The sequence below is a fragment of the Rhizobium sp. AC27/96 genome (genome assembly GCF_001692325.1).
In the GTDB taxonomy this organism is placed as follows: Bacteria; Pseudomonadota; Alphaproteobacteria; order Rhizobiales; family Rhizobiaceae; genus Rhizobium.
Map to the genome: position 1 here is coordinate 344,894 of NZ_LXKN01000018.1, position 57,671 is coordinate 402,564.

A 57,671-nucleotide genomic window follows, 5' to 3' on the forward strand; every position below is an offset into this window, starting at 1 on the left:
CCTCGCCTTCGAGCCGCTGCCCAAGCTTTGGGATCTGTTCAACCGCTCCATCATGGAAAACGGTTTTGAGGATCGTGTCAGTGTCCGGCAGCTCGCGCTGGCGGATGTTCCGGGAGAGCTGCAGCTCAACGATGCCGAAAACACGGTCAACGCCGGCGCGACGCGGCTTGTGACGAATGCCGCGGACAACAGGGTCGGCCGGATGACGAAGGTCGAGACGCTTGATCACGTCATCGGCAATCTCAGGCCCGATGTCATGAAGGTCGATATCGAGGGTGCGGAGGGCCTGTTCCTCAAGGGCGCTCAGCGAACCATCACGGCACACAAGTCTTCGCTGCTGATGGAGATCAATCGGGACATGCTTGGAGTGCTTTCCAAGACTTCTCCCGGCGGAATCTATCGCCACCTTTCGGAACGCGGCTATCATATCTGGACAAGCGAACAGAAGCAGTTGACGCAGATCGCAACAGCCGACGAACTTGACCAGAATTTCCCTGTCGGTGCGGTGGCCAATATTCTGGCCGTACATGGGGATCGCATGGACGAAGTTGACGAGCGCGTGCAACGCCTCGGGCTGACCTTGAAACCGGCAAAAGCCAAGCGACAACGAGTGAAGGAGGCAGCTCTCTAGACAATAGTCTTTGAACAATATGGCCTTGATTTGAAGAGCTGGCGCGCTTGGCGTCCGTCATGGAGACCTTATTGAGCAGGGCGAGGCAATAATATGAGTGAGATCGCGTACTACGGCTCGTGCCCGAGCGAGGAATTCGTCAAACACGCATTCCCCGACAGTAAAATCTCGTTCTTCTGCTACGGCATAAACGTTGCCAGCTTCATGGATGACCGGAAAGTCACTATCAAAACCATCGAGGACTGGCCGGAACCGATCAAGAAGCGACTGAAATTCGAGGCTCGGAAAGGCTTCTGCGACCGATTGAAGAAGGCCGCTCCGAAGACCCTCGTCATCGATTTCAGCCGTGTCACACGCGCCTCGTTGATGCGCTACAAGAACACGCTACTGACGGTTCCTTATGAACTCCTGGAAGCCGCACCCGATTTACAGCGCAATGCCTTCAGCATTCTCACGGTCATTCCTTTCGGCAACCGCGAGTTTTGGACGCTTGTCGTCGACGCCATGCAGAAGTTCTGCGACTTCATCATCCAGGATCTGCCTGAAACTGAAGTGATCCTTCTCGATGCCCCACCCACCGCCGATTATCGCGGAGTGCTTATCGACAACAACACATACATGGTGGATTTTTGCCGCTGGCAAATGCGCTATCCGATGTCCCGCATGCTCATCGACTATTGTCTGGAACGCATCAGCAACAGTCGTGTACTGACGCCGTCGCTTCATCTCTACTCCGACGACACCGCCTCCTATGGGCCGGCGCCAATGCATTATTCGGAGAGTGTCTGGAGGGAGATCGCGACGCAATTTCAGGCGCGCGGCGGTTTCGAGGGGTTGCCTCGCTCAAGCGACCTGGTTTCCACACTCACGAATTACTCCGGCCTGATGGATGCCTTCACCACGACGGCGCTATCGAACAGAAACCTGCAGCGGTTCAGCCTGGATATTCTGCATGGAGCCCTGCCCTATCTTTTTGCCAGGATCAGCAACCCCGCCGAAAACCATTTCGGCGATCCGATCGATTCACACGATGTCGTGGCGGCTTTTCGCTGGATCCTCGGGCGCGAACCTGAGTCGGCCCTGACCTTCCTCAATCACTATGCTCTTTCCAACCGCAGGGAGTTGCGTGAAACGCTGCTACGGTCCTTCGAGTTTCAGAGCCAGGTCCCGCTCTATGCCAAATAGCGGCGCTCCCCAGGATCCAGTGGCCGTCGTCCTATTCGAACTTGATGTGGTGGCGCGCCTGGTTGACCAGAAAGAGCCCGATGACCGTGGTGAAGAGGCAGACCTTGGTGATGAAGCCGAAATCGTAAAAGGTTTCAACCGTATCGCCGAACATGCCTGCGCGGAAGAGCTCGAAGCAGTGGACGGTGGGGACGTAGAGCGCGAGCCTCTGCAGGCTGCTCGGCAGCCAGGCCACCATGAAGAACATGCCGCCAATCGGCAACGTGAGATACTGGAACGGCGAAATGAATTTATCCACGAATTCAAAACGTTCCGAGGCGGCTGCGAAGATCAGCCCCACCCCGAAGGAAAACCAGGCCATGTACAGCCAGCCTGCCAGAAGCAAACCGAGATCGTGATATGGTGGTATGAAGCCCCCCAAACGTACGATCGTATAGACCACGATCAGAGCAGCCGTCGTGCCGGCGATCTCCAGAAGCGCTCGCGCAATCAATGCGTCCGCGAGGCGTATCTGCCGATGATACATCAAGGGCAGGTTCTGACGCAGGCACGAGACGGCATGTCCGCTTATGTGGCGCCAGAGCGTCAGGGGCATGTAGCCGCTCAGAACAAAGCCGGCGATCGTCAGCCCGTGTGCGCCATGATCGAGCAGGGTCCAGGTAAACATGACACCGCCGGTCAGAATCATCGGCTCCAGGGCCAGCCAGAGAAAGCCGATGTTTTCCCGCCCGTAGCGGATCAGCATCTCACGCATGATCAGCGCGCCCAGGACACGCGCCTGGATCTTCAATCCAGTCACGAAATGCGGACGGGCATGGGAGTTGTTCGGCACATGATTCATTCGGCAGGCTCCTGTTCGGCAGGCGGCCCGTACCGAACCGCCGCTCAACGATACCGTCGAAGACTGCCCACTCAATCTTCATTGCGTCAGCTTTGGACAGTTACCGCACCGGATACATGCATGCCGGCGTGCAATCGCAGGCAATCAACAGGAAGGGTACCGACATGGCTCTTATAAACTCTGAGGCCAAGGGCAAGGAGCTCGATGCAAAGCCAGGCCGCCAGCCGTTCCGCAAAGCGATCGCGCGGTCCTTCACCACGCTCCCGAAGGCAAGGAAGCGCCGCAAAGGCACCAATCGGCTTGCCATCTACGGACTTGTGGTCATCGCGCCCACTTTGATTGTCAGCGGCTATTTCGCGTTCGTCGCGGCTCCGATCTACGTATCGGAAGCCTCCTTCGTCGTGCGCATGGCGGCGCCGCCTTCATCCAATGTATTCGGCTCCCTGCTGCAGAACAGCGGCATCACGCGCTCGCAGGACGACACCTTCTCGGTGCAGGAGTATATCCGCTCGCGGCAGGCTCTGAAGGAGCTTGGCGATCGACTTCCCGTACGGGCCATTTTCGGCAGCCCGCAGGCCGACTGGTTGACGCGGTTTCCGCGATTCTGGGAAAGCAACAGCGAGGAAGAACTCTACAGCTATTATACGGAGCGGGTATCCGTCATCCACAATGACACCACCGGCATCACGGTGTTGCGCACCACCGCCTTTCACGCACAGGACGCTGCCGATCTGAACAATACGCTGTTGACGCTCGGCGGTGATCTGCTCGACCGCTTGAACGACCGTGCGCGTGGTGATGCGGTTCGCTTCGCCGACCACGAAGTGCAGGAGGCGCAACAGCGCGTCATCGACGCCCAGAAAAACATAACGAATTTCAGAAACAAGGAGTTGATGATCGACCCGAATGCCAGCTCCCTATCGATGGTCGATCTCATTACCAATCTGACTGGAGAACTGGCCAATACCAGCGCTCGCCTTGCCGAAACACGCAAGACCGCGCCCGACAGCAACTCCATCCCCTTCCTGACGAGCCAGATAGCCGCGCTGGAACAGCAGATCGAGAACGAGCGCTCGAAGATGGTGGGTTCAGACAGCTCGGTCGCACCGAGAATCGCCGATTACGAGAGCCTCGTGCTCATGCGGGAATTTTCCAACAAGGCGCTCATGTCGGCTTTGGATTCGCTGGAGGCTGCGAGGGCGGATGCACGTCGCCAACAGCTCTATCTGGAAATCCTGGTGCCACCGCATCTGCCCGATGAGGCGGAGATGCCCTATGCGCTGAAGAACATCCTCGTGGTCTTCCTGTCGCTGAGCCTTGCTTACCTTCTGGGCTGGCTGATGGTCACGGCTATCCGGGATCACGAAAGTGGCTGAGCACGGCGTGAGCGGTGCTCATGCCGTGCCGCAAATCCGTCCTTAATTGGGTTGCCAGAAGCAGGTATATATCTGTGCCATGCAAGTGCGGATTTCCTGTCCGGAAATCGAATCCGGGGGGACATGGCCATAGAGGTTGAATTCGGCCTCTCGCGCCTGGATATAGTGGCGCAAGGCGGATTCGATATCCCGCATCGCCTTGTAAAGATGCGCGGTCTGTATCTCGACATCGATCACCGAGGCCGGATCCCGGCCCTTGGCATACTCGCGATAGACGTTGTAAAGCTGTAGCGCCTCGTCGAAATCGCCAGTTTCTTTTGTCACGTTCGCATAAACGGCGATCAGGTCGTCTTCACCGTTCTCGACCACCAATTCCCGCAGTTCGGTGCGAGCTTGATGCCAGCGCCTCGCCTCGACGAGTTCCATGGCCTTGCGCCGCTTGAGTTCGACATCGGTGCGCGAAAATCGCCGGCGGGCAGCCTCTGCATGCTGGGTTATGTCGGCATCGTTTGGCGCAAGTGCGTGGGCGCGATCATACCATTGAAGGGCTGCTTCAAGATCGCTCATGCGATTATAGAGGTGGCCGAGCTGCAGATGAATCTCGGCATCATCGGGCTCTTCTTCGAGGAAATGCCTGTAGGCTTCGAGAGCCGCTTCGTAATCGCCGCTTTCCTTGTAGGCATGCCCAAGCTGCACGAACAACCCAAGCCGACCGGGCTGCTGCTCGACTGCCTGCGCATAATAATAGGCGGCCGTCGCCCAATCCTGTCGATCTCGCGCTGCATCGGCCTCGGCCAGCAGATTCACCGGCGCCTTGTTTTCCGTCGCTGCGTGGCCGACGCGCAGAAGCGTCGATGCAAATCGTAGCTCTCGTATCATGATATTTGCCGCATGGAGATATTGCGGGGACGTAACCAGGAATCTTCCAGGCTGCGTTCGTGGATGCGAATTCGCAATTCGAGGAAGCGATGCTCGCGCTTGATGGCAACGCACACAGTCCCCGAAAAGGAACCAACCAAAGTCATGGCCTGAAGAACATCAAGGCCCGAATTGGCAACGATCTCGATATCCAGCTTGGCTGCCTGCGGCTGGATGAGATCCAGATCGAGGAGCCAGTCTCCATCTGCGAAACTGCGTTTCGGGCCCGTCAGCAGCCAGCCTGGCTGGACGCGCCAATTGCCGTCATTGATTTGCAAAGGTTGCCGCATGAGATCGGGACCGATCATCCAGCCGATATTCTCGACCTCGCGGACGAAGACGACCATCGCCTGCCCGTCTGCGTTGACCAGCAGTCCGGAGGGGGTGATGCTCGCGTTGGAGAAATCGGCCGTTTCCCGCGCCTCGTTTTCACTGTCGGGCAGCAACGTATCCCAATAGGCGGTTTGGCCGTCCCGGCGCGCAATGGCGACGATCCTCTTCACGACTGCGGTGCGGGTAAGGACACGCCGCCTCAGATCGAATTCTAGCTCCAGCCGCTCGGCCGCCGTCGGATCGCGTCCGCAGATTCGGGAAAAGGCGAAGCGCAGGAAAGCACTATCATCCTCACGCGCGAAACGAACGAAATTCTCCACCATGGCGAATTGATCAGGCTCCCGGCGAAGCGCCTGCACGCCGGAAAAACTGCTGAGCGGAGACGGCACGGGACGACGCGCCTTCAGGGCGTCGACTATCCGCAACCGGTTTGTGCCGCCTCGAATGGCATTTGCCAGCGAAAGGCGATCGTCCGAAGTGAGATCGCTCTCCGTCAAATCTAGCGCTTTCGCCCAAGCATCGATGAAGGATTCGGCCGGCAGGGAAAATACGTCTTTCGGAGGCACGCTCAAAGGCTGCCTATGCAACTCGGCGACGGTCAATATTGCCCCCTAACATTTTTTCGATTGCCGTGACGTAACGTGCCGCGGTTCGTGGATACGAGTACCAATGCGCTGCCTGGCTGCGATCCTGATCCAGCATCGTCAGCAGGGATGGATTTTGGGCGAGGCTCAGCAGCGCCTCGGCGATGCAATCAATCTCCGAGCTTTTCACCACATGGCTGAACGGCCACAAATCCCGCAGAACGGGCGAGCGGGAGCATAGCAGGGGACGGTTGACGCTCATCGCGATGCGGGCCGCCCCTGTCGCCGTCTCGGTCGAATGGCCGTAGAGGAACGAAAGCAGATCGCAGGTCATCAGTTCACGCCGCAGCTCCCCTTCGGGAACGAAGTCGAAACGCGCCGTCACCTTGTCCGATATTCCCAGATAGTCGATCAGGTTTTCGACCATCGCCCGTGTCGCGCGCGATTCGTCGTTTGGCACAATGCAGTTGAACAGTTTCAGCCGCAGTCTTGGCTCGTAGTTCAGCGCCTCGGCAAAGGCCAACACCAGCCGATCGATGTTCTTGTGCGGCATCAGGAAGCCAAAAGAGCCGATGGTAAAGCTCGATGGGTCCGGCTTCGACGCCTCCTCCGGCTCGCGAAGCACACCATGCGGAATGACGACCGGATTTGGATGACCGGCAGCCGAGAGTGCCGCCGCATCTTCCGCCGAATGCACGAAGACCACGTCGAATGCACGGGTCCAGCCCAAAGCGCCACCTCGCAGCGCCTCCTTGACGCTATGCATGGTCAGCGCCCGCAATCGATGGCTGGTCGCCGCCAACGGCTGTACCAGCAGCTCCATATCAGGGGCAGAAAAGAACCCCGGATGATGCTGCATCCACAGGACATCCGCCCGCCCCTGCTCCAGACGCCCGGCAAGGCGCTTCAGAGATGCAAGATCATAACCCCACAATCTCGACATGCTGCGCGGCGTCGCCTCGACAGGGTCGGAAGACGCTTCCGGCAGGGCGTCATTCATGATCCGCCGGGCGAAGATATGATCAATCCTGTCCTCGAAGGCGGGCGTGCTGTAGAGGTGCTGCGAATAGGTGGCAATGCCGCACTGCTGCTGCCAGGACGAAATGAGATCAAGCGACCAGTCGCGCCGCGGCTCAGCTGCGATCGGAGCCGGCTTGGTGAGAGCGGCAAGTGTCCGCAGCGCAACGGAGCGCCAGCTGAAATGGGCCGTGAGCAGCCTCTTCGCCCTCTCGCCCCTAATGCGGGCTTCCTCCGGATGTTCGAGGACGGCGCGCATCTGCGAACCGAGATGCTCCACCGACGGCTCGGCCCAGAGACTGTGGGAGCCCGCGACATGAGCCTGCGAGGCAGACATGTGGTAATCAACCAGCCATGCGGTATCCGGACGGCAAAAATCGACCTGACCGCTATAATTTGTCGTCACCACAGGGACATCAAGTAACATGGCTTCCGCCAGAGGCAGGCCGAAACCTTCGCCACGGCTGGGTGCCACCAACATCGTTGCGGACTTATAGAGCGCACGAAGCTGGGCGGTATCATAATGCTCTTCGATTACGATGATGGGTGGCGCATCGGCAAGCCTGTCCCGTTTTTCCTCAAGCACCGATGCCAATATGTTGTTCGGATTGGGAAAGGTCTTGATCACCAGTTCGACCGGCTCATCGGCTCTGAAACTGCGCAGGAACGCTTCGATCAGAACATCGATGCCCTTGCGCGCGAAACAGGAAGATACATGCAGGATACGTCGACGCCCGCTGTCCGACTGCACTGCGGGCAGGTCTCCAGGCGTGGCGGACAGGTGATCGCAACCGTTTCCGGTGACTTCCACGGGGATCGTGATGCCGGATCGCTCGAAACTGTCGTGAACGAAATTCGAGATCACCGTGATGAGATCGAGGTCGCTGTTGAACCGATCCACCAGATATTGCGGGAATTCGAGTTCTTCCCAGGCGAACGCGACATAGGCATTGGTGCGCCCGACCATATTATGGGTTGCCGGCGGCCATGTGTTGCGCAGATGGATATCGAAGCTGCCTTTGGATGGATAGTCTTCACGCATGCGGCGTGTGATGTCGGTGGCAGCCGACAGGTTGGTGTCACCTTGCCAATCATTCTCCGCCGTATAGCAGGTGAGTTTGACGCCCAGGTCGATCAGCGCCTGCGCGAGATGGCGATTGACGATCGCCAGACTGTAATCGCCTTTGAAGACGCCGTCGAAGAAGACCGTTTTGCCGGCGAATCTTTTCAGTAAAGATCGCTCCTCGGTCTGTCCGACATTGAGCGAATAGGGCGAAACGATATCGTCTGAACGCATTCAGTTCTCCCAAGCCCTGGAGACAAACAGACAGGCGTTGCGCTGCATTTGCCGATGCTTCTAGAGCATAAGAAAACTCAAATGAGGAAACGCCGCCTGTACCATTCTTTTTATGGGGCGGACGGCCGAAGCCGTCCGCCTGTTGTCAGAGCGTTTCGTCAGGAAGCCTTGGCTTCCTGAACGACATAGCCAAGTTCGCGTGCACGGTCGTCGAGAGCCAGGCGCGCTGTTTCCAGCACCGAGCCTGCATAGACCGGCGGATAGCACCAGTCATTCCAGGTGCGTGTCCCGTGGATCGGGCCAAAGCGCAGAACACCGGGTTCGAGGAACGACAGGCGTCCACCGAGATCAAGGTAGGTTTCTGTCTTTGCGCCTTCCGCCAGAACGATGGAGTGTTCGTCCAGTTCGATATGGAAGTACTCGAACGGCACCAGGGTCGCCTCCTGGGTGATGGTCGTGCCGTTCATGAGGAACTTGGCGGGGATCAGGGATTCCTCCAGGAACATGCAATGGTCAGGAGAAACGTAGAGATCCCGCGCGGGAACGTTTTCGGCGATGGCTCCCGCCTGGATGCGTACGGGAAGCGTATCGCGCGGCTTATCGATCGCTTTGGGGTCAAGCCGGCGACGGCCCACCCATTTGATTTCCGCAACGCCCTTGTGAGTAACGACGACGTCGCCAACACGCAGGTCCTCGACCGGAACATCTCCTTCCGGTGTCTGGATGAGCGTGCCACGCAGGAAGCAGCTCGTGAAGGTCAGCGTATCGGTGTTGGCATCGTAGGTGTAGGTAACACCCGCCGGGATCGTGTAGGAGCCGAGGTTGATAAGGTTCAGCGGACCGCCAAAGAAGTTGACGGTATTGCCGGTTTGCGAGACCACGTTCGAACCGACGACTTCGATCCTGTCCCCCGCTTGTACGTTGACGACATTCGGCGCCGACGAGAGGTTCAAGCTGATGCCGCCCGGGTCAAAGGCGAAGAGGCCGGTGCCATTTGCGCTGGCAAAGTCAACGGTAACGCCGTTCAGCAATCCAACTGTCAGCAGGCTTGATTGGACGGTAATGCTCGATCCGGCACCGATCCCATACGTGTATGTCGACCCGGCACCAACGTTCGCAAGACCGGCAGCGATAGTAACGTTCGCACCGTTGATCGCTTCGATCGTGGTGTTCGAAACAGCGCCGATGCCGGCGATGTTGCTGATGTCGATGTTCACGCCGTCGACGATCACGGTACCGCTGGAAACCAGATTGAGCTGGATCGTGTCCCCAGGATTACCGGCATTGCTGCTGTCGATGGTTGTCGTGCCGTTGTTGATTAGATTGATGCCAATCAAAGCCATACGATTATCCTCTCTCTGTTTAGACTAATCTCTTGTCTTCTGGGCAAACCAATCGTCAGAACTTGTAGTTCAGACCCACCCGAATGGCATGGAAGTCGAGGCTGGCTTTGGAATTGAGCGCGTCCCCACCGACGTTGCTGCTACCGAAATCGACGTACTGGTATTCGAGCTTTGCTGTCACGTGATCCGTGAAGGCGTGTTCGATACCTGCGCCTACCGTCCAGCCTGCCTTGGTCTTGTCGTCGCTGAAGCTGCCAACACCGGCGACCGAGCCGTCGTATTTGACATGGCCATAGGCAAGACCGCCGGTGCCATAGAACAAAGTATTGTCAAAGGCGTAACCGATGCGGGGACGAACCGTGCCGTACCAATTGATCTTCGACGAAGCGCTTGCTGTGCTGCTCCTGAACGAGTCGCTAATGTCGGCGCCCTGGAAATCGGCTTCGAGGCCGACCACCCAATTGGGGTCGAACTGATAATTGTAGCCGATCTGACCACCCCCAAGGAAGCCGGACCCATCAAGCTTTCCGTACCTGCCCAGGTAGTTGCCGAAGGAATGGAAGCCAACCTCATCGTTGCCACCGAAGCCACCGCCAGCGTTCACACCGACGTAAAAGCCTGTCCATGAGAACGTCGGCGCCGCCTCAATCGGAGCCTGCGGCGGAGTTGAGACTGAGAGGTCGGCCGCATAACCTACACTTGCCGCAACCGTTGCCAGAAGGAAGGCGGTAGATCCCAAAATCTTACCCATTCGAAATTTCTCCTCGAAGGAATTCACATGAATCAACATGTAACTTGCGAAAGTCCACGCAAAGGCCATAATATAGACGTGTTTATATCTGTAAATACGCAGTCTCTAATAAATATTATCGGAATATATGCTTTTTTTGTATAATGCTGTCGCAATATGTATTGTTGTAATACTGCTATTATACATGCCGCTCATCGAAATATGAAAACTACAACTTACCGACGCATTAATATCGAGCCAGTGGGCGGTACCGTTCCCCTGAAATGTGCTGATTCTGTATGGTGTCGTTGTCTCGGGAGTTTCGCCGCGCGTTGAGAGCGGCCGTTGGCGTGCGATCGGGAAGGCGACGCAATCTGGTGCGCCACGTCGTTTTTCAAATAGACGTGCCCGGCGGCAATCTGCAGGTTTGTGCCGCTACTGCAGATATTCATCCTCTGCAGTGGGAGGCTCGACGGGGCGGACCCTTGAAGGATCGTCGAGCCTCCTCACCACATAGCGCACCCTACCCTTAAATCGAATGCATGGAGATAGAGCGCCCGTTCGCGGCCGTAATCGCGCTGGCGTTGTAATATTTTGGGACGAATGGCAATCCACAGTTAAGCCTTTGCTTACGCTGGCATGCGCTTTCCGCCGTGAGGCGCAATCTGGCTTCTTCTGTCGTATCGCGCATGGACGATCATACCGCCGCAGGCCACATCTTTGTCACTATCGCAACCGCCAAATTGCGATGGTCGGGAGGTCCGGGCGCTTTGTTAAGAGCAACGGCCGGGCCTCCTAGCGGAGGCGGCCAGCAGCCGCTCATTGCGCCCTTTGCGCGCTACTGACGCCATAAATCGAAAAGTATAGCCGCAGTCTGGCGGATGGCATTCGCCTCAGGGAAGTATCAGAATTCCGGCCGCAGCCGCTGCATTGACGAAAGCCGCCCGAACTTGCTGCGTCGACACCCTGCCCTTGATGCCATCGATGCAGCTTTGAAGGGCGCCCTCAAATGCGTCTCCATGGCGTACAGGCCATAGCGTAGTCAGGTACTCAACGGCCTTCTCGATCGAGTCGATAACTTCAACCGCGTCTTTGCCACGCACCGCTATTCTAACCGGCGGGAATGTTGGAGATTTGGCGCTGCTCGCATTCGCGGAACCGAAGTCTCGCCGATCCTCCGTCGTGAGCCCATTTCTCCTGGCCGCCCTTCGCCTCGTCACCATCTCGGCCAAAATCGACATATCATGCGCGATTTGGCCTTGCTCGCCGACGCCAGCATCATTCGCGGCCATGACACCGCTCGCGCTTGCCATCTCAGGAGAGGTCAACGAGCTGTTATCTGAAGGGATTGAGGCGTTGGAGGTGACAGGGGTTTCTGGATCGGCCAGTTTTTCACCGATAGCGAAACCGGCTTCAAGGTTATTGCTGTTCTGCCGCATGGCAACATTTCCCCACACGTATTCACCGAGCCCTGGCAGGCTCAGGCAATCGCGATACAGTGCGTCAACAGAAAGTACTATTATTCAAAGCAACTTTGACGTCTAGATTAGAACTTTTTGTTGACTTTGACCAGTATCGTCCCAACAGAAGACATAATTACCGGTCGATGCCGTCTCGTTTGGCTTATTTTTCATGTATAAATATAGGAATTTTTCTATTAAAAGTCCAGCGGCTCGTTTCACATTTGAAGCTGCATTCCGCTAATGGAATAGCCGCTTTGACCGCTTTTCGCGGAAGCAGCCGGACTCCTGAAATTCGAGCCGACACAAGAACCTGGTGCGTCGCAAGTGCCATGTGACACTGATCTCGAGGCGCTCACGAATAGCCATATAATAGAGAGTCGCACAAGAGTGCTGCTACGATGGCTATACGATGAACGAGACAATCACCGGCGCCGGACTTCATGGCGCGATGTCTTCATGTAGATTTGTTATGGAGCTCAACGGCAGTGAATGATGGCGCACCCTGCTCGGGGTGCGCCTATTGCTTAAACGACGAAGAAAGTCGAAGGCGGAACCTGCAGCGCGGCAGCGATCCGTCGAAGTTTCGCCGGATCAGCCTCGGCTCCGGCCTCTATTTCAACAATTTCCTCACTGGTGAGACCACAGGTCTCAGAGAGATCGGCAATCGTGTAACCAATGGCTTCGCGGGCCTGCCGCACGGCAGCTGCGATTTCACCATGGGGAACGGTGGAAGCCTTTGAACTATCGATATTGTTCTGAGTAATGGACATGAAATTTCTCCTTCCAAAGTCCGCCGACAAAGGTTGCCGGGTGAAGGCAGCTATTGCAGCCATGGAGCATCTCGACCCAAAAACATATGGCCGAATGCTGGGTCAATATAGGCATCAATGCGGCATAGGCAAGCGTGGAAGCGCATAGCAGCCAATCTCCTGGCTCGCAGCTCGTTTGGCGCAATCAGGCGGGCGGATGATCGCTGGCGCTACAGCCACAGGCCGTCGCTTTCACCGCTTTCATGAGTGCTGTCGAAGGACAAGACATAGGCCGAGGCATGATGGAAGCAGCCGGCGGCCTACTTCTTGGCTCTGATCTTTCCCAGCTTGCGCTCGGCCGCGAGCAGAAGCCCCTTCAACTCTGGTTCGCGCACGCGGCTTGCAGCCTCTATGAAAGAGACCCATTCGCTGCGGCGTTGGCCACGTTCGGGAAAATCCTGGAAAGTGCGCTCTACCTCGAGCAGGTGCAGCTCGACCACGCAGGGAACACCATTGCCGTCGGCGAGTTGCTTTATATAGGTGAAATAGCCGAAGGGCTTCTTCTTCACCTTTCCGCGCACGCCGGCTTCTTCGAACGCCTCGATGGCTGCGACCTCATGCGGCTTCTTGCCCTTGATTGGCCAGCCCTTGGGAACAACCCAGCGACCGCTTTCACGACTCGTGACGATCAGGACTTCCGCGCCGCCCCGCTCGGCCAGCTTCCGGTAGCAGATGGCAGCATATTGCTCATAGGCGCGACCCTGAAACAACGCATCGGTATGGGAGGCGAGTTCAGACAAGAAACTCTCCGAATGCCTTGAGGTTTTTTCCTGCGCTGAGATTGAAGATGCCATGCCCTCGGCTACCCGCGATGATGTCATCCGAAGCGAGACTGTCCCAAGCTGTCGGGCACGCATTCACAGAAGTCTTCTGCGATGCACTCACCGTTTGTCTTGCTTGGGACCCTGCCGAAGTTCGGAGTTTTCTACTTCATGCTCTGAGCCGTTCCGATGACAGTTTTATGAAGACGGCTGTTGATGAGAGCCGCAGCATTTGCCGTTGGCGCCTGTGGATGCGATAGCGCCTGCCGCCAGGCAAATTAAAAACGGCCCCTTGGAGGGGCCGTTTCACATAGCAGAAGTATCAGCGCAAAGCCTATTCAGCGGCCTGCAGCGCGGGGACTTCGATCTCTTCGCTCAACTGGCCTGCCATGGCTGCGGCGAACTTCGTCTGATCGAGTTCGTTCTCCCAGCGAGCAACCACGATCGTGGCGACTGCATTGCCGACGAAATTGGTGAGCGCGCGGCACTCCGACATGAAGCGGTCGATACCGAGGATCAGCGCCATGCCGGCGATCGGAACCGAAGGCACGACTGCAAGCGTGGCAGCAAGCGTGATGAAGCCTGCGCCGGTAATGCCGGCTGCACCCTTAGAGCTCAACATTGCCACGAGCAGAAGCAGGATCTGGTCGCCAAGCGCCAGCGGCGTATCGGTCGCCTGCGCAATGAAGAGCGCTGCCAGCGTCATGTAGATGTTCGTGCCGTCGAGATTGAAGGAATAACCCGTTGGGATGACGAGACCGACGACAGAGCGCTTGCAGCCGGCGCGTTCCATCTTGTTCATCAGGCCGGGCAGTGCTGCTTCAGAAGACGATGTGCCGAGAACCAACAACAGCTCTTCCTTGATGTAACGGATCAAGGCCAGGATCGAGAAGCCATTGTAACGGGCAACGGCGCCGAGCACCACGAGCACGAAGAAGATGGAGGTCAGATAGAAGGTGCCGATCAGGAAGGCCAGGTTGGCGATCGTACCGATGCCGTATTTGCCGATGGTGAAGGCCATGGCGCCGAAGGCACCGATGGGAGCGAACTTCATAAGCAGGGCGACCATGCGGAAGATCGGCGTGGTCAGTGCCTGCAGGAAGTCCGTTACCGGGCGGCCGCGTTCGCCGGCAGCGCCAAGCGCGATACCGAAGACCACCGAGAAGAACAGCACCTGGAGAATGTCGCCCTTGGCGAAGGCGCCGACGATCGTATCCGGGATGATGTTCATCAGGAAGCCGATGACGGAGGCATCATGCGCCTGAGCGGCATAATTGGTGACGGCCTTGGTATCCAGCGTTGCCGGATTGATGTGCATGCCAGCACCCGGCTGCACGACGTTGGCGACGATGAGGCCGACGATCAGCGCCAGGGTCGAGAAGGTCAGGAAGTAGATGAACGCCTTGCCGACGACGCGGCCAAACTTCTTCAGGTCGGACATGCCGGCGATGCCGGTCGCGACCGTCAGGAAGATAACGGGCGCAATGACCATCCGCACCAGCTTGATGAAGGCATCACCGAGCGGTTGCAGCGATGTGCCGAGCTGCGGATAGTAATGGCCGAGCAGGATGCCTGCGGCAATGGCTGTGAGAACCTGCACATAGAGATGCCGGTAAAAAGGAAGTTTAGCGCGCGTTTCGGCGGCTGCGATGGGAGCAATCATGATGTCCTCCGTTAAGCCCAACCGATTTCTCGGCCCTCCGGGCGACGACTAGAATTCAACAGCCTCCGACTGTTCCGCCTTTCTTTGCAACGAGCGTGCCAGATGAGTGACGCAGTGATAAATAACTGATTTATAATGATTTAATTCTCGCCCGACGCAGCAAGCTCGTTGGCGTGTGCGAAATTCCACACAGCTCCGATTGCGATGTGCGCGAAAACATGCACAATATCGCAATGCTGCAGCGCCCACCCACAGAACGATTTTTGACGCCGGAACAATTGAGCCGACGATCCCGCAGGGTCTGGCTGATATTCGCACTCCTATGCGCCGCCGTTATTGGCGCTACCCTGTACGGCGCCAATTTCTACGGCCGCATCACCGCGATGGAGACATTGCAGCGGCAGGGACATACGGATGCAAACCTCAAGGTCGCTCTTTTGCGGGCGGTGCTCGAGCGCCCGCGGGCGCTGCCATTGTTGCTGGCGGACGACCAGCAGGTGCGCGACGCGCTCGCCGGGCGGGAGCCGGATGCCGTCGTGTCCCTCGATCGCAAACTGGAAAGCCTGGTTTCCGGCACGAGCGCATCAGTTCTCTACGTCGTCGGCAAGGACGGCATCGCTATGGCCTCCAGCAACTGGCGAGAGCCTCTGAGCTTCGTCGGTAATGATTATTCGTTCCGCGACTACTTCCGAAAAGCCATGGAGACGGGAACGGCCGAGCATTATGCGCTTGGTACCGTCAGCAACCGCCCCGGTCTCTATATTTCCCGCCGCGTTGGCGAACCCGGTTCCGCCCTTGGCGTCGTGGTCGTCAAGATGGAATTCGACCAGTTGGAGGCAGACTGGAGCGAGACCGGCCGCCCCGCCTATGTCACCGATGAGCATGGCGTCGTCCTGATCACCAGCCTGCCCTCCTGGCGCTTTATGACCACGTCGCCGCTTTCGCGTGAGGCGGCGGCAACCATCCGCAAGAGCCTGCAGTTTGGCACAGCCCCTCTTTCGCCGCTGCCGATCAACCGGCCGGAAGCAGTGGGTCCGGACGCAACCATCGTCCGCGCCATCCTGCCTGGCAGCAGCGCCGCGGAATATCTGCGGCTGACGACCACGATCCCGTCGACACCCTGGCAGCTCGGCTACCTGGTTCCCACCGATCAGGCAATTGTATCCTCCGTGCGCGAGACGCGCTTTTTCGCGCTGACCGTCCTTTTGCCGATCCTGGCCTTCGCCGCCTTCCTGCTGCGCCGGCGCCATGTTTCCGCGATGCAGATTGCCGTGAGCCGGATTGCCCGCGAGGAGCTGGAGCGGCGCGTGCTGGAGCGAACCGAAGACCTCAGCCGCGCTCGCGATCGACTTGAGGCGGAGATTGCCGACCACCGCACGACCGAAGCGAAGCTGCAAGGGGTCCAGCAGGATCTCGTGCAGGCCAACCGTCTTGCCATTCTCGGCCAGGTCGCCGCTGGCGTCGCTCATGAAATCAACCAGCCGCTCGCAACGATCCGCGCCTATGCCGAGAATGCCAATATCTTTCTCGAGAGGCAGCAGAGCGAACCGGTCAAGGACAATCTGTCTGCCATCGCAGCGCTGACGGAACGGATCAGCACGATTACCGAAGAGCTCAAGGCCTTTGCTCGCAAGGGCCGAACGGCAGCGGAGCCGGTGGACCTGAGAAGCGTGATCGAAGGCGCCGTCATTCTGTTGAGAAGCCGCTTCGCCGGTCGCCTCGATGCGCTTGAGATCGAGTTGCCGCCGCCGGGCCTCAACGTTGTCGGCACGAGGATCCGGCTCGAGCAGGTGTTGATCAACCTCTTTCAGAACGCTCTTGAAGCGCTTGAAGGTCGAGAAAACGCGAAAGTCGAGGTTTCGGTACAGGAGACGACCGATGATGTCGAAATCATCGTCTCGGATAATGGCCCGGGTATTCCCATCGCTATTCTCGATTCGCTCTTCACGCCATTCAATACTTCCAAGGAAAAGGGTCTCGGGCTCGGCCTCGTCATTTCCAAGGATATCGTCGTCGATTATGGCGGCCGTATCGAAGTCGAGAGCGATGCTGACGGTACCCGTTTCACCATCCATTTGCGCAGGGCCACGACATGAACGACAGCTCCCCGGTCTTTCTCATCGATGATGACAAGGATCTGTTGAAGGCAACGAAACAGACGCTTGAGCTCGCCGGTTTTGCCGTCTCGGCCTTCGCGACCGCAAGTGACGCGCTCGCCGCGCTCGCCGCCCTAGCCCCCGGCTTCGCTGGGGTCGTCGTTTCGGATATCCGCATGCCACAGATGGACGGACAGCAGCTCTTCGCTCACATCAAGGAGCGCGACGCCGATCTGCCGGTTATCCTGGTGACCGGCCACGGCGATATTCCGATGGCGGTACAGGCGATCCAGGACGGCGCCTATGATTTCATCGCCAAACCCTTCGCCACCGACCGGCTGGTCCAGAGCGTGCGGCGAGCCGCCGAGAAGCGCCGGCTTGTTCTCGAAAACCGCTCGCTTCGCCTCGCTGCGGAGCAGGCACAGGGCGATCTTCCGCTCATCGGCCAGACCCTGGCGATGGAGCGCCTGCGCCACACGTTGCGGCAGATCGCCGATACGGATGTCGATGTGCTGATAACCGGCGAAACGGGCAGCGGCAAGGAAGTTGTTGCCAGCCTGCTGCATCGCTGGAGCCGCCGTGCGAAAGGCAATTTCGTGGCGCTCAACTGCGGCGCCCTTCCCGAAACCGTGATCGAAAGCGAACTCTTCGGTCATGAGCCCGGCGCATTCACCGGCGCGCAGAAGAAGCGCATCGGGCGCATCGAATATGCAAGCTCAGGCACGCTGTTTCTCGACGAGATCGAGAGCATGCCGCCTGCAATTCAAGTGCAGTTGCTACGCGTTCTGGAGATGCGGGAGGTGACGCCGCTCGGTACCAACGAGGTCCGGCCGATCGATCTGCGCGTCGTGGCAGCGGCAAAGGTCGATCTTGGCGACCCCGCCCAGCGCGGCGACTTCCGCGAGGATCTGTATTATCGGCTCAATGTCGTCACTCTTTCCATTCCGCCGCTGCGCGAGCGGCGCGACGATATTCCCCTGCTATTCGGGTATTTCGCCGAGCGCGCAGCGAGCCGCTTCAAACGCGAAGCACCTGCTGTCTCCACCACGGTGCGCCGCCATCTGCAGCAGCATGACTGGCCTGGAAACGTTCGCGAACTGGCCCATTTTGCCGAACGCTTTGTGCTCGGCCTTGAGAGCACGACGATGCCGAAGCTCGGGGACGCACCTGCCACGGATGCCGCACTCACATTGCCAGCACGGATCGAACGTTATGAGGCGGAGCTCATCCGCGAGACCTTGTCGCAGAACAACGGCGATGTTCGCCGCACCATCGAAGCACTCGGAATCCCAAGGAAAACCTTCTACGACAAACTGCAGCGACACGGCATCGTGAGAGGCGAATTTGCCGGCTTCGACGGGGATGACAGCCGAAATTCCTGAAGCAATGGCTTAGGCGCTTGCGAGCAGAGCTTGTCCGTGGCCAGATTCGGCCGATATCCGGGCAGCCATGTCGGCCGTTCTATCAAGAACAGTCATGGCTTGCGCTATGAGATCCGATAGCGCTGCAGCGCCTTCGCAAGCCGCAACAATCAGAGGCGCGCTCAGGCAGATTCTAAGGGCGCTTGCCGGAACATCACCGAAATCGGCGCAACGAACAGGCTGTCCGATACGAACAGCGGCAAGCTCGCCTTCTTCGATTGCCAGCTGCTTGTAAACGCTTGCAGTTTCGGCCGCCGTCAAAACGCCGGCGCCATGGGGGTTGCGCAGATAAAACGAGATGATCGAAGGAATCTCGTCCCAGCGGCGGATCGACGATGCGCCCCAAAGATTGCTTCGATCAAGCGGCCTTGTATCCAGGAGATCGAAAGCGGCATCGCTCTCAAGCCGTGCGGTGACAGCTTCCGCGAAGGCAGTGAGAACCGCAATCACCTTTTCCTGGGGGATGGCGAAGAAGCGTTCGAGTTCAAACAAAGCCGCCTTCCAGCGCAGCAGCAGCCCAAAATTGGCACGATGAGTTAAGGCTTCACGTGCTGCCCAGCCTTCCGGCCATTCCGCCTTGCCGCAGTAATCGGCAAGCGCTGCGGGCACGGCTCGGTGCCTGAAGCGCTCCGATACTGGTGGCGGGCAAAGGAGTGCGCCGCTGAAAATCGGCCCGGCCAAAAATTTCGAACCCGTCAGGGCCACCATGAAATCGTGCGCGAGATAGGCACGGATTGTTGCTGCCGACAGCCGGAACTGGCAGGCGTCGATCATGATGTCGAGTATGGCGCCGAAGCGTGCCTTCAGGCGCAGAGCCGTTTCCAGACTTGGAGCCAACAGGCTCGTTTTGGACACATCAGTCACGACGAGCAGGCATCTGAGGCCGGCGGCGCGGGCAAGCTCGATCAGACCCCGCAGCTCTTCCTCGACTTCGAGATCGGTGCGTAGCGAGCCGTCCTTGTTGCGCACGGCCACGGTCGCGTTCCGTGTGGCATCGCCCTCTCTCAGCTCTTCGCCTTTCGCGACGGCTTGGTCGCTGCTGACGCGCGCCATGAAATGCCGCCCGGACGCGGCCATCATCACACCGCTGCCTGTCTCATTGCCCATCAAAGTGATCGTCATCAAAGGCTGATCATCTTCGCGCGCCAGGAGAGCTGCGGCGAAGAGATGGATGTCCGTGCCCGATGTCGCCAATATGGCATCGACGCGTGACTGGTCAGACGATTGATTAAGGCCGAGCAGACGCAAGAGATCATGGCGAACCTGTCCGATTTCGCGCTCGTAGATCTCGGTGGCCAAACCGCTTTCCATCTCATGCCGTAACCCGGAATAATAGGTGCTTACGGCGGAAAACGCCGCCGCGGAAATGGTGGATGCTGTCGACGAGCCGAAGGCGAGATCGCGCGGGCGGGGTGACGGACCATGGCCATACATGTTGAGGCCCGTGGTTTCGTCGCAATCCAGTCTCTCGTCGCCACCCGAGATCAGGCATCTCAGAAGAGCCGCCTCCCCCGTCTCCAACCGTTGCACCGGTGTGCCTGCAGCCACATTCCTGTCCTGGGCACGGTGGTCAACGATCTGCGGCATGGAGAAGCAATCCTCTGGCATCATGGTTCGGAACGCCTTGCATGAATGCCCAGCGTTCTATTCGGCCAGCAGAAAGTTGCCAGCAGCCGCACATTAGGCCAAGCAAGATGGAGCGAGGCTGACTTGGCGATCGTGGGCCTAGTCGTTCAACAACAGAGGCAACAAAAAACTCGCGGCTTTGGGCCGCGAGTTCATCAGGATCGGGAGCGAAATCCGAACGTCAGCTGGCGGGCGCGATCTTGTCCTGCGTCTTAGTATCGAAATCGCTGGCATCGTGGCGCTCGCGCAATTGCTCGGATGGGTCGCCCGACATGCGGTTGACCATTCGGCCGCGCTTGACGGCCGGCCGTGCGTAGATCTGCTCGGCCCAGCGCTGAACGTTCTTATAGTCCTGCACCTGCAGGAATTCGGCCGCGCCATACTGCCAGCCCTTGGCGAGACCGCCGTACCAGGGCCAGATTGCGATATCGGCGATCGTGTATTCGCTGCCGGCAATATATTCGCTCTCAGCCAGACGACGGTCGAGCACGTCGAGTTCGCGCTTCACTTCCATGGCAAAGCGATCGATCGCATATTCGATCTTTGTCGGTGCATAGGCGAAGAAATGGCCGAAGCCACCGCCGAGATAGGGCGCGCTGCCCATCTGCCAGAACAGCCAGGACAGGCATTCGGCGCGGGCCGGCTGCTCGGTCGGCAGGAAGACGCCGAACTTTTCGGCGAGATAGGTCAGGATCGATCCCGATTCGAACACGCGGATCGGCGTGGGGCCGCTGCGATCCAGCAAGGCCGGGATCTTGGAGTTGGGATTGACGTCGACAAAGCCGCTGCCGAACTGGTCGCCATCGCCGATCTTGATCAGCCAGGCATCATACTCGGCGCCGCTATGGCCAAGCGCCAGCAGTTCCTCGAGCATGATGGTGACCTTCACGCCATTCGGCGTGCCCAGCGAATAAAGCTGCAGCGGGTGGCGTCCCACAGGCAGTTCCTTTTCATGGGTAGGCCCGGCGATCGGCCGGTTGATATTGGCGAACTGGCCGCCATTCGCCTTGTTCCAGGTCCAGACTTTAGGGGGCGTGTATTCGGCAGAACCGGTCATGGGCATCCTCTCATTTTCAGTGAATCAGATTGGGCGTGCTCATCGATGTAGCGCGCTACGTCAGTCGCACATAGTAGCGGCAGTTCATTTTTGCGAGAGGAGCGCGAGCCGCTTTTTGGATGGTGCCGGATAAAACGAAAAAAGCCTGCCGCGGGAGGAGGTGCGGCAGGCTTTCGGCAATAATGAACAGCGCACGGGAGGAGGAGTGGCGCTGTTCGCGCAGACGACCCTTGGGAGGAGGAGTAGGGCGTCTGCAGAGCGAAGGGATGCGGGAGGAGGTGCATCGCTTCGATGAGTAGAAAATACCAGTCTTTTGCTCAGTTCATAGGCATTTCTTTGCAGGGCAGTTATGCGCTATGCGAAAAGCTTAAGGCTGGGGCCGTGCATTTTTTCGGCAACCGGAGCAGCGGCGGCTGCCTTGCGGACAAAACAAAAGCGCCTGCTCGGGAGGAAGCAGGCGCCAGGAAATACGGCTCTAAATTCAGTCGTCGGGCTATTAGCCAGCGATGGCTGCGCGGGCGACATTGCGGATTTCGCCGCGATCGATACCGAGGTCATGCAGTTCGCGCGTGGACACGCGACCCAGTTCGGCAACCGTCTGACGGTACTTGCGCCAGTTATTGAAAGAGCGTGCTACGTTCATGATGATCCCCTTTCCTTGGGTATTCGAAGCTGAGCTGCCGTGCTTGGCGCTTCGTTCGCTCCGATGAGGAATATATAGTGCAAACTCCTTTCTTTTTGCAGCGCGAAGGTGGCACTGCACCCATGCAACTGATGCATGGATTGCCGGAGGATTTGGGTGCGGGATCGAGCCGCCGCCTGCCCTGCTTTGCGATTTGCTGATGACAGAGCCGCCTTTGTCTGCGAAAACAGCCGGATTGAGAGACAGGGGCGTCCGCTGTTCGGCGGGCTGAGAAGCACCCTTTGAACCTGAACCAGATCATGCTGGCGGAGGGAGTCGCTCGGGGCCTTGCAGTTTCCCATGCCGCCCCTCGCGTCTCGCCCGCCTGAAAGGGCGATATGCAAGACGACACCAATCCCGCCACTCTGCTCGGCGCCATGCGGGCGAATCCGCCGCTGGTGCAATGCATCACCAATTTCGTGGCCATGAACATCGCCGCAAACGTGATGCTCGCGGCCGGCGCATCGCCCGCCATGGTTCACGCAGAGGAAGAGGCGGCCGAATTCGCCGCCATTTCCGGAGCCCTGACCATCAACATCGGCACCTTGTCGGCGGGATGGCTCGCCGGCATGCTTTCAGCGGCGCAATCGGCGAAAAAGGCCGGCAAGCCATGGGTGCTCGATCCGGTCGCGCACTACGCAACCGCGTTCCGGCGCCAGGCGGTGGCGCAATTGCTGGAGCTGCAGCCGACGATCATCCGCGGCAATGCCTCGGAAATTATCGCACTTGCCGGCGGCGCCAGCCGCGGCCAGGGCGTCGATAGCCGCGATCCCGTAGAACTGGCCGAGGATGCGGCAAGACAACTCGCTCAAACGCACGGCTGCGTCGTTGCCGTGACCGGCGTTACCGATTTGGTCACTGACGGACAGAAGACGCGGCGCATAGAAGGCGGATCGGCACTCATGCCACAGGTCACCGCACTCGGCTGCTCGCTGACCTGCCTTGTCGGGGCTTTCGCGGCGACCACGCCCGACAATGCTTTCGACGCAACGGTGGCGGCGCTTGCTGTCTTTGCGGTTGCCGGAGAGCAGGCAGGAGCGGCGGCCGATGGCCCCGGCTCCTTCTCCTGGCGCTTCCTCGATGCGCTGACCGCCCTCGATGCGGAAACGCTTTCCGCCAAAGCCAGGATTTTGACGGCATGAAGACCTTCGATCTCTCACTCTACCTCGTTCTCGACCCCGTACTCTGCGCCGATATCGGCATGGTCGAAACTGCGCGTGCCGCAGTCGCCGGCGGCGCGACCATCGTGCAATTGCGCGACAAGCATGCGTCGACCGCAGCCATGATCGAGACCGGCCTTGCCCTCAAGCAAGCGCTGGCCGGCAGCAATGCCCTTCTTATCGTCAACGACGATGTCGAGGCTGCCATCGCCATCCGTGCCGATGGCCTGCATATCGGCCAGGAAGATCTGGATGCCGGCGAGGCCCGCCGCCGGGTCGGGCCGGAGATGATTCTCGGCCTCTCGGTGGAGACGGAAGCTCTCGCCGCGGCCATTGATGCCAATGTCGTCGACTACGTCGGTGTCGGCCCTGTCTTTGCGACACCGACCAAACCCGACCATAAGCACCCAATCGGCTTTGACGGCCTGGCCCGCATCATCAAACTCTGCCCGGTTCCGACAGTCGCCATCGGCGGCCTGAAGGCTGAACATGCTGCCGATGCCCTCGCTGCCGGTGCCGATGGATTGGCTGTCGTCTCGGCAATCTGCGGCAAGCCCGACCCCGAGACTGCAACAGTCCTTATTGCTCAAGCCATCAAGGAGGCGCGCAAATGATCCGCAATGTCCTCTCCATCGCCGGCTCCGACCCCTCCGGCGGCGCGGGTATTCAGGCCGATCTGAAGGCCTTCTCGGCACGCGGCGTCTACGGCATGGCCGTTCTCACGGCATTGACGGCCCAGAACACTCAAGGCGTTACCGGCGTCCATCCCGTACCGCCGCAATTCGTTGCCGATCAGATCGCCGCGATCTTCGCCGACATACGCGTCGATGCTGTCAAGATCGGCATGATCGCCAATGCGGCGATCGCGGAGGCCGTTGCCGATAGTCTGGCGCGGCATCGCGACGTTCCTATCGTCCTCGACCCGGTGATGATCGCCAAGGGCGGTGCGGCCCTTCTTGCTGCAGACGCCGTCGATGTGCTGACCCGTCGGCTGTTGCCGCTGGCAACGGTGCTGACGCCGAACCTGCCGGAAGCGGCGGCCTTGTTGCATGAAACCGAGGCAAAGAGCCGCGAAGACATGGCGCGTCAGGCCCTTGCCCTGGCCAAGCTCGGCCCCGCTGCCGTTCTGGTGAAAGGCGGCCACCTCGAAGGTCGTGAGAGCCCAGACGTGCTGGCCAGCGCCGGAGCCCTCACCTGGTTCGAGGCCGATCGCTTGCCGACAAAGAACACGCATGGAACCGGCTGCACGCTTTCCAGCGCCATTGCCGCCGAAATCGCCAAAGGGCGGCCGCTGCCACAGGCCGTTGCTTCCGCCAAAGACTATCTCGCAAACGCAGTGGCCGCCGCCGGCCAGCTTTCGGTCGGCAGCGGCCACGGACCCGTGCAGCATTTCCATGCGCTATGGGCAAACAATGAAGGAGTTGAAAAATGAGCCTGCCAATCAAGGACCAAGTCGTCATCGTCTCCGGCGCCGGGCGCGGTCTGGGCGCCGCCATCGCTGCAGCCTTTGCCCGCGAAGGCGCGAAAGTCGCGATCAACTACCGTGCAAGCCGCCAGCAAGCGGAAGCACTGGCCGCAGAGCTGGGCGATCGCGCGAGGGCATTCCAGGCCGATATGCGCAGCCTCGCCGAAACGGAGCGGCTTGTTGCTGACGTAACGGCCCATTTCGGCGCACCGACGACCGTCGTTCACAATGCACTGGCAGACTTCAGCTTCAATGGTGACGCACGCTCGAAACTGGACGCCTTGAGCTGGGCCGAGATGGCGAAGCAGCTTGAGACGGCTCTCCAGGGCGCGCTCAACCTCATTCAGGCGGCGCGGCCGGGCATGGCGGCAGCGGGATTTGGCCGCGTCGTCACGATCGGCACCAACCTCTTCCAGAATCCGGTCGTGCCCTATCACGACTATACGGCGGCCAAGGCAGCGCTCTTGTCACTGACCCGTACGGCTGCCGCGGAACTCGGGCCGCTCGGAATTACCGTCAACATGGTTTCCGGCGGTCTGCTCCGGACCACAGATGCCAGCAGCGCCACACCTGAGGCCGTCTTCGACATCATCGCAGCCAATACGCCACTGCGTCGCGTCACCACGCCGGAAGAAGCGGCCGACGCAATTCTCTTCTTCGCAAGCCCTTGGGCACGCGCGGTGACCGGGCAGAACCTGATCGTCGATGGCGGATTGGTGTTTGGCTGATCGCAATAGGAGGCGATGACCCATGGTCGCCGCCTCCATCTCTGGATGGACGATCAGGCCCAGCCCATGGTCAGCACGCCGAAGAGGATGACGACACCCAGTACGACGCGGTAGATCACGAAAGGCCAGGTGGAGAAGCGCTCCAAGAAGCGCATCAGGCCCCAGATGGTCACGAAGGACGATATGCTGCCGACAATGAGGCCGACGAGCAGAACAGACCATGCTTCCATCGGAATATGGGCCTTGTAGAGCTCGAACAGCTCCTTCAAGCCGGCAAGCGCGATAGCCGGAAGCCCGAGCAGGAATGAGAACCGAGCGGCCTCATCGCGTTGCAGGCCAAGGAAAAGCGCGCCGGTCAAAGTCGAGCCCGAGCGCGATACGCCCGGTATAAGCGCGCCGACCTGGGTGATGCCGACAAACAGGGCATCAACCAGGGTCATCTCTTCGATGTTCTTTCTGTGGCGGCTGTAAAGTTCCGCGACGGCCAGAAGAATGCCCATCACAAGGCAGGCAATGCCGATGACCCACAGGCTGCGAAACGACGTGCCGCAGGCATTCAGCGAAGACGACAGCAGCAGGCCCGCGATCACGATCGGGATCGTGGCGATGATAATGGCAACCGCAAGCCTTATTGCGGGTGAACGCCAATTCCTGCTTCTTACGGCGTCGAGCGACCCGAAGGTGACAAAGCGGACGTCGCTCCAGAAATAAGAGACAATCGCCGCCAGCGCGGCGAGCTGCATAGTCGCCGAAAACGCCGAACCAGGATCCTGCCAGCCGAGCAAAGCCGGCACCAGGCGCATATGGGCGGTGGAGGAAACCGGCAGGAGCTCCGTCAATCCCTGCACGACACCCAGAAAAGCAATTTTGGCATAGCCCAGGGCGACAAAGCCCGTGTCTACGCCCTGTGTACAAACATCAGCCACGTTTCGATATCCTCAGTTCTTAAGTGGGGGCTTAGCGCCGGAATGGCGCGATGAACCTTGCTGCGAAACAATTTTTGGCACGTTAGCGGCCGCGCATGTCGAATGCGTTACCGATCCCGCATCAAGAATCGAGGCGGAGGATAGGTGGAGAGGCTGAACTCTATCTGAAATTACCGGCTTTATTTTTGTGAGCCAATGAAATCCCTGGCTCAAGAGTCATTATGAAGGTCAAGCAGATGCCGCGGCCTTATTCGCGACTAGCTTCCCAAGCATTTCACCAAGCTGAGCTGGCGCTAATGCCGCCTCGCACGCTAACGCGGCGGCAGTAAACCATCTGAGTTCGGTGTGTTCATCATCGACAAGGCGTGGAACGCCGCGCCACCCATCGATGTGATAGATATGGAACCTGGCGGATACCTCAGGCGGCCCTTCTGAAACAAATGTGCCGAGAAGCTGCCAGCGCTCCGGCGTCACGTCGATTTCTTCCATCAGTTCTCGGCACATGGCGGTTTCGGCGCCTTCGCCATCCTCAATGTGGCCACCCGGGAGGCTCCAGCAATTTGGATGCGCCTTGCGTTTGGGACCTCGCCTTGCGAGCAGAACAGTTCCGTTCCGGGTCAGGGCACCGAGCGCAATGTCATGCATCTCCGTCTCCTCGCGATCATGCTTGCGCCGCTCGATTTTCCAAAGATCGACGGGATCCTAGCCGTCGTCCTCGGGCAGCGACTGCATGTAACGGATGATGCCATAAAATCCGATGAAGAGGACGATGGCGCCGATTGCACGATGGAGATCATGCAGCATCGTGTGATGATGCCTGATCAGAAGGCACGTCAAATTATAGATGGCTATCGCAAGCGCCGTCATGACGGGAGCCAGGACGAGCGCCATATTCCGCTGGATGAAGTTGGTCATCACGCACCTCTTATTTATCTCCCGAGATTCCACGAGGATTGAGGAGGAATTGCGACAGATATACGCGCCTTGCCGAAAGTAGCACGGCCGCCGCGTCAAGCCGAACATGTCTATTTGGTATAGAGCGCGCGTGATCTTTCCAGGTGCTTCAGCACCGCTGCCTCGGCGCCATCGGCGTCGTTCTCAGCGAGCCGCCCGAGGATCTCCTCGTGCTCGACCAGCGTGAACTTCTCCTTGCCGGTCCAGATCAGCATGTCCGTATGGTAGGCCTTCAGCCAGGCCAGCATGGCTTCGCTGACGGCAACAAAGATCGGGTTGCCTGATATCTGGGCGATGCGTGTGTGAAACTGCATGTCGGCTGCGATGAATTCCTCGGCATGGCCGAGGAAGGCGCGCTGGCGCTCGATGATGTCCTTGAGGTCAGCGACATCTTTTTCGCTTGCGCGCGCTGCTGCTTCTCGCGCCATGCCACGCTCAAAGAAAATACGCGCGCTCTTCAGATGCTCCAGAGAGTCAGACGACTGCGACAGCATGATCTTCGCCGTCAGATCCACCTGCCGGAAAATCGACTGTGCCGTGAGCTGCAGCACCTTTGCCCGCTCGCCGTGGGAAATATTCACCAGCCCCATATTGGCAAGCGACTGCATGGCCTCGCGGATCGCCGGCCGGCCAACGCCGAACCGCTCCATAAGAACACGCTCCGACGGCATTTCATCACCCGGCTTGAGTTCTCCCGATGTGATCAACCGCTCCAACCGGTCGAAGACTTCATCGGAAAGCTTCCGGCGTACAATTTGTTCGGCTGGCTGACCCATGGAACCCCGCTTGCTCAAAGCTCTGCCTCCCTTATGCATTTTTGCTTGGCGTGGCGGAAGCCCATATGGAACGGCTTGCCGGCTATCGAACAAAAAAATCGTTGCAGAAGTTGGGATACTCATTATACCAGATTACCAGTTTACGCCACGCGAAAATCGTCGGCGCAAGGAGCTATCAGCCACTTATGACCATCACCATCACCTATCGCATCGAAACACCGGGCAGCATCGAGGCGATGGCCCGCAAGATTGCCAGCGATCAGTCCACAGGCACCTTCGTCGCAGTTCCCGGTGAAACGGAAGAGCTAAAGGCGCGTGTTGCCGCGCGAGTAATCGCGATCCGGCCGCTTGCTGACGCTGCGCGACCGACATGGCCCGAGGTCGCGGAAGGTCACGGCCCCATCCGTCGGGCTGATGTCGATATCGCCTTTCCGCTCGATGCCATCGGCACGGATCTCGCGGCACTGATGACGATTGCTATCGGCGGTGTCTATTCGATCAAGGGCATGACCGGCATCCGCGTCGTCGATATGAAGTTGCCCGAAGCCTTTCGCGATGCTCATCCCGGCCCGCAATTCGGCGTTGCCGGCAGCATGCGGCTTACCGGCGTCAGCGGCCGCCCGATCATCGGCACGATCGTCAAGCCGGCGCTGGGATTGCGGCCACAGGAGACGGCAGCGCTCGTCAGCGAGTTGATCGGCTCGGGCGTCGACTTCATCAAGGACGACGAGAAGCTCATGAGCCCGGCCTATTCGCCGCTGAAGGAACGTGTCGAGGCGATCATGCCGCTGATCCGCGATCACGAGCAGAAGACCGGCAAGAAGGTGATGTACGCTTTTGGTATTTCGCATGCCGACCCCGACGAGATGATGCGCAACCATGATCTGGTGCTGAAGGCCGGTGGCAATTGCGCCGTCGTCAACATCAACTCAGTCGGCTTCGGCGGCATGAGTTTTCTGCGTAAGCGTTCCGGGCTGGTATTGCACGCCCATCGCAATGGCTGGGACGTGCTCACCCGCCATCCCGGCGCCGGCATGGACTTCAAAGTCTACCAGCAGTTCTGGCGCCTGCTCGGCGTCGACCAGTTCCAGATCAATGGCATCAGGGTCAAATACTGGGAGCCCGACGACAGCTTCGTCGAGTCCTTCAAGGCCATCAGCACGCCGCTCTTCGATCAATCCGATTGTCCCCTACCCGTGGCCGGCTCAGGCCAGTGGGGCGGTCAGGCGCCGGAAACCTACCAGCGCACCGGGCGGACCACGGATCTCCTCTATCTTTGCGGCGGCGGCATCGTCAGCCATCCCTTCGGTCCGGCGGCTGGCGTTCGCGCCATCCAGCAGGCGTGGCAGGCCGCCGTTTCCGACATTCCGCTTGAGGATTATGCCAGGGATCATCCGGAGCTTGCCGCTTCGATCGCAAAATTCAGCGACGGCAAGGACGCGTGAGCGCAATGTCCAATCTTCTTCTCAGCTATTATGGCGATGATTTCACGGGCTCCACCGATGTCATGGAGGCGCTGGCTTCGAATGGGGTGCCGACAGTGCTGTTTCTCGGCATTCCTAGCGCCGCCATGCTGGAGCGTTTCAAGGATTGCCGCGCCATCGGCATCGCCGGCACCAGCCGCAGCGAGACGCCCGAATGGATGGGACGCCATCTGACGCCGGTATTCTCATGGCTGAAGAGCCTGAACGCTGCGATCTGCCACTACAAGGTTTGCTCGACATTCGATTCCAGCCCGAAGATCGGCAATATCGGCAAGGCCATCGAAATCGGCAGGGCGCTCTTTAATCCGTCGATTGTTCCGGTCGTCGTCGGCGCGCCGCAGCTTAGGCGCTATACCGCCTTCGGCCATCTCTTCGCCGCCTATCAGGGCCAGGTCTTCCGCATCGACCGCCACCCCGTCATGAGCCGGCACCCTGTCACGCCAATGGATGAGGCCGATCTTGCTGTTCATCTCCGCAAGCAGACATCCCTGCCCGTTAGCCTCGCCGATCTCACGACCATGGTGGCCCCGGACGCCGATGAGCGGATCGATGTGCTTGCAAGGGAGGGTGACGGCATCCTGCTCATGGACGTCGATAGCCCGGAAACGCAGGCAGCCGCCGGCCGCCAGCTATGGCACCTTAAAGGCAAAGGCAACGCCTTCGTCGCTGGCTCTTCCGGGGTCGAATATGCCCTGCTGAACGCCTGGCGCGACGAAGGGTTGATCGGACCGAAGCCGGAATTCCAGCAGCCAGGCAAAGTCGAGCGCCTCGCCGTCGTTTCCGGCAGCGTCTCCCCCACGACCGAGCGACAAATTCGCCGGGCGACGACAGAGGGCTTCGAGGGGATCGCCGTCGATCCGCTGGAGTTGATCGGCGAAAATGCCGAGCGCGCGCTGGAGATAGCAGCCAATGCTGGCGCTGCCGGTCTGAAGGAAGGTCGCAGCGTTATCCTCCATACCGCCCTTGGACCTTCGGCTGATCGAGGCGGCGATATCGATCGCATTCCCGGCGCTCGCCACCGCCTCGGGCAAGCTCTAGGCATCCTTCTCCGACGCCTGATCGAGCAGGAAAGCCTCGGTCGCGCTGTTATCGCCGGCGGCGATACGTCGAGTCACGCACTACAGGAACTGCGCGTCGAGGCACTCACCACCCTTTTGCCATTGCCGCAAACCCCAGGATCACCGCTCTGCACTGCGCATGGCAGCTACGCACCGACAAACGGTTTGCAGATTGCCCTCAAGGGTGGACAGGTCGGGACTGATGATTACTTCGCGCAGATCCGCGACGGCAGAGGTTCGTAGGCGGAAGCGCCATTTTCTGGCCGACACATTGGCATACTCATTGACTCATCATACCAGTTACGATATCACGATTTGAACGTGAACGAGGTGTTATCATGACTGCAATTGCTCTTTTCGGCGCCGGCGGCAAAATGGGCTACCGGCTCGCCAAGAATCTGAAAGGCTCGCGCTTCGACGTGCGCCATGTCGAGGTCGGCGACGCTGGCAAGGCGCGCCTGAAGAACGATCTTGCCATCGATTGCGTCCCGGCGGACGCCGCGCTTGATGGCGCTGATGTGGTCATCCTCGCCGTTCCGGATACGGCGATCGGCAAGGTTGCTGCCGGCATTGTCGACAAGCTCAAGCCCGGCACGATGGTCGTCGCTCTCGACGCCGCCGCGCCCTTTGCCGGCCATCTGCCGCAGCGCGCAGATCTCACCTATTTCGTCACCCACCCCTGCCACCCACCGATCTTCAACGATGAAACGGACATGCAGGCGAAGAAGGACCATTTCGGCGGCCTCTTCGCCAAGCAGCACATCGTTTCGGCTCTGATGCAGGGACCGGAAAGCGCCTATACGCTCGGCGAGGAAATCGCCAAGGTCATCTGGGCGCCGGTCATGCGCTCGCACCGCGTCACCGTCGAGCAGATGGCGATGCTGGAGCCCGGCCTTTCCGAGACGGTGTGCGCATCCCTGCTTGTCGTCATGCGTCAGGCGATGGATGAATGCGTTGCCCGCGGCGTGCCGGCGGAAGCCGCCCGTGACTTTCTGCTTGGTCATATGAACGTGCTCGGCGCGGTGATCTTCAAGGAAGTCGACGGTGTATTCTCCGATGCCTGCAACAAGGCAATCGAGTTCGGCATCCCCGCCTTGATGCGCGACGACTGGAAAAATGTCTTCGAACCGCAGGAAATCGCCGCCAGCATCCAGCGCATTACCTGATGACATCCGAGGGAGGGCTTCTGGCCCTCCCTTTGTCGCCTTGTCGGGAACTGCGCGTGTTTCGCACCCGGAAGGAGGCGACGAAACTGAGTGACATGAATGCAAATGACATAGGCAGGCTGACATGACAGACATCAAGGGCGCTTTGATCGGTTGCGGCTTCTTCGCGGTCAATCAGATGCACGCCTGGCAAAACGTCGACGGTGCCCATATCGTTGCGATCTGCGACCGCGATCCCGAGCGGCTGAAGATCGTCGGCGACCAGTTTGGCATCGAGCGCCGCTATGCCGATGCCGGCGCGATGTTTGCCGATGGCGGCTTCGATTTCGTCGATATCGCGACGACAGTGCAAAGCCACCGCGCGCTAGTGGAAATGGCCGCCGCCCACAAGATGCCGGCAATCTGCCAGAAGCCCTTTGCAAAGACGCTTGATGATGCGAAGGCAATGGTGGAAGCCTGCGCACAAGCTGGCATTCCCCTTATGGTCCATGAGAACTTCCGCTGGCAGACGCCTATTCAAGCCGTGAAAAGCGTCCTGTCATCGGGTGCAATCGGGGAGCCATTCTGGGGTCGCTTCTCCTTCCGATCGGGCTACGATGTCTTTTCCGGCCAGCCATATCTGGCCGAAGGCGAGCGTTTCATCATTGAGGATCTCGGCATCCACACGCTCGATATCGCCCGCTTCATCCTTGGTGACGTCAGCTCGCTGACGGCCCGCACCAAACGGGTCAATCCGAAGATCAAGGGCGAAGATGTCGCTACCATTCTGCTCGATCACGAAAGCGGCGCGACATCGATCGTGGATGTCAGCTATGCCACCAAGCTCGCAACCGAGCCATTTCCGGAAACGCTGATCGAGCTTGATGGCACGAAGGGCACGATCCGGCTTTCCCAGGGCTATCGCCTGGAGGTCAATGGTCCTGACGGGCTGATCGTTTCCGACGCGTCACCTCGTCTTCTCCCTTGGGCTTCACGCCCATGGCACAACATCCAGAAGAGCGTTCTGGCGATCCAGCAACACTGGACCGATCGTCTGGCCGATGGCGGCGAGATCTCGACATCAGGCGCCGACAATCTCAAGACTCTGGCACTTGTCGAGGCTGCCTATGAGAGTGCGGCTGGCGGACATGCCGTCGATATCGGAGCAATGCTGCGATGACGACGGACATCGATCCGTTTCCGCTTTACGGTACGCATGAAGCCGAAACGCCTGCGCTTCAATTGACGGCCGGAAAACTTGTCGTTGACTTCAAAAACGGCAACCTGCGCAGCATCAGCTATGGCGGCGCCGAGGTGCTGCGCGCAATCTCCTATCTCGTGCGCGATCGAGATTGGGGCACCTACGCTCCATACGTCGAAAATCTGCGTATACAGCAACAGCCGAACGGCTTCTCGGTCAGCTATCTGGCCCGCTACACCGGGCCGGATGATACCGAACTTGTCGTTGACGTACGGATCGCCGCGCAGGCGGGCGAGCCCCTGATCTTCGAGGCGGACGCCCTGTCTGCGACCGGTTTTGAAACGAACCGCTGCGGCTTCTGCATCCTGCATCCAATCGTCGGCGTCGCGGGTATGCCAGTGTCGATCGAGCACGTCGATGGCACTCGCGAAGATACGCATTTCCCGGACCTCATAGACCCGTGGCAGCCCTTCAAGGATATGCGCGCGATCACCCATCGCGTCACGCCGAGTGTCACGGCGGAATGCCGCATGGAGGGCGACCCCTTCGAAATGGAAGACCAGCGCAACTGGTCGGATGCGTCCTACAAGACCTATGTCCGTCCCCTCGCCTTGCCATGGCCCTATCAGATAACGGTGGGCGAGCCAGTACGGCAGCGCGTCGTGCTGACCGTCGGCGAGATGAGCCGTTCACCGGCAAATCCGCTCCCTCCTTCCGAAAATACAGCGCCGATCAGCCTTGGCCTTACTGCAAGGTCGGGTATCATGCCTGCGATCGGGCTCATCATCACGCCGGAGGAAGCGGCTGCAACGCTCAGGGCTCGCGATAAGCTCGCCGAGATCACGCCGCAGGAACTGCTGTTCCACTTCGACCCGAATGCCGGCCATGGCGGTGATGCCTTTAAATCCTTCGCTGCCATCGCGAAACTCCACGCCGGCAAATCGACTTTGGAAATTGCGCTGCCGTGCCGTCAGACACCGCTTGCCGAAGCAAGGCAAATCGCGGCCTGGATGCACGCTGCCAACTTCGACCCCGATGCAATCGTGATGTCTCCCTCCGTTGACCGGCAATCGACCCCGCCGGGCAGTGAATGGCCGGAATGTCCGCCGCTGGATGATGTCTATTCGGCCGCACATGCAGCCTTTCCCGGCATGCGTCTGGGTGGCGGCATGCTCAGCTATTTCACGGAACTCAACCGCAAGCGGGTTCCCGCAGAACCGCTCGATTTCATCACTCATTGTACCAATCCCATCGTGCATGCAGCCGATGACCTCAGCGTCATGCAGACGCTGGAGGCATTGCCGTTCATCACCCGCTCCGTGCGCGCCATTTATGGCAACAGGCACTATCGCATTGGCCCGTCGACCATACCCATGCGACAGAACCCTTATGGCAGCCGGACGATGGACAATCCTGGCGGCGCACGCGTGGCCATGGCCAATTCGGACCCCCGCCACAATGCCCGTTTTGGCGAAGCCTTCGCTTTCGGCTATGCCGCTCGCGTGCTTGATGCCGAGCTGGAGTGCCTGACGCTTTCCGCACTGACCGGGCCTTTCGGCCTCATCGCCGGCGACAACGAACCATCCCCAGCAGGCGCCAATCGCCCGATCTTCAACTCGATCGCGACGCTTGCTCGTCTTGCCGGCAGCCGCTGGCGCGAGTGTCTGTCGTCCGACCCATCCTCTGTGCTCGCCTTCCTCACCGCGCGCACAGGCACGCAACGAGAATTGCATCTGGTCAACATCACCCCTGCGCCGCGCCGTATCGAGCTCGGAGCCCTTCGCCTCGCTGACCACCCCGGAAAAGACATCCTCACGCTGCGAGCCTATGAGGTCGCTTCCGTGAGTTTGATGGATTGACCTGAACTCGCAGACGCGCATGTTAGTCCCAACAATCGCAGTGATTTGGGAGGACCGGCGTGAAGACGAAGAAACTGATCAACGAGGGTGCGGCCGCCGTCGACGAGATGCTGGCGGGCATCCTCGCAGCTCATCCACGACACCTGCGCGCCCTCGACCAATCGCCACGCTCGATCGTTGCGAAGCACGGACCGCGACCCGGCAAGGTCGGCGTGGTCATCGGCGGCGGCTCAGGACATGAGCCGAGCTTCCTCGGTTTCGTCGGCAAGGGACTTGCCGATGCAGCCGCGATCGGCAACGTCTTTGCCTCGCCGCCACCCGACCCGATCATCGAATGCGCCAAGGCCGTCGACGGTGGCGTCGGCGTACTGTTCCTCTATGGCAATTATGCCGGCGACGTCATGAATTTCGACATGGCGGCCGAGATGCTTGCCATGGATGATATCGAGGTCCGCACGGTCGTCACGACCGATGATATCGCTTCCGCATCGCCGGAGCAAAAGGAGCGCCGGCGCGGCGTTGCGGGCAATGTCTTCGTCTTCAAGGCTGCGGGTGCCGCCTGCGATATGATGTATGGCTTCGACGAGGTCGAACGCGTTGCGCGCTGGGCCAATGAGCGGACGTTTACGATGGGCGTCGCGCTCTCCCCCTGCTCCCTGCCGCAGACCTTAAAGCCGAATTTCGAACTCGGGGCCGATGAAATGGAGATCGGCATGGGTATTCATGGCGAACCAGGCATTGCGCGCGGCCCGCTGAAACCGGCGGATGAGGTGGTGGACGAACTGCTCGGCAAGATACTGCACGAGATGAAACCCGCGCGCGGCGATCGCGTTGCCGTACTCGTCAATTCGCTGGGCTCGACGCCATTGATGGAACTCTACATCATGATGCGCAAGGTGAAATTGATGCTCGACGATGCGGGCCTGGTTATCCATCTGTCGCTGGTCGGCAACTACTGTACCTCGCTGGAAATGGCCGGCGCCTCGATCACGCTGATGCACCTCGATGACGAGCTCCAGCGGTTGATCGACCATCCCTGCGATTGCGCCATGTTCCGCTCCGGCGAGGCTCTGCAATGACTGTTGCGACTGTGGAAGACCTGAAATCGCTGTTTACTGATATCGCCGAGGCTATGGCACGTGAAAAGGATCGCCTCTGCGAGCTTGATGGCGTGATCGGCGATGCTGATCACGGTATCGCCATGGAACTAGGCTTCGCGGCCGCTGCCAAGGCCGTTTCTGAGCTGGATGAAACGGCCGATCCGACGCTCGTGTTCAACACGGCGGCCAAATCATTCCTCAATGCCGTCGGTGCTTCTTCCGGTCCGCTTTATGCAACAGCACTCATGCGGGCAGGAGCATCCGCGAAAGGCAAAACGTCTTTGAACGATGATGACATGGTCGAGATCGTTGCGGCGTTCGCCAAGGGAATTCAAGACCGCGGCAAGGCGGAGGTCGGCGAGAAGACGATGGTCGATGCTTGGGCGCCTGCCGCTGCGGCTTGTCGATCTGCCCGTGAACAGGGCCAGCCTCTTGCCGCCTGCCTGACCGCGGCACTGGAGGCGGCAAAAGTGGGAGCGGAAGCAACCAAGGACATGATCGCCGCAAAAGGCCGCTCATCCCGGCTTGGTGACCGCGCCCTGGGCCATATGGATCCGGGAGCCGCTTCGGCCGTCGTCGTGATCTCGTGCCTGCATGCGCATTTCTCGCCATAGTGATGATGAACTCATCATACCAGTTGACATGTTGACAACTATTTGCCAAAACCGCCCTCAGCTTTGCTCGGAGGAGGATGGGAGATGGCTATCAGCTATGGATATACGCGTTGGTTCGGCGCGGTTGCGATTGCCGCGGCAGCGCTGGCGGCAACCAATGCCGCTGCAGAAGACCTGACGCTATGGACGCTGAATTTTGACAATGGCGGCGCCAACACCGCCCTCAAGAAGGTGGCGAGCGACTTCGAAGCCGCCAATCCCGGTACCCATATCCAGATCGTCCAGCGTGGCGTCGATGAACACAAGACCGCCCTTCGCGTGGCCGCCGGTTCCAGCAAGGGTCCGGATATCTATTTCAGCTGGGCCGGTCTCGGTCTTGGTGGTGAATATGTGAAGGCCGGCCTGTCGCTGCCGCTCGACAAATATTACACCCAGTACAAATGGAACGACGAGCTGCTCCCGTCGGCCGCCGCCTTTGCCGATCTCTATCCGGGCGGCAAGCATGGCGTTCCCTTCACCTTCAAGGGTGAGGCGATCTACTACAACAAGAAGCTTTTCCAGAAGGCTGGCATCACCGACGCACCGAAGACCTACGAAGAGCTGCTCGCAGACGCCGAGAAGCTCAAGGCCGCCGGCATTCCGGCTTTCACCTTCGGCGGTTCGGTCAACTGGCATGTCATGCGTCTGATGGACGTGCTGCTCGAAACCAAATGCGGCGCCGAAAAGCACGACGCGCTTATGGCCATGAAGACCGATTGGACGAAGGAGCCCTGCGCCACCGACGCCTTCACCGAATTCGCCAAATGGACCAGTGACTACACGCTGAAACCCTTCATGGGCATCAGCAACCAGCAGTCCTACACGCTGTTCGTCGCCGGCCGCGCAGCGATGATGCTGGAAGGCGACTGGCTCGTCAGCCAGCTGAGCGGCAGCGGCGTCAACCTCGACGATTACGGTGTCGTGCCGTTCCCGACGAACACCAACCGGCTCTATGGCTTTGCTGAGTACAACTACGTCAGCACCAAGAGCAAAAATCCGGACCTCGCCGCCAAGTTCCTTGATTATTTCCTGTCGACCAAGGTCCAGCAGGATCTTGTCGGGCAGATCAGCTCGATCTCGGTCAATAAGAACGTCCAATATGCCAACCAGAAGCCGCTGGAGTCAAAGTGGCTGGATATCTTCAAGACCTACGGCAAGGTCTACATGAACGGTGACCAGGCGTTCCCGCTTGACGTCACCACCGAATATTTCCGGGTGATCAACGATGTCGCGGCCGGCAATATCAAGCCGGCTGATGCTGCCAAACAGCTGCAGACCTTCATCTCGGGCCGCACCTGATCCTCCGAGGGAGGCCGCCAACCGGATCAAAGATCATGGTCGACGGCTTCCCTCGCTTCGGTGCCCATGCGCCAGCCGCCGCCGGGAGCTATCAGAATGTCACTCCGCAACAGAACCCATGATCCCCGCGTCCAGGCATTGATCCTGCTCGCCCCGGCCATGCTGATCTACGCGATCTTCGCTCTCTATCCGATGCTGAACGTGGTCGTGCTGAGCTTCCAGAAATGGAACGGCCTCGATCCCCAACGACCCTTCGTCGGTTTGGCGAACTATCAGTATATTTTCGCGCAAGACCCCGTTTTCTGGGTCGCTTTCCGGAACACTGTCATCTGGACGATCATGTGCGTGGTCTTCCCGCCGATCGTCGGGCTGCTGCTGGCGCTCAGCCTCAACCAGAAGATTTTCGCGCGCAACACTTTTCGCGCCATCTTCTACCTTCCCGTCATCATCGCGCCGATTGCGGTCGCGACCATGTGGAAGTGGATGTACGACCCCTTCTTCGGCCTCTTCACCGAGATCCTGACCTCGATGGGGCTGCAGAGCTGGATCCAGGACTGGCTCGGAGACAAGAGCGTCGCGCTCTACTCCGTCTTTGTCGCCTATCTCTGGCAATCGGTCGGCTTCTCCATGGTGCTGTTTCTCGCCGGTCTGCAAAATGTTTCGCAGACGCTGGTGGAGGCCGCGCGTATCGATGGCGCCGGGCGATGGAACATCTTCAGATATGTCACGCTGCCGGCACTTCGCACGACGATGACCATCGTGCTGGTGCTGTCGGTCATCTCCTCGCTCAAGGCTTTCGACATCGTCTATGGCCTGACCGGCGGCGGACCGGCGCAATCCACGCAGATGCTGGCGCTCTGGGCCTTTACCCAGGCGATGCAGATCTTCGATTTCGGCCGCGGCGCTGCGATCTCCGTCGTCCTGCTCCTCATCACCATCGTCGTCGTCATTCCCTATCTGCGCTGGACGCAAAAGCATGAGGAGGCCGCGCAATGACGGCAACATCTGTGTCCGGCGACTTCGAAACCATTGCTGTGGCAAAGCGCAAGCGTGACCCCATTCTGATCGCCTTGTGGATCGCGCTGCTTGTCGTCGCGCTGATCTGGCTTGCCCCCTTCATCTTCATCGTCTTCACCTCGCTGAAAACGCAGGCTGATGTGACGACGACAGGCGCCTTCATGCCTCCGCTCAATCCTGCTTTCGGGAACTATGAGAGCGCCTGGGGCCGCGGCAATTTCGCCAGTGCCTTCCTCAACAGCGCCATCATCACCGTCATCAAGGTGCCGCTCGGGCTGATCCTGTCGGCGATGGCGGCCTACGCTCTTGCCAAGATCCGCCTGCGGTTCGGCAAGGCGCTGCTGCTTCTTGTCGTCTTCGGCACGATGATCCCCTTTCAGGTGATGCTGGCGCCGCTGTTCACGCTGGTCAATTCACTCGGCCTGATCGACACCTATCCGGGCGTCATCCTGCCCTACATCGCCTTCGGTGTACCTTATCAGGTCTTCATTCTGCATGGCTTCTTCCGGGGCATTCCGAAGGAATTGTCCGAGGCGGCGTTGATCGATGGCGCCAGTCATTTCACCATATTCCGCCGGATATTTTTGCCGGTCTGCCTGCCAGTGCTTGCAGCACTACTGATCCTCGATTTCGTCTCCACATGGAATGAATTCGCGATGGCGCTGGTGCTGCTGCAGGATCAGCACATGTGGACACTGCCGCTCGGGCTTATGTCCTTCCAGGGCCAGTTTTCCAATGATTACGGGCAGTTGAACGCCGCCATCGTCATGACCGTGCTGCCGGCTACCATCGTTTATCTGATCTTCCAGCGCTACTTCGTCTCCGGCCTTACCTCCGGCGCCGTCAAGGGCTGAACAGTCAAACTATTCATAGATCTTCCGAGGAGAATACCATGTCCAATGCGTCCGTCGAAAAATGGGGTGTCTTCGAAGCGGCTTTCAACGGCCCTTCGGGCGGCAATCCCTATCTCGATGTGGCATTCGATGCCGTTTTCAGCCAGCACAGCCGCGAGGTCCGCGTACCCGGCTTCTATGACGGCGACGGCACCTATCGCGTTCGCTTCATGCCCGACAACGAGGGGGAATGGTCGTTCCGCACGCGCTCGAAAACCACAGAGCTTGATGGCAAGACCGGCTCTTTCGTCGCCATCAAGCCTTCGGTGGGCAATCACGGCCCGGTGCATGTGCGCAACAAGTTCCACTTCGCCTATGCCGACGGCAAACCTTTCCTCTCCTTCGGCACCACCTGCTATGCCTGGACGCACCAGCCGCTGGAGATGCAGGCGCAGACGCTCGAGACCTTGAAGCAGGCACGCTTCAACAAGATCCGCATGGGTGTGTTCCCCAAGGATTATCCCTACAACGTCAATGAACCCCTATACCCTTGCTTCGAGAAGGGCGCAGACGGCAAAGAGGATTTCGACAGGCCCAATCCCGTCCTCTTCCGCCATTTCGAGCAGCAGGTCGCAGCCCTCTGCGAGTTAGGCATCGAAGCCGACCTCATCATGTTCCACCCCTATGATCGCTGGGGCTATGCCGACATGTCGGCCGAGCAGGACTTCCGCTATGTCGCCTATCTTGCGGCGCGCCTTGCGGCCTATCGCAACGTCTGGTGGGCGCTTGCCAACGAGTATGACTTCCTTCTCGACACCAAGCCCATGTCGCAATGGGACCGTTACTTCCACATTCTCGAAGAAAACGACCCTTACGGTCACCTGAAATCCATCCATAACGGCGAAGCGACAATGAATTTCGATCATCGCAAGCCGTGGGTGACGCATACCTGCATCCAGAACTGGGATGTGAAGCGGACCCAGGAATGGCGCGACGCTTACGGTAAGCCCGTCGTCAACGACGAGCCGGAATATGAAGGCAACATCATCCAGTCCTGGGGCAATCTGACCGCGCAGGAACTGGTGCATCGCTTCTGGATCACCACGACGCGTGGCGGCTATGCAGGCCATGGCGAAACCTATTCGCATCCGGACGATCTGATCTGGTGGGCCAAGGGCGGCGAGCTTCGCGGCGAAGCGTGGAAGCGCATCGGCTTTCTGCGCGATTTGCTTGAGCAGGATGTCGTCAACGGACTCGAACCGATGGCAGGAGCTGGCGAATGGCCCTGGACGCGCGTCTCCGGCGCTCGCGACGGTGATGTCAGCTACATCTATCTCGGCGAACACCAGCCGGTCGTCTGGTCGACGGGCCTGCCCAAGGACGGCACGGATTACGAGGTCGACATCATCGACACATGGGAAATGACGATCACCCAGGCCAAGAAGGTGGAGGCGCCGATCCCTCACCCGACGCGCCATGGCGCAATCGTCCGAGGCGGCAAGGCGGATGCGGCCTTCGGCGTCGAATTGCCGGGGAAGCCGTACCAGGCGCTGCGCATTCGCAAGAAGCACTGATTTAGAGGAAAAATTTCATGTCCGGATTGACCATCAAGAACGTCAGGAAGTCTTACGGCGCGATCAACATCATCCATGGCGTCGATGTCGAAATCTCGGACGGCGAATTCGTAATCCTCGTCGGCCCATCGGGCTGCGGCAAGTCAACCCTGCTGCGCATGATCGCGGGACTGGAAGACATTACCGGCGGCGAAATCTCGATCGGCGAGCGGGTCGTCAATGACCTGCCGCCGAAGGATCGCGACATCGCGATGGTGTTTCAGAACTACGCGCTCTACCCGCAAATGACTGTGGCGGAAAATATGGGCTTTGCGCTGCAGCTTGCAGGAGCCAAGCGTGCCGAGATCGACCGCAAGGTCGGCGAGGCCGCCAACATTCTCGGGCTGCAGCCATTGCTCAGCCGCAAGCCCGCCCAGCTCTCAGGCGGCCAGCGCCAACGCGTCGCCATGGGCCGCGCCATCGTTCGCGATCCGAAGGTCTTCCTCTTCGATGAGCCGCTCTCCAATCTCGATGCGAAGCTGCGCGTGAAAATGCGCGCCGAGATCAAGGCCCTGCATCAGCGCCTGAAGACGACCATTGTCTATGTCACGCATGACCAGATCGAAGCCATGACCATGGCGGACAAGATTGTCGTGCTGCAAGGCGGGAAAGTTGAGCAGGTCGGCTCTCCGCTCGAACTCTACGACCGCCCGAAGAATGTGTTCGTCGCGGGCTTTCTCGGCTCGCCGGCGATGAATTTCCTCGAAGGTAGGATCACAGGCGATGCCACGCCGACGCTCACCCTGCCCTCAGGAACGCGCATCGCTCTCTCCAACGCCCCTGCCCAGGCTGCAGATCGGGATGTCATCGTTGGCATTCGCCCCGAAGATATCGCTTTTGCTCAGGATGCTGGCGTCGCCGCTACCGTGACGGTCGTCGAGCCAACCGGCTCCGAAACGCATGTTGCGCTTGATCTGGAAGGTAAGGAACTCACCTGGGTGATGAGAGAACGCGCCGAGCTCACACCGGGCCAGACCGTCCGCATTTCCTTGTCATCGCCCAACCTTCATTTCTTCGACAAGGCCAGTCAGCTGCGGCTGTAAATCACCCGAAGCGCCGCGCTCGGATCATTGCGGGCTGCGTTTGCGCGCGTCGCTCATGACCGAGAAGACCCGTTTGATAAACGCATCGCCATCGAACTGGCGCGCGGCGCCCTCGGCGACATGTTCGGGTCGATCGAAGATGAAGGCTTCGAGGTTCACGACCGGCAGCTTCAATCTTGTGCGCACCTGGCCGATCATCGCCGTATGTGTGATCACCACCTGGCAGCCGTTCGGTTCGATCCATTCCTGAATGCCGGTCGCCGGCATCGATGTCACCGTCAAACCCTGCTCTGACAGGACGGAACCGATGCGAGAAGCAACCTGCTGATTATCCAGACAGATCAGGACATCGGTTTGCAAAGGGGACGGCGAATTGTCTGAATGCATCAAGCTGCCTCTCGTTCAAGCTGAGGCAAATATACCGATTCGCATGTGAAACGGTGTTATGAGTTGTTACATTTTGTTGCAGCTTCATGACGGCCCGGCTGGCGACGCCTAAGCGCGTATGACTAAAAGAATACGCCGCAACATAACAACACACACGCGATCCCCGAATCCTGATTTCCTCAATTCATCGAGATGGAAATATAAGGGCCGGCATTGCGAGAACATTACGATGGGCGATCAGGCCGTGCCATGATCGCAGGTGGCGCATTCAGATGCGTGCGGCGCTGTTTTGCCAGGCGCACCCATCTCTGGGCCGGCGCCATCATCTGCAATGCCGCCTTCAGCCTTATCGGCGCTGGCCCGCGCCAGTTCATACTCTTCAACATGCTGATATTGCTGACACTTTCGGCGAAGCCTTTTCACGACATGACCCGCGCCGAAAGCTCTTCATCCCGCGATGATTCATCGCCCACCACAGCCCGCTGGAAGCCACTGATCTTATATGTGATGGACTTGCTCGTCGCATGCTACGCGCTGACTGTCTTCATCGACAATCTGGCCACGGCACCAACCTTGGTCGACACCCTGCGCTGACCACCATGCTCAAGACGTCACAACAAGGAGCAATAACGCAGCGCATCGTAGATGGCGGCGTGGATGTTGCGGCTCGCAATCGCATCACCGATACGGATCAGATCGAAGTTGCCGGCCGCATTTCTTTCCGGCAATGGTGCGCGGCGCGCAATCAAGGCCGGATAGTCGACAGCCCCGAGATTGCGCGACAGCGGCTTCAGCTCGAGATAAAGCTCCTCATTGGCCACGGTGCCATGCTCCACCACCACCTGGGAAACCCGTCGCTCCCATTGCGTCTTTTCGGAGAAATCGGAGCCGAGAACCGCCACCAGCGTATTGCCGTCACGGCGCACCGACTTCAGCCGGGTGTTGATGGTGACGCGCACATTCTTCTCGGCAAAGGCCTTCGCATAGGGCACATGGTTCATGCCGCCCATTTCAGGCGCGAAGAAACGTTCCGGCGAGACAAGCTCCAGTTCGGCGCCGCCATTGGCGATGACTTCGGCCGCCGACATGCCCGGATGGCCGCCATTGTCGTCATAGAGCAGCACCTGCCCCTCGGACTTCACGGCGCCAGCGAGAATATCCCATGAGGAGGTGACAAGAGCATCGCCGCTATCCAGTTCGGGCGACTGCGCAATGCCGCCCGTCGCCACGACGACGAGATCGGGCTCGAAGGCCATGACCTCATCCGCTCCGGCATAGACATCATAATGGATCGTGACGCCGAGGCGTTCCAACTCAGATAATCGCCAATCGATGATGCCGATCATTTCCTTGCGGCGGGGATTGCGGGTCAGCAGATTGACTTGGCCGCCGGCTTTGCCGCTTGCCTCAAGCACGTCGACTGTGTGACCTCGCTCGGCAAGGACACGAGCCGCCTCCAGACCTGCGGGCCCCGCGCCGATGACGACGACCTTTCGCGACACTGCTGCCCGCTCGATCTCATGCGGCATCTCGGCCTCGCGGCTGGTCGCCGCATTGTGAATACAGAGCGCCTCGCCGCCCTCGTAGATCCTGTCAAGACAGTAGGTGGCGCCGACGCAAGGACGGATATGTGCCTCCTGCCCGGACATGATCTTTTTGACGATATGCGGGTCGGCAATATGGGCACGCGTCATGCCGACCATGTCGAGCTTGCCTTCCGCGATCGCGTGGCGGGCGGTGGCGACATCGCTGATACGGGCGGCATGGAAAACCGGGAACTTGGTCGCCGCCCTCACCTCGCCGGCAAAATCCAGATGCGGTGCGGATGCCATGCCCTGGATCGGAATGACATTGTTGAGCGCCGCGTCACTTTCGATATGGCCGCGAATGATGTTGAGAAAATCGATATTGCCCGAGGCGACCAGCCGCCGCGCGATCTCGACACCCTCCTCCCGCGAAAGCCCCTTCTCCCAATCCTCATCGGCCACGAGCCGGATGCCAACGATGAAATCCAGCCCGACCGCCTTGCGGATCGCCTCCGTCATCATCATCGAAAAGCGCATGCGGTTGTCGAGCGAACCGCCGAACTCGTCTTCGCGCCTGTTCGTCGCCGGCGACCAGAAGCCGTCAGTCAGATGGCCGTAGGCTTCTATTTCGATGCCATCGAGGCCGGCATCCTGCATGCGTTGGGCTGCAGAAGCGAAGTCCGCGATGATGCGCTCGATATCCCATTCCTCGGCCGCTTTTGGAAAGGCGCGGTGCGCCGGCTCGCGGATCGGGGACGGCGCCAGTACCGGCAGCCAGTCTCCTTTGTTCCAGCCCGTGCGGCGGCCAAGATGGGTCAACTGGATCATGACGGCGGCACCATACTCATGACAGTCGTCGGTCAGCTTCTTCAGCCACGGAACGATCTCGTCGCGATAGGCATGGAGGTTGCCGAAGGAAGGAGGCGAATCCGGCGAGACGACCGCCGAGCCCGCCGTCATCGTCAGCGCGATTCCACCCTTTGCCTTCTCGCGATGATAGAGCCTGTATCGATCCGTCGGCATGCCGTCTTCTGAATAGGCCGGCTCATGTGCCGTCGACATGATGCGGTTCTTCAGCGTGAGGTGCTTGAGTTTATAGGGCTGGAGCAAGGGGTCGTTGGAGGTCATGTCGCTCTCATCGCTTCTGTGAAATCGAGGCTCAAGCCGCTATCTTTGCCGAGACCAGGGCCGATGGCCATAGCCTATTATGCAGGCACACGGGCACGGCGCCCATGCCGGAGATCGACGGCCGTATGCCAGACGATCGTCGCGAAGATGATCGCCCCACCGATGAACGTGGCCACAGGCGGCGTCTCCGAAAAGAACAGCCAGACCCAGAACGGGGTCAGCACGATCTCCATCGAACTAATCAAGGCCGCGTCGGCAGCCGGCATTCGCCTGGAGCCGAAGAGGAAAAGGACGAAGGCGAGCGCGAAATTCGTCGCCCCGAAGGCAGCCAGCAGCAGCCAGTCGTTGACATCAACCGAGCTTGTCGAGGCGAAGGGCACGAAGATCACGAATGTCAGCAGCCCACTGACAACGCTCGACGGCAGGATCGGAATGCTGCGGTCCATGCGCGGGATGACGATAATGAGAGCGAAGGTGACAGTCATGCCAAGCGCCAGCAGATCGCCGATGCCTGTGCCGCCACCGATCGACGACGCTACGATAACAGAGACGCCGATGAGGCAGATGCCGCCGGCAATCAGCGTTCGCTTCGCCACCCGCTCCTTCAGCATGGACCAGCTGAGAAACGCGGCGATGAATGGCGCCGTCGCATAGATCATGGTCACATTGGCGACCGTGGTCATATAAAGCGCGCCGATGAAGCAGGCCTGACTGATCATCTGGCAGGCGAGCATCGCCAGGCCGGCCGGATGGAAGATCGAGGCCCATTGCCGCCTGGAAAACCCACCTTCGAGGAAAAAGCTGGGAATGAGCAGAAACAGGCCACCGAACAGTGACCGCCAGGCGATCGTCGTCCAGATATCCGCGGTCAGAAGGCGTGCGTAGATGCCGCTGCAGCTCCACGCAAGCATTGCTGTAGCCACGAGTACAACGCCCCTCTCATAATCGCTGGCAAAAGCGGAGCGGGCCGGAAACTGGAATGTCATGTAATGGACTCAGTGAGGAAACCGAAGGAACGGCTCCTGTTTGCGCCGATATTTGACATCAGGCAAACGAATAGTAGAGATAGTAGCTATCAGAAATATTTGTGACCTGCGATGCACGATCCCATCGAAAGCGATTTGCTCCGGACCTTCCTCGTCATCAGCGAGACGTCGAATTTTTCCATAGCCGCGCAGCGCATCGGCCGCACGCAGTCAGCCGTCAGCGCCCAGATCAAGCGTCTGGAGGAAACGATCGGCGAGACGCTGTTTGACAGGAATGCACGCGGAGCGGTCCTGACCCGGGCGGGCAACCAGCTGCTTCCCTACGCGCAGAGGGTCATCGAGCTTCTGAACGAAGCGGCCGCGACCATCCGTACCAAGCCACTCGACGGACCGGTGCGGATCGGAATTCCGGAAGAGTACAGCCAGACCATACTGCCTGCTGCGCTGGCCGCTTTCGCCATCCGGCATCCGGCCGTCGAAGTCACAGTTTCCTGCGACTACACTGCGCACAATCTCGCCGCCCTGGAGAAGGATGAGCTCGACCTTGCTGTCGTCTTCGATTGGAGCAACCAGAACAAAGGCGAAGTCCTTTGTATCGATCCCACGGTCTGGGTAACAGCCATGGTCCACCGGCTGCACGACGCCGTGCCTTTACCCATTGCGACCTATCGGAATTCGACATGGGCGCGGGATTTCGCTCTGCGCTCCCTTGAGCAGCAAGGCCGCTCCTATCGCATCGCTTTCATCGCCGATACCAGTTCCGGCCTGAAGAACGCGGTTTCTGCCGGGCTCGCGGTGACGACCCTATCACGCAGCAATATTCCGCATGGCTGCCGGGAGCTGACGAGCGAGGACGGTTTTCCGCCCGTCGATTCCTCGCGCGTCGTACTACGCCGCAATCCCTATCATTCGAGCGAGGCAATTCAGGAACTCGCCGAGAGGGTGCGGGAAGCCTTCCAGCCTATGTCGGTTCTGCCGCAGCCGTAGCGCGGCCGCGCAGCCTGCGACGGGTACCGGACGGGCTTTCGGAAAAGCTCGCCCGGTAGCTGCGGGAAAAGGCAGAGGCCGAGTTGAATCCGGTTGCCGCCGCGATCTCGGCAAAGGAATCCTTCGTCTCGATCACCTTGCGGCGGGCGGCATTCAGCCTTAGCGCCAGATAATGCACATGCGGCGGCGCCCCGATGCTATCCTGGAAAAGCGCCTGCAGATGACGGGCGCTGAGGCCGAGGCGGCGAGCCAGACGCGTGAGCACCAGCGGCTGTTCGATATGGTCTTCCATGAGGCGGATGGCCTGGGCAACGCGCGGGTCCCGCATGCGCAGGCCGGCCGTCGAAGGCGATAACTCCGCCGCACTCTGGGTATTGGCCGGTTCATAGATGAAGAGACGGCTGACCTCGAGCGCCAGCGAATAGCCTTGCCGCCGACGGATGATTTCGAGCATCAGATCGACCGTCGGCAGAGAACCGGCCGTGGTAATGCGTTTGCCATCGATCACGAAGCGGTCCTTGACGGCCTTCACCTGCGGATAGGCAAGCGCAAAATCGTCGAAATCCTCCCAATGGACGGCGGCTGAGACATTGTCGAGAAGACTCGCCTCGGCCAGCAGCCAGCTGCCGGACTCAATGCCGGCGATCATCGAGCGATGACGCGCGGTTTGCGATAAGTGCATCTTTAGGGCTTGCGTGGCGCTGCGCCGCCAGTTGTAGCTGGCGAGAACGAAGAGCGGTGCTGTCTCCGACATCGGTCTGAAGTTGCCGGATGCAGGCACCGGGATGAGGCTCGTCGTCTCCACAGGCGAACCATCCAGCGTAAATAGCCGCCAGCGATAGAGTTCCGCCCCGGAAATGCGGTTGGCCCCGCGCAGCGGCTCGATCACCGACGCGATCAGGATCAGGTTCGTTTCCGGCAGGACCAGCAGATCGATATCAAGGGGTGCGTTGGAAGGGTTCAGCATCGGCATCGTCTCGAATTTCCGATAATGTATCGATTGCTTCCGATAATGCAAAGCATGAAGATGCCGCATGCCTCGTAATGTCCTCAATACGAGGGAGAACAAAATGCCTCTTGCGATGAACCGCGATGTCTTCATCACCTGTGCCGTGACCGGTGCCGGTGATACGGTTTCGAAATCCAGCCATGTTCCGATTACTCCCAAGCAGATCGCGGATTCGGCGATCGACGCCGCCAAGGCTGGGGCGGCAATCGTTCACTGCCATGTCCGCGATCCGGAAACCGGGGCTGCCAGCCGCCGCAACGATCTCTACAGGGAAGTCACCGACCGCATACGCTCGGCTGACGTCGATGTGGTGCTGAACCTCACGGCCGGCATGGGCGGTGACCTGATTTTCGGCGATGTCGAACGCCCATTGCCCCTGAACGACAAGGGCACGGACATGGCAGGCGCCTCCGAGCGCGTGAGCCACGTCGCCGAATGCCTGCCGGAGATCTGCACGCTCGATTGCGGCACGATGAATTTCAGCCTCGGCGATTATGTCATGACCAACACGCCCTCGATGCTGAGGGCCATGGCGAAGAAGATGACCGATCTCGGCGTGCGTCCTGAGATCGAGGCTTTCGACACTGGTCATCTCTGGTTCGCCAAGCAGCTTGCCGAGGAGGGTCTCATTGAGGATCCGGTTCTCATCCAGCTCTGCATGGGCATCCCCTGGGGGGCGCCCGACGACCTGAACACCTTTATGGCGATGGTCAATAATGTTCCCAAAAGCTGGACCTTCTCGGCCTTTTCCATCGGCCGCAACGCCATGGCCTATCCGGCTGCCGCGATCCTGGCCGGCGGCAATGTCCGCGTCGGGCTCGAAGACAATCTCTATGCCGGAAAGGGTACGCTCGCGACCAATGCGCAGCTCGTCGAAAAGGCCGTGCAGGTGGTCGAGGGCATGGGCGCACGCATCATCGGCCCCGAAGATGTCCGCAAGAAACTGAAATTGACGAAGCGCTGAGGCACCGATGACCAAGATCAACAAGGCGGCCTGTATCGGCGGCGGCGTCATCGGCGGCGGATGGATTGCCCGTTTCCTGCTGGCCGGCATAGATGTCGATGTCTACGACCCGCATCCGGAGGCGACCCGCATCGTCGGTGAAGTGCTTGCCAATGCCGAAAAAGCCTATGCGATGTTGACCGGCGCACCTCTGCCGCCGCGTGGCAAGCTGGTATTCAAGGACACGCTGGAGGCAGCCATCGACGGTGCCGACTGGATCCAGGAAAGCGTGCCCGAGCGGCTCGATCTCAAGCGCAACGTACTGACGCAAATCGATGCCGCCGCAAAGCCCGATGCGCTGATCGGCTCGTCGACGTCGGGCCTTCTGCCGACCGATCTGCAGCGCGACATGCGCCATCCCGAGCGCCTCTTCGTCGCCCATCCCTATAATCCGGTCTATCTGCTGCCGCTCGTCGAGATCGTCGGCGGCGAAAAGACCAGTGCTGCGACGATCCAGGCCGCCATGGACAGGCTGCCGCCGATCGGCATGAAAGGCGTGCATATCGCCAAGGAGATCGAGGCTTTCGTCGGCGATCGCCTGCTGGAAGCGCTCTGGCGCGAGGCGCTGTGGCTGATCAAGGACGACATCTGCACCGTCGAGACGCTTGACGACGTCATCCGCTATTCATTCGGCCTTCGCTGGGCGCAGATGGGCCTGTTCCAGACCTATCGCATCGCTGGCGGCGAAGCGGGTATGCGTCATTTCCTGGCACAATTTGGTCCTGCGCTTCAATGGAACTGGACCAAACTGATGGATGTCGTCGATCTCGACGATGCCCTCGTCGAGAAGATCGGCCAGCAGTCGGATGAGCAGGCCGATGGCCTGTCGATCCGCGAACTCGAGCGCATTCGCGACGAAAACCTCGTTCGGATTCTGCAGAGCCTGAAAGGCAGCCATGGCGGCAAGGGCTGGGGCGCCGGCAAGCTACTTAAGGATTTCGAGCATCATCTTTGGGCCGTTGGAGGCGGAGAGAAGCAGGAGCTTGATGTCGCAAAGCCGCTGCGCCTGATCGACACCAAGGTCAGCCCGGCATGGGTCGACTATAACGGCCACATGACCGAGCATCGCTATCTACAGGTGTTTGGCGATACGTCGGACGCGCTTCTGCGCTTGATCGGTGTCGATCTCGATTACGTCGCGGGCGGCCACAGCTACTATACGGTGGAGACCCATATCCGCCACATCGGCGAAGCGAAGCTCGGTCAGGCCATCCATTCGACCTGCCAGATTCTCACGTCGGACGAAAAGCGGCTGCATGTGTTCCATACACTGCACGATGGCGCGAGTGGCGACCTGATCGCCACCGCCGAGCACATGCTGCTGCATGTCGATGCCAAGGCGGGCAAGGCCATGGCCGCACCGGAGGAGGTGCTGGCCAAACTAAGGCCGATCGCCGCGGCGCATGCCGCCTTGCCAATGCCGGAGGGAGCCGGCCGTCATGTGGGACAAAAACGCTAGGAGGAAGCGATCGTGAATTTCGGACTCAGCGAAGAACAGGAAATGATCGTCAAGACGGTCCGGGACTTCGTGGAGACGGAGATCTATCCGCACGAAAACGCGGTCGAGCGCACTGGTATCGTGCCTCCGGATCTTGGGCAAGATATCAAGCGCAAATGCATCGAACTCGGCTTCTATGCCTGCGGTTTTCCCGAGGAAATCGGAGGCGCCGGCCTCGATCATCTGACCTTCACGCTGGTCGAGCGTGAGCTCGGCCGGGGCTCGATGGCGCTGACGGTCTTCTTCGGCCGCCCCTCCGGTATCTTGATGGCCTGCGAAGGCGAACAGCGTGAGCGTTATCTGCTGCCAGCCGTGCGTGGTGAACGCGTCGACGCGCTCGCCATTACCGAGCCGGACGCAGGCTCCGACATGCGCGGCATGAAATGCGCCGCAAGGCAGGATGGCGATGATTTCGTGCTCAACGGCACGAAGCATTTCATCTCTCATGCCGATGTCGCCGATTTCGTCATCGTCTTTGCGGCGACCGGCGAGGAAGAGACCGCGAAAGGCGTCAAGAAGAAGATCACCGCCTTCCTGGTCGATCGCGGCACACCGGGCTTCGAAATTCTGCAGGGCTACGATTCACTCTCGCATCGCGGCTATCACAACTGCATCCTGAACTTCACCGATTGCCGATTGCCGAAGTCGCAGGTGCTCGGCGCAGTGCATCGCGGCTTCGATCTCGCCAATCAATGGCTCTATGGAACCCGCCTGACGGTGGCCGCCACCTGCGTCGGACGAGCGCGCCGCGTTTTCGATCTTGCCCTGCCCTATGCCGCCGAGCGCAAGCAATTCGGCAAGCCGATCGGCGCCAATCAGGGCGTGTCGTTCAAGCTTGCCGACATGATCACCGAGATCGATGCGGCTGACCTGCTGACATTATCGGCTGCCTGGAAGCTGGATGCCGACATCCCGGCCAATCGCGAGATCGCATCCGCCAAGCTCTACGCCTCGGAAATGCTTGCCCGCGTCACCGACGAGGCAATCCAGATTTTCGGCGGCATGGGATTGATGGACGACCTGCCGCTCGCCCGCTTCTGGCGCGATGCCCGCGTCGAGCGCATCTGGGACGGCACCTCGGAAATCCAGCGGCATATCATAAGCCGTGACCTGCTTCGGCCATTCGGAGCATGACGACATGACGCAACGCCCGCTCGACCGCCTCATCAGACCCAGAACGATCGCCGTCTTCGGCGGCCGCGAGGCGCGACGGGTCATCGAGCAATGCGATCTCATGGGGTTTGCCGGTGAGATCTGGCCCGTGCATCCGACGCAGGAAAGTGTGCTCGGCCGCCGATGCTATCGCTCGGTGGCAGAGCTGCCGGATGCGCCGGACGCCGCCTTCGTTGGCGTCAACAGAACGCTCACCGTGCAGATCGTTCGCGAGCTGTCCGCCAAAGGCGCCGGTGGCGCTGTCTGCTATGCCTCCGGGTTCAGCGAGGCGGTTTCGGAGCTGGCGGACGGCGCCGAGCTGCAGCAGGCTCTCGTCGAAGCCGCCGGCGATATGCCCATCGTCGGCCCCAACTGCTACGGCATGATCAACGGCCTTGATGGCGCCCTGCTCTGGCCCGATCAGCACGGTATAGTGCGCACCGAGCGCGGCGTCGCGATCCTCACCCAATCCTCCAACATCGCCATCAATCTCAGCATGCAAAGACGCGGCCTGCCCATCAGCTATCTGATGACGGCAGGCAATCAGGCGCAGATTGGCCTGTCGGATCTCGCGCGGGCAGTTCTCGAAGATCCTCGCGTGACGGCGGTCGGCCTGCATATCGAGGGATTTGGCGATATAAGATCGCTAGAGGCTCTGGCCGCCCGCGCTCGCGAGCTGAAAAAGCCGGTGATCGCGCTGAAGGTCGGCAAGTCCGAACAGGCCCAACACGCGGCAATCTCGCATACGGCATCGCTTGCCGGCAGCGACGCTGTGGCAGAGGCCGTTCTCCACCGCCTCGGTATCGGCCGCGTCACGACGCTGCCGGAGCTGATCGAGACGCTGAAACTGCTGCATGTCGCAGGCCCGCTTGAGAGTAATGCCATTTCCTCGATGAGCTGTTCTGGCGGCGAGGCCTCGCTGATGGCCGATGCGGCGGTCGGTCTGAATATCGAGTTCCGCGCCCTCAAGGCCGAACAGCTGACTGCGCTCCGCGCCAGCCTCGGCCAGATGGTGACGCTTTCCAATCCGCTCGACTACCACACCTTCGTTTGGGGCGATCTGACCCGACAGACGGAGGCTTTCAGCGCGATGTTCGCAGGCGGTTATGCCCTCAATCTGCTGGTGCTCGATTTTCCGCGCGAAGATCGATGCGACGGCGCTGACTGGATGATCACTGTTGCGGCCGTTGCCGCAGCGGCGAAGCAAACTGGTGCCCGCGCCGGCATTCTGGCGACATTGCCTGAAAACATGCCGGAGGCAATCGCGCAGCAATTGATCGAAACCGGCATCGTGCCGCTCTGCGGCATCAGCGAGGCACTGGCGGCGGCTGATATCGCCAGCAGGATCGCCGACGCCTGGAAGCGGCCGCAACCATTGCCGCTCCTCAATACCCCGAGCGACGCGGGCGAAATGGAGACCCTGAGCGAGGCTGCGGCCAAGGCCGAGCTTGCGGCTGTTGGACTTATAGTTCCGCATGGAAAAACCGCCGCTACGGCGAGCGAGGCGGCCGACTGCGCGGAGCAACTCGGTTTCCCTGTCGCCCTCAAGGCGCTCGGCGTCGAACACAAGTCCGAGGTGGGCGCCGTCAAGCTCAACCTATGGGATAGAAATGCCATTATAGATGCCGCCGAAGGCATGGCTCGTGTCGCGCATGGATTTCTCGTCGAACGCATGATCGAGCGCCCACTCGCGGAGCTGATCGTCGGAGCGGTTCGTGATCCCGTCGTCGGCCTGACACTCACGGTCGGCGCAGGCGGGATCCTCGTGGAATTGCTCGAAGATTCCATCGTTTTGCCGCTTCCCGTGACGAAAGCCGAGGTGTTGGACCGGATTTCCCGGCTGAAGGTCCGGAAATTGATCGAAGGCTATCGCGGCGGTGCGGGCACCAATATCGAAATGGTTGCCGACGCCGTCGTATCAGCGGCAGAATATGTCGTAAAGAATGCCGCACGGCTTGAAGAACTGGACATTAATCCATTGATGGTTCTACCAGAATCTCGTGGCGTCGTAGCCGCGGATGCTCTCATCCGGCGAAGGAGCTAGCAGAAGTTGCAAGACCCCATTCGCACCCGAAGTGAGAACGGTATTCTTGAAGTGGTTATCGACCGGCCGAAGGCGAATGCCATCGATCTGGCGACCAGCCGCAAGATGGGGCTGATTTTTCGCGACTTCCGCGACAATCCGGATCTGCGCGTCGCCATTATCACCGGCACCGGCGAAAAATTCTTTTCCGCCGGCTGGGATCTGAAGGCAGCCGCCGCCGGCGACGCGGTTGACGGCGATTACGGCGTTGGCGGCTTCGGCGGCCTGCAGGAGCTGCGCGACCTCAACAAGCCGGTTATCTGCGCCGTCAACGGCATCTGTTGCGGCGGTGGACTGGAGATCGCGCTTTCCGCCGATCTCATCATCGCTGCCCCGCATGCAACTTTCGCGCTGCCCGAGATCCGTTCGGGTACGGTTGCCGATGCGGCCTCGATCAAATTGCCGAAGCGCATCCCCTATCATATCGCCATGGACATGCTTTTGACCGGCCGCTGGCTCAATGTCGAAGAGGCCCATCGCTGGGGTTTCGTCAACGAGATCGTCATGGCCGACAAGCTGATAGACAGGGCATGGGAACTTGCACGGCTGCTCGCAAGCGGGCCACCGCTCGTCTATGCGGCCATCAAGGAAATCGTTCGCGAAGCTGAGGGAACGACGTTTCAGACTGCCATGAACAAGATCACCAAACGGCAGTTTGCGACCGTCGACATCCTCTATTCGAGCGAGGATCAATTGGAAGGCGCACGGGCTTTCGCCGAAAAGCGGCCCCCAGTCTGGAAAGGAAAATAACAGCGGCAGCAACCGCTACATCTTCCCGCATGATCGCGGGCAAATCGGCTTCACACGGAAGAGGAAACCGTCTCGTGAGGCACGATGCCCGGGAATTCTGTCAACATGGCAAGAAGAAGGAACAGGGGAATGAACGACTATACGAAATATCTGGCAAGCCGCGTCACCGCGGGCGGGCTCAGCCGCCGCGAATTCATGGGACGCGCCATGGCAGCTGGCGTCACTTTGACGCTCGCCGACAAACTCTTTACCGAAAGTGCAATGGCAGCCGAACCGAAGCGCGGCGGCCATCTGAAGCTCGGCCTCGAAGGCGGTGCGGCAACCGATTCCAAGGACCCGGCGAAATTTCTGTCTCAGGTCATGTTCTGCATCGGCCGCTGCTGGGGTGACATGCTGGTGGAATCCCACCCGCTGACCGGCGCCGCCGTCCCGTCGCTCGCCGAATCCTGGGAACCGTCGAAGGATGCCGCCACCTGGACCTTCAAGATCCGCAAGGGCGTGAAATTCCACAACGGCAAGGATCTGACGATCGACGACGTCGTCGCCACGCTCAAGCGCCACACCGATGCGAAATCGGAATCCGGGGCGCTCGGCGTCGTGAAGTCGATCAAGGAGATCAAGGCCGACGGCGACAACCTCGTGTTGACGCTGACGGAGGGCAACGCCGACATGCCGTTGCTTCTGACCGACTACCACCTCGTCATTCAACCGAATGGCGGCTATGACGACCCCCTGGCCTCGATCGGCACGGGCCCCTACAAGATGGTCAGCTTCGAGCCCGGCGTGCGCGCCACGCTTGAGCGCAACAAGGACGACTGGCGCACGGATCGCGGCTTTGTCGACAGCGTCGAAATCATCACGATGAACGATGCGACGGCGCGTATCGCCGCTCTCTCGTCCGGCCAGGTCCACTACATCAACCGCGTCGACCCGAAGACCGTGGATCTTCTGAAGCGCGCACCGACCGTCGACATCCTGTCCACGGCAGGCCGCGGCCATTACGTCTTCATCATGCATTGCAACACGGCGCCGTTCGACAACAACGATCTGCGCATGGCGTTGAAATATGCCATGGACCGCGAAACCATGGTCAAGAAGATCCTTGGCGGTTATGGCAAGGTCGGCAACGACTTCCCGATCAACAGCACCTATGCTCTCTTCCCCGAGGGGATCGAGCAGCGCGCCTATGATCCGGACAAGGCCGCCTTCCATTACAAGAAATCCGGTCACAGCGGTTCGGTGCTGCTACGCACCTCCGAAGTCGCCTTCCCCGGCGCCGTCGACGCGGCTGTCCTCTATCAGGAAAGCTGCAAAAAGGCTGGGATCAACATCGAGGTCAAGCGCGAGCCGGGCGATGGCTACTGGACCAACGTCTGGAACGTGCAGCCCTTCTCCACCTCCTACTGGGGCGGCCGTCCCACGCAGGACCAGATGTACTCCACCGCCTATCTGTCGACGGCCGATTGGAACGACACGCGCTTCAAGCGCCCCGACTTCGACAAGCTCCTGCTTCAGGCCCGCTCCGAACTGGACGAGGCCAAGCGCAAGGAGCTTTACCGCGCCATGGCAATGATGGTGCGCGACGAAGGCGGCGTTATCCTGCCGATGTTCAACGATTTCGTGAACGCCTCCACCAAGAAGGTGAAGGGCTACGTCCACGATATCGGCAACGACATGTCGAACGGCTACGTGGCGACTCGCGTCTGGCTTGACGCATAATGCCGGAAGCCGGGCGGCAACGCCCTCATCTCTGACGAAGCCGGGACCGCGGAGACTCTTCGCGGTCCTCCCGACGTTTAGAGCAACTCCAGGAAAAGTGCGCAGCGGTTTTCCGTCCGGAATTGCGTAAAGCAACAAGAGCGCGAGGCATCGGCCATGTCCAATTCACCCCCCGGAACCGTTCTGCCCGGGCTGAGGTTCAAGCAGCGTTTTCCGCTGCTGTCCCTGATCATCGAGCGCTGCCTGCTCAGCATCGTCCTGCTGTTTGCGGTCTCCATTCTGATCTTCGGCGGGCTCGAAGCCCTGCCGGGCGATTTCGCCACCACCTATCTCGGCCAGTCGGCGACGCCGCAGGCGGTTGCCAATATTCGCGCCGACCTCGGCCTCAACCGGCCCGTTGTCACCCGTTACGTGGAATGGCTCGGCAATGCCGTGCAGGGCGATTTCGGCACTTCCTGGGCCAGCAAGAATTCCGTGAGCGAACAGATCGGCAAGCGGCTTGGCAACTCTCTATTCCTGGCCGGTTTCGCCGCGCTGATTTCGGTGCCGCTCGCGGTCGGCCTGGGCATGCTGGCTGTTCATTTCAGGAACCGCATGCCCGACAAGATCATCAACGTCATCTCGCTGGCGGCGATCTCGCTGCCGGAATTCTTCATCGGCTACCTGCTGATCATGTTCTTCTCGGTCAAGTTCGGCATCGCAACCTTTCCGGCAACCGTTTATGACGGCATGAGCTTTACGGACCGCTTGCAGGCGATCGCGCTGCCGACTGCGACACTGGTGCTGGTCGTACTCGCGCACATGATGCGCATGACCCGCGCCGCCATCCTCTCCGTCATGTCGTCGGCCTATATGGAAACGGCGGAGCTCAAGGGACTGTCCGCCTTCCGCGCCATCGTTAAGCACGCCGCGCCCAATGCCCTGGCGCCGATCATCAACGTCATCGCACTGAACCTTGCCTATCTCATCGTCGGCGTCGTGGTTGTCGAAGTGGTCTTCGTCTATCCCGGCATGGGCCAATACATGGTCGACGCCGTGACGGTGCGCGACATGCCCGTCGTCCAGGCGTGCGGGCTGATCTTCGCCGCCGTCTACATCTTCCTCAACATGACGGCCGATATTCTCGCCATCGTTGCCAACCCCCGTCTGAGGCATCCACGATGAGATTGAGAGATATCCCCATTACCGCCTGGATAGGCATTATCGGTATCCTGATCGCCTTCATCTGTGCGATCTTCGCACCCTGGATCGCCCCCTATGGCGAAACTGAAGTCGTCGGCAACGTCTGGCAGCCTG

At 59.8% G+C, this 57,671-nt stretch carries 52 protein-coding genes and 1 riboswitch (2 of these 53 running past the window's edge); of the genes, 31 read left to right on the forward strand and 21 right to left on the reverse strand.

Annotated features, from left to right (window positions below):
• Positions 1-631: the 3' portion of an FkbM family methyltransferase gene (locus A6U86_RS15265; RefSeq protein ID WP_068392633.1), read on the forward strand. The gene continues 422 nt to the left of window position 1, outside the view; the window shows 631 of its 1,053 coding nt (coding positions 423-1,053); its start codon lies off the left edge, out of view; its stop codon occupies positions 629-631.
• Between the two features lie 93 nt (positions 632-724).
• Positions 725-1,816 (forward strand): DUF6270 domain-containing protein, encoded by a 1,092-nt coding sequence (locus tag A6U86_RS15270; RefSeq protein ID WP_068392636.1) that lies wholly within the window; start codon positions 725-727, stop codon positions 1,814-1,816.
• 31 nt (positions 1,817-1,847) lie between these two features.
• Here A6U86_RS15270 and A6U86_RS15275 read toward each other — a convergent pair whose 3' ends face one another.
• Positions 1,848-2,657: an ABC transporter permease gene (locus A6U86_RS15275; protein WP_068392640.1), complete on the reverse strand. Its 810-nt coding sequence runs from the start codon at positions 2,655-2,657 to the stop codon at positions 1,848-1,850.
• A 164-nt stretch (positions 2,658-2,821) separates the two neighbouring features.
• Here A6U86_RS15275 and A6U86_RS15280 point away from each other — a divergent pair, with 164 nt between their 5' ends.
• Positions 2,822-4,033 carry a capsule biosynthesis protein gene (locus A6U86_RS15280; RefSeq protein WP_068393965.1) on the forward strand — a complete coding sequence of 404 codons (1,212 nt, stop codon included), beginning with the start codon at positions 2,822-2,824 and terminating at the stop codon, positions 4,031-4,033.
• Between the two features lie 42 nt (positions 4,034-4,075).
• On the opposite strand, the gene A6U86_RS15285 is transcribed toward A6U86_RS15280, so the two are convergent.
• From A6U86_RS15285 to A6U86_RS15325, 9 genes are all read right to left on the reverse strand, one after another.
• Positions 4,076-4,912: a tetratricopeptide repeat protein gene (locus A6U86_RS15285; RefSeq protein WP_068392643.1), complete on the reverse strand. Its 837-nt coding sequence runs from the start codon at positions 4,910-4,912 to the stop codon at positions 4,076-4,078.
• Positions 4,909-5,850, reverse strand: coding sequence for a hypothetical protein (locus tag A6U86_RS15290; RefSeq protein WP_244509942.1), 942 nt, complete (start codon positions 5,848-5,850; stop codon positions 4,909-4,911). Before A6U86_RS15290 ends, A6U86_RS15285 begins: the two co-directional genes overlap by 4 nt.
• Positions 5,851-5,863: 13 nt before the next feature.
• Positions 5,864-8,182, reverse strand: a complete 2,319-nt coding sequence (locus tag A6U86_RS15295) for a glycosyltransferase (RefSeq protein WP_068392648.1) — start codon at positions 8,180-8,182, stop codon at positions 5,864-5,866.
• Between the two features lie 158 nt (positions 8,183-8,340).
• Positions 8,341-9,525 (reverse strand): Hint domain-containing protein, encoded by a 1,185-nt coding sequence (locus A6U86_RS15300; RefSeq protein ID WP_068392650.1) that lies wholly within the window; start codon positions 9,523-9,525, stop codon positions 8,341-8,343.
• 55 nt (positions 9,526-9,580) lie between these two features.
• The gene (locus A6U86_RS15305; RefSeq protein WP_068393966.1) at positions 9,581-10,276 is read right to left on the reverse strand and encodes an outer membrane protein; all 696 of its coding nucleotides are present in this window, start codon (positions 10,274-10,276) and stop codon (positions 9,581-9,583) included.
• Between the two features lie 872 nt (positions 10,277-11,148).
• Entirely contained in the window at positions 11,149-11,694 is a 546-nt protein-coding gene (locus A6U86_RS15310; protein ID WP_068392653.1) for a DUF982 domain-containing protein, read from the reverse strand.
• A gap of 548 nt (positions 11,695-12,242) precedes the next feature.
• Positions 12,243-12,488, reverse strand: a complete 246-nt coding sequence (locus tag A6U86_RS15315) for a helix-turn-helix domain-containing protein (protein ID WP_068392659.1) — start codon at positions 12,486-12,488, stop codon at positions 12,243-12,245.
• A 299-nt stretch (positions 12,489-12,787) separates the two neighbouring features.
• Positions 12,788-13,267 (reverse strand): NUDIX hydrolase, encoded by a 480-nt coding sequence (locus A6U86_RS15320; protein WP_234906397.1) that lies wholly within the window; start codon positions 13,265-13,267, stop codon positions 12,788-12,790.
• Between the two features lie 355 nt (positions 13,268-13,622).
• Positions 13,623-14,951: a dicarboxylate/amino acid:cation symporter gene (locus A6U86_RS15325; RefSeq protein WP_068392667.1), complete on the reverse strand. Its 1,329-nt coding sequence runs from the start codon at positions 14,949-14,951 to the stop codon at positions 13,623-13,625.
• A 218-nt stretch (positions 14,952-15,169) separates the two neighbouring features.
• Between A6U86_RS15325 and A6U86_RS15330 the strand changes: the two genes are divergently transcribed.
• Together A6U86_RS15330 and A6U86_RS15335 are read left to right on the forward strand one after the other, a co-directional pair.
• Positions 15,170-17,047 (forward strand): sensor histidine kinase, encoded by a 1,878-nt coding sequence (locus A6U86_RS15330; RefSeq protein WP_068393969.1) that lies wholly within the window; start codon positions 15,170-15,172, stop codon positions 17,045-17,047.
• On the forward strand, positions 17,044-18,429 hold the full coding sequence (locus tag A6U86_RS15335; RefSeq protein ID WP_068392670.1) for a sigma-54 dependent transcriptional regulator: 1,386 nt from the start codon (positions 17,044-17,046) through the stop codon (positions 18,427-18,429). Before A6U86_RS15330 ends, A6U86_RS15335 begins: the two co-directional genes overlap by 4 nt.
• 9 nt (positions 18,430-18,438) lie before the next feature.
• Here A6U86_RS15335 and A6U86_RS15340 read toward each other — a convergent pair whose 3' ends face one another.
• The 3 genes from A6U86_RS15340 to A6U86_RS15350 form a co-directional block, all read right to left on the reverse strand.
• Positions 18,439-20,055, reverse strand: coding sequence for a hypothetical protein (locus tag A6U86_RS15340; protein WP_068393970.1), 1,617 nt, complete (start codon positions 20,053-20,055; stop codon positions 18,439-18,441).
• Positions 20,056-20,275: 220 nt separating this feature from the next.
• Complete coding sequence (gene yghU / locus A6U86_RS15345) at positions 20,276-21,151, reverse strand: glutathione-dependent disulfide-bond oxidoreductase (RefSeq protein ID WP_068393971.1); 876 nt, start codon at positions 21,149-21,151, stop codon at positions 20,276-20,278.
• 496 nt (positions 21,152-21,647) lie between these two features.
• On the reverse strand, positions 21,648-21,794 hold the full coding sequence (locus tag A6U86_RS15350) for a DUF1127 domain-containing protein (protein ID WP_068393972.1): 147 nt from the start codon (positions 21,792-21,794) through the stop codon (positions 21,648-21,650).
• 234 nt (positions 21,795-22,028) lie between these two features.
• Positions 22,029-22,125: riboswitch (TPP riboswitch) on the forward strand.
• Between the two features lie 46 nt (positions 22,126-22,171).
• Between A6U86_RS15350 and thiM the strand changes: the two genes are divergently transcribed.
• Genes thiM through A6U86_RS15370 form a run of 4 tightly spaced genes read left to right on the forward strand, consistent with a single transcriptional unit; the run spans position 22,172 to position 25,186 of the window.
• Positions 22,172-22,975 (forward strand): hydroxyethylthiazole kinase, encoded by an 804-nt coding sequence (gene thiM, locus A6U86_RS15355; RefSeq protein WP_068392673.1) that lies wholly within the window; start codon positions 22,172-22,174, stop codon positions 22,973-22,975.
• Positions 22,972-23,607 carry a thiamine phosphate synthase gene (gene thiE / locus A6U86_RS15360; protein ID WP_068392674.1) on the forward strand — a complete coding sequence of 212 codons (636 nt, stop codon included), beginning with the start codon at positions 22,972-22,974 and terminating at the stop codon, positions 23,605-23,607. Before thiM ends, thiE begins: the two co-directional genes overlap by 4 nt.
• Entirely contained in the window at positions 23,604-24,425 is an 822-nt protein-coding gene (gene thiD / locus A6U86_RS15365) for a bifunctional hydroxymethylpyrimidine kinase/phosphomethylpyrimidine kinase (protein ID WP_068392676.1), read from the forward strand. Before thiE ends, thiD begins: the two co-directional genes overlap by 4 nt.
• Positions 24,422-25,186: a 3-oxoacyl-ACP reductase gene (locus A6U86_RS15370; RefSeq protein ID WP_068392678.1), complete on the forward strand. Its 765-nt coding sequence runs from the start codon at positions 24,422-24,424 to the stop codon at positions 25,184-25,186. The genes thiD and A6U86_RS15370 overlap by 4 nt, the downstream gene beginning before the upstream one ends.
• A 53-nt stretch (positions 25,187-25,239) precedes the next feature.
• Here the strand turns inward: A6U86_RS15370 and A6U86_RS15375 are convergent, their stop codons facing one another.
• From A6U86_RS15375 to A6U86_RS15390, 4 genes are all read right to left on the reverse strand, one after another.
• Positions 25,240-26,112, reverse strand: a complete 873-nt coding sequence (locus A6U86_RS15375; RefSeq protein ID WP_068392683.1) for an undecaprenyl-diphosphate phosphatase — start codon at positions 26,110-26,112, stop codon at positions 25,240-25,242.
• A 228-nt stretch (positions 26,113-26,340) separates the two neighbouring features.
• Complete coding sequence (locus A6U86_RS15380; protein ID WP_068392685.1) at positions 26,341-26,757, reverse strand: NUDIX hydrolase; 417 nt, start codon at positions 26,755-26,757, stop codon at positions 26,341-26,343.
• Positions 26,758-26,814: 57 nt separating this feature from the next.
• Positions 26,815-27,027, reverse strand: coding sequence for a hypothetical protein (locus A6U86_RS15385; protein WP_068392687.1), 213 nt, complete (start codon positions 27,025-27,027; stop codon positions 26,815-26,817).
• A 110-nt stretch (positions 27,028-27,137) separates the two neighbouring features.
• On the reverse strand, positions 27,138-27,842 hold the full coding sequence (locus A6U86_RS15390; RefSeq protein ID WP_068392691.1) for a transcriptional regulator NanR: 705 nt from the start codon (positions 27,840-27,842) through the stop codon (positions 27,138-27,140).
• 185 nt (positions 27,843-28,027) lie between these two features.
• Here A6U86_RS15390 and oiaX point away from each other — a divergent pair, with 185 nt between their 5' ends.
• From oiaX to A6U86_RS15450, 12 genes are all read left to right on the forward strand, one after another.
• Entirely contained in the window at positions 28,028-29,287 is a 1,260-nt protein-coding gene (oiaX, locus tag A6U86_RS15395) for a 3-oxo-isoapionate-4-phosphate decarboxylase OiaX (RefSeq protein WP_068392695.1), read from the forward strand.
• A gap of 5 nt (positions 29,288-29,292) precedes the next feature.
• Positions 29,293-30,627 carry a four-carbon acid sugar kinase family protein gene (locus tag A6U86_RS15400; protein ID WP_068392697.1) on the forward strand — a complete coding sequence of 445 codons (1,335 nt, stop codon included), beginning with the start codon at positions 29,293-29,295 and terminating at the stop codon, positions 30,625-30,627.
• Positions 30,628-30,722: 95 nt separating this feature from the next.
• Entirely contained in the window at positions 30,723-31,550 is an 828-nt protein-coding gene (locus tag A6U86_RS15405; RefSeq protein ID WP_068392700.1) for a phosphogluconate dehydrogenase C-terminal domain-containing protein, read from the forward strand.
• Positions 31,551-31,674: 124 nt separating this feature from the next.
• Entirely contained in the window at positions 31,675-32,709 is a 1,035-nt protein-coding gene (locus A6U86_RS15410; RefSeq protein ID WP_068392702.1) for a Gfo/Idh/MocA family protein, read from the forward strand.
• Positions 32,706-34,589 carry a hypothetical protein gene (locus tag A6U86_RS15415; protein WP_068392704.1) on the forward strand — a complete coding sequence of 628 codons (1,884 nt, stop codon included), beginning with the start codon at positions 32,706-32,708 and terminating at the stop codon, positions 34,587-34,589. The genes A6U86_RS15410 and A6U86_RS15415 overlap by 4 nt, the downstream gene beginning before the upstream one ends.
• Positions 34,590-34,648: 59 nt before the next feature.
• Positions 34,649-35,668 carry a dihydroxyacetone kinase subunit DhaK gene (locus tag A6U86_RS15420; RefSeq protein ID WP_068392706.1) on the forward strand — a complete coding sequence of 340 codons (1,020 nt, stop codon included), beginning with the start codon at positions 34,649-34,651 and terminating at the stop codon, positions 35,666-35,668.
• Positions 35,665-36,303, forward strand: coding sequence for a dihydroxyacetone kinase subunit DhaL (gene dhaL, locus A6U86_RS15425; RefSeq protein WP_068392709.1), 639 nt, complete (start codon positions 35,665-35,667; stop codon positions 36,301-36,303). Before A6U86_RS15420 ends, dhaL begins: the two co-directional genes overlap by 4 nt.
• An 84-nt stretch (positions 36,304-36,387) precedes the next feature.
• Complete coding sequence (locus A6U86_RS15430; protein ID WP_068392712.1) at positions 36,388-37,641, forward strand: ABC transporter substrate-binding protein; 1,254 nt, start codon at positions 36,388-36,390, stop codon at positions 37,639-37,641.
• Positions 37,642-37,737: 96 nt separating this feature from the next.
• On the forward strand, positions 37,738-38,637 hold the full coding sequence (locus A6U86_RS15435; RefSeq protein ID WP_068392714.1) for a carbohydrate ABC transporter permease: 900 nt from the start codon (positions 37,738-37,740) through the stop codon (positions 38,635-38,637).
• The gene (locus A6U86_RS15440; protein WP_068392716.1) at positions 38,634-39,512 is read left to right on the forward strand and encodes a carbohydrate ABC transporter permease; all 879 of its coding nucleotides are present in this window, start codon (positions 38,634-38,636) and stop codon (positions 39,510-39,512) included. Before A6U86_RS15435 ends, A6U86_RS15440 begins: the two co-directional genes overlap by 4 nt.
• Before the next feature lie 38 nt (positions 39,513-39,550).
• The gene (locus tag A6U86_RS15445; RefSeq protein ID WP_068392720.1) at positions 39,551-41,065 is read left to right on the forward strand and encodes a DUF5060 domain-containing protein; all 1,515 of its coding nucleotides are present in this window, start codon (positions 39,551-39,553) and stop codon (positions 41,063-41,065) included.
• 17 nt (positions 41,066-41,082) lie between these two features.
• Complete coding sequence (locus A6U86_RS15450; RefSeq protein WP_068392721.1) at positions 41,083-42,147, forward strand: ABC transporter ATP-binding protein; 1,065 nt, start codon at positions 41,083-41,085, stop codon at positions 42,145-42,147.
• A 24-nt stretch (positions 42,148-42,171) separates the two neighbouring features.
• Here the strand turns inward: A6U86_RS15450 and A6U86_RS15455 are convergent, their stop codons facing one another.
• Positions 42,172-42,414 carry a hypothetical protein gene (locus A6U86_RS15455; protein WP_244509943.1) on the reverse strand — a complete coding sequence of 81 codons (243 nt, stop codon included), beginning with the start codon at positions 42,412-42,414 and terminating at the stop codon, positions 42,172-42,174.
• Positions 42,415-42,783: 369 nt separating this feature from the next.
• On the opposite strand from A6U86_RS15455, the gene A6U86_RS15460 reads away from it, so the two are divergent.
• Positions 42,784-43,128 carry a hypothetical protein gene (locus tag A6U86_RS15460; RefSeq protein WP_068392723.1) on the forward strand — a complete coding sequence of 115 codons (345 nt, stop codon included), beginning with the start codon at positions 42,784-42,786 and terminating at the stop codon, positions 43,126-43,128.
• A 17-nt stretch (positions 43,129-43,145) separates the two neighbouring features.
• Here the strand turns inward: A6U86_RS15460 and A6U86_RS15465 are convergent, their stop codons facing one another.
• Together A6U86_RS15465 and A6U86_RS15470 are read right to left on the reverse strand one after the other, a co-directional pair.
• Positions 43,146-45,188: an NADH:flavin oxidoreductase gene (locus A6U86_RS15465; protein WP_068392725.1), complete on the reverse strand. Its 2,043-nt coding sequence runs from the start codon at positions 45,186-45,188 to the stop codon at positions 43,146-43,148.
• Positions 45,189-45,265: 77 nt separating this feature from the next.
• Positions 45,266-46,174 (reverse strand): DMT family transporter, encoded by a 909-nt coding sequence (locus A6U86_RS15470; RefSeq protein ID WP_068392726.1) that lies wholly within the window; start codon positions 46,172-46,174, stop codon positions 45,266-45,268.
• A 111-nt stretch (positions 46,175-46,285) separates the two neighbouring features.
• On the opposite strand from A6U86_RS15470, the gene A6U86_RS15475 reads away from it, so the two are divergent.
• Positions 46,286-47,161, forward strand: coding sequence for a LysR substrate-binding domain-containing protein (locus A6U86_RS15475; protein ID WP_068392728.1), 876 nt, complete (start codon positions 46,286-46,288; stop codon positions 47,159-47,161).
• Here A6U86_RS15475 and A6U86_RS15480 read toward each other — a convergent pair.
• The gene (locus A6U86_RS15480; protein ID WP_068393974.1) at positions 47,136-48,128 is read right to left on the reverse strand and encodes a GlxA family transcriptional regulator; all 993 of its coding nucleotides are present in this window, start codon (positions 48,126-48,128) and stop codon (positions 47,136-47,138) included. The genes A6U86_RS15475 and A6U86_RS15480 overlap by 26 nt on opposite strands.
• Before the next feature lie 103 nt (positions 48,129-48,231).
• Here A6U86_RS15480 and A6U86_RS15485 point away from each other — a divergent pair, with 103 nt between their 5' ends.
• From A6U86_RS15485 to A6U86_RS15520, 8 genes are all read left to right on the forward strand, one after another.
• Positions 48,232-49,134: a 3-keto-5-aminohexanoate cleavage protein gene (locus A6U86_RS15485; protein ID WP_068392731.1), complete on the forward strand. Its 903-nt coding sequence runs from the start codon at positions 48,232-48,234 to the stop codon at positions 49,132-49,134.
• Between the two features lie 7 nt (positions 49,135-49,141).
• On the forward strand, positions 49,142-50,632 hold the full coding sequence (locus tag A6U86_RS15490; protein ID WP_068392733.1) for a carnitine 3-dehydrogenase: 1,491 nt from the start codon (positions 49,142-49,144) through the stop codon (positions 50,630-50,632).
• 12 nt (positions 50,633-50,644) lie between these two features.
• Entirely contained in the window at positions 50,645-51,805 is a 1,161-nt protein-coding gene (locus A6U86_RS15495; RefSeq protein WP_068392735.1) for an acyl-CoA dehydrogenase family protein, read from the forward strand.
• Between the two features lie 4 nt (positions 51,806-51,809).
• Complete coding sequence (locus A6U86_RS15500) at positions 51,810-53,867, forward strand: acetate--CoA ligase family protein (protein ID WP_068393976.1); 2,058 nt, start codon at positions 51,810-51,812, stop codon at positions 53,865-53,867.
• A 6-nt stretch (positions 53,868-53,873) separates the two neighbouring features.
• Positions 53,874-54,656, forward strand: coding sequence for a carnitinyl-CoA dehydratase (locus A6U86_RS15505; RefSeq protein WP_068392736.1), 783 nt, complete (start codon positions 53,874-53,876; stop codon positions 54,654-54,656).
• A 129-nt stretch (positions 54,657-54,785) separates the two neighbouring features.
• A complete protein-coding gene (locus A6U86_RS15510; RefSeq protein WP_068392737.1) occupies positions 54,786-56,375 on the forward strand; it encodes an ABC transporter substrate-binding protein in 1,590 nt (529 codons plus the stop codon).
• 156 nt (positions 56,376-56,531) lie between these two features.
• Positions 56,532-57,539 (forward strand): ABC transporter permease, encoded by a 1,008-nt coding sequence (locus A6U86_RS15515; RefSeq protein ID WP_068392740.1) that lies wholly within the window; start codon positions 56,532-56,534, stop codon positions 57,537-57,539.
• Positions 57,536-57,671 carry the 5' end (the start) of an ABC transporter permease gene (locus A6U86_RS15520; protein WP_068392743.1) on the forward strand. 692 nt of this gene lie beyond the right edge of the window, so the window shows 136 of its 828 coding nt (coding positions 1-136); the start codon lies at positions 57,536-57,538; its stop codon lies off the right edge, out of view. The genes A6U86_RS15515 and A6U86_RS15520 overlap by 4 nt, the downstream gene beginning before the upstream one ends.

Bases quoted from the DNA above. Each gene is read 5' to 3' on its own strand.
- A6U86_RS15440 (WP_068392716.1), top strand. From the start codon at position 38,634: ATGACGGCAACATCTGTGTCCGGCGACTTCGAAACCATTGCTGTGGCA.
- dhaL (WP_068392709.1), top strand. From the start codon at position 35,665: ATGACTGTTGCGACTGTGGAAGACCTGAAATCGCTGTTTACTGATATC.
- A6U86_RS15390 (WP_068392691.1), bottom strand. From the start codon at position 27,842: ATGGGTCAGCCAGCCGAACAAATTGTACGCCGGAAGCTTTCCGATGAA.
- thiE (WP_068392674.1), top strand. From the start codon at position 22,972: ATGAAGACCTTCGATCTCTCACTCTACCTCGTTCTCGACCCCGTACTC.
- A6U86_RS15405 (WP_068392700.1), top strand. From the start codon at position 30,723: ATGACTGCAATTGCTCTTTTCGGCGCCGGCGGCAAAATGGGCTACCGG.
- A6U86_RS15485 (WP_068392731.1), top strand. From the start codon at position 48,232: ATGCCTCTTGCGATGAACCGCGATGTCTTCATCACCTGTGCCGTGACC.
- A6U86_RS15335 (WP_068392670.1), top strand. From the start codon at position 17,044: ATGAACGACAGCTCCCCGGTCTTTCTCATCGATGATGACAAGGATCTG.
- thiD (WP_068392676.1), top strand. From the start codon at position 23,604: ATGATCCGCAATGTCCTCTCCATCGCCGGCTCCGACCCCTCCGGCGGC.
- A6U86_RS15435 (WP_068392714.1), top strand. From the start codon at position 37,738: ATGTCACTCCGCAACAGAACCCATGATCCCCGCGTCCAGGCATTGATC.
- A6U86_RS15400 (WP_068392697.1), top strand. From the start codon at position 29,293: ATGTCCAATCTTCTTCTCAGCTATTATGGCGATGATTTCACGGGCTCC.
- A6U86_RS15310 (WP_068392653.1), bottom strand. From the start codon at position 11,694: ATGCGGCAGAACAGCAATAACCTTGAAGCCGGTTTCGCTATCGGTGAA.
- yghU (WP_068393971.1), bottom strand. From the start codon at position 21,151: ATGACCGGTTCTGCCGAATACACGCCCCCTAAAGTCTGGACCTGGAAC.
- A6U86_RS15410 (WP_068392702.1), top strand. From the start codon at position 31,675: ATGACAGACATCAAGGGCGCTTTGATCGGTTGCGGCTTCTTCGCGGTC.
- A6U86_RS15315 (WP_068392659.1), bottom strand. From the start codon at position 12,488: ATGTCCATTACTCAGAACAATATCGATAGTTCAAAGGCTTCCACCGTT.
- A6U86_RS15460 (WP_068392723.1), top strand. From the start codon at position 42,784: ATGATCGCAGGTGGCGCATTCAGATGCGTGCGGCGCTGTTTTGCCAGG.
- A6U86_RS15455 (WP_244509943.1), bottom strand. From the start codon at position 42,414: ATGCCGGCGACCGGCATTCAGGAATGGATCGAACCGAACGGCTGCCAG.
- A6U86_RS15515 (WP_068392740.1), top strand. From the start codon at position 56,532: ATGTCCAATTCACCCCCCGGAACCGTTCTGCCCGGGCTGAGGTTCAAG.
- thiM (WP_068392673.1), top strand. From the start codon at position 22,172: ATGCAAGACGACACCAATCCCGCCACTCTGCTCGGCGCCATGCGGGCG.
- A6U86_RS15285 (WP_068392643.1), bottom strand. From the start codon at position 4,912: ATGATACGAGAGCTACGATTTGCATCGACGCTTCTGCGCGTCGGCCAC.
- A6U86_RS15270 (WP_068392636.1), top strand. From the start codon at position 725: ATGAGTGAGATCGCGTACTACGGCTCGTGCCCGAGCGAGGAATTCGTC.
- A6U86_RS15450 (WP_068392721.1), top strand. From the start codon at position 41,083: ATGTCCGGATTGACCATCAAGAACGTCAGGAAGTCTTACGGCGCGATC.
- A6U86_RS15300 (WP_068392650.1), bottom strand. From the start codon at position 9,525: ATGGCTTTGATTGGCATCAATCTAATCAACAACGGCACGACAACCATC.
- A6U86_RS15465 (WP_068392725.1), bottom strand. From the start codon at position 45,188: ATGACCTCCAACGACCCCTTGCTCCAGCCCTATAAACTCAAGCACCTC.
- oiaX (WP_068392695.1), top strand. From the start codon at position 28,028: ATGACCATCACCATCACCTATCGCATCGAAACACCGGGCAGCATCGAG.
- A6U86_RS15480 (WP_068393974.1), bottom strand. From the start codon at position 48,128: ATGCTGAACCCTTCCAACGCACCCCTTGATATCGATCTGCTGGTCCTG.
- A6U86_RS15380 (WP_068392685.1), bottom strand. From the start codon at position 26,757: ATGCATGACATTGCGCTCGGTGCCCTGACCCGGAACGGAACTGTTCTG.
- A6U86_RS15295 (WP_068392648.1), bottom strand. From the start codon at position 8,182: ATGCGTTCAGACGATATCGTTTCGCCCTATTCGCTCAATGTCGGACAG.
- A6U86_RS15415 (WP_068392704.1), top strand. From the start codon at position 32,706: ATGACGACGGACATCGATCCGTTTCCGCTTTACGGTACGCATGAAGCC.
- A6U86_RS15275 (WP_068392640.1), bottom strand. From the start codon at position 2,657: ATGAATCATGTGCCGAACAACTCCCATGCCCGTCCGCATTTCGTGACT.
- A6U86_RS15445 (WP_068392720.1), top strand. From the start codon at position 39,551: ATGTCCAATGCGTCCGTCGAAAAATGGGGTGTCTTCGAAGCGGCTTTC.
- A6U86_RS15340 (WP_068393970.1), bottom strand. From the start codon at position 20,055: ATGCCGCAGATCGTTGACCACCGTGCCCAGGACAGGAATGTGGCTGCA.
- A6U86_RS15370 (WP_068392678.1), top strand. From the start codon at position 24,422: ATGAGCCTGCCAATCAAGGACCAAGTCGTCATCGTCTCCGGCGCCGGG.
- A6U86_RS15490 (WP_068392733.1), top strand. From the start codon at position 49,142: ATGACCAAGATCAACAAGGCGGCCTGTATCGGCGGCGGCGTCATCGGC.
- A6U86_RS15280 (WP_068393965.1), top strand. From the start codon at position 2,822: ATGGCTCTTATAAACTCTGAGGCCAAGGGCAAGGAGCTCGATGCAAAG.
- A6U86_RS15305 (WP_068393966.1), bottom strand. From the start codon at position 10,276: ATGGGTAAGATTTTGGGATCTACCGCCTTCCTTCTGGCAACGGTTGCG.
- A6U86_RS15330 (WP_068393969.1), top strand. From the start codon at position 15,170: ATGCACAATATCGCAATGCTGCAGCGCCCACCCACAGAACGATTTTTG.
- A6U86_RS15430 (WP_068392712.1), top strand. From the start codon at position 36,388: ATGGCTATCAGCTATGGATATACGCGTTGGTTCGGCGCGGTTGCGATT.
- A6U86_RS15510 (WP_068392737.1), top strand. From the start codon at position 54,786: ATGAACGACTATACGAAATATCTGGCAAGCCGCGTCACCGCGGGCGGG.
- A6U86_RS15350 (WP_068393972.1), bottom strand. From the start codon at position 21,794: ATGAACGTAGCACGCTCTTTCAATAACTGGCGCAAGTACCGTCAGACG.
- A6U86_RS15470 (WP_068392726.1), bottom strand. From the start codon at position 46,174: ATGACATTCCAGTTTCCGGCCCGCTCCGCTTTTGCCAGCGATTATGAG.
- A6U86_RS15475 (WP_068392728.1), top strand. From the start codon at position 46,286: ATGCACGATCCCATCGAAAGCGATTTGCTCCGGACCTTCCTCGTCATC.
- A6U86_RS15500 (WP_068393976.1), top strand. From the start codon at position 51,810: ATGACGCAACGCCCGCTCGACCGCCTCATCAGACCCAGAACGATCGCC.
- A6U86_RS15325 (WP_068392667.1), bottom strand. From the start codon at position 14,951: ATGATTGCTCCCATCGCAGCCGCCGAAACGCGCGCTAAACTTCCTTTT.
- A6U86_RS15385 (WP_068392687.1), bottom strand. From the start codon at position 27,027: ATGACCAACTTCATCCAGCGGAATATGGCGCTCGTCCTGGCTCCCGTC.